This window comes from Luteimonas sp. FCS-9, assembly GCF_001014645.1.
Taxonomy (GTDB): domain Bacteria; phylum Pseudomonadota; class Gammaproteobacteria; order Xanthomonadales; family Xanthomonadaceae; genus Luteimonas.
In genome coordinates this window covers 1-55,344 of record NZ_LASZ01000003.1, presented here as the reverse complement: position 1 = coordinate 55,344, position 55,344 = coordinate 1, and the positions used below count along the sequence as shown (strand labels likewise).

54 protein-coding genes and 2 pseudogenes are annotated in these 55,344 nt (G+C 69.0%); 25 read left to right on the top strand and 31 right to left on the bottom strand.

The features are described from left to right. The first annotated feature begins 138 nt into the window (after nt 1-138). The 3 genes from WQ56_RS03550 (at nt 139) to WQ56_RS03545 (ending at nt 2,489) form a co-directional block, all read left to right on the top strand. On the top strand, nt 139-1,296 hold the full coding sequence (locus WQ56_RS03550; protein WP_082132168.1) for a P1 family peptidase: 1,158 nt from the start codon (nt 139-141) through the stop codon (nt 1,294-1,296). A 582-nt stretch (nt 1,297-1,878) separates the two neighbouring features. Then, on the top strand, nt 1,879-2,022 hold the full coding sequence (locus tag WQ56_RS19000; protein WP_197076424.1) for a hypothetical protein: 144 nt from the start codon (nt 1,879-1,881) through the stop codon (nt 2,020-2,022). Next, complete coding sequence (locus tag WQ56_RS03545) at nt 2,019-2,489, top strand: YaiI/YqxD family protein (protein ID WP_047135715.1); 471 nt, start codon at nt 2,019-2,021, stop codon at nt 2,487-2,489. The genes WQ56_RS19000 and WQ56_RS03545 overlap by 4 nt, the downstream gene beginning before the upstream one ends. Nucleotides 2,490-2,540: 51 nt before the next feature. Here WQ56_RS03545 and WQ56_RS03540 read toward each other — a convergent pair whose 3' ends face one another. Next, nucleotides 2,541-3,416: an aldo/keto reductase family oxidoreductase gene (locus WQ56_RS03540; protein ID WP_047135714.1), complete on the bottom strand. Its 876-nt coding sequence runs from the start codon at nt 3,414-3,416 to the stop codon at nt 2,541-2,543. Between the two features lie 40 nt (nt 3,417-3,456). Next, entirely contained in the window at nt 3,457-3,867 is a 411-nt protein-coding gene (locus WQ56_RS03535) for a hemerythrin domain-containing protein (protein WP_047135713.1), read from the bottom strand. A gap of 97 nt (nt 3,868-3,964) precedes the next feature. Between WQ56_RS03535 and WQ56_RS03530 the strand changes: the two genes are divergently transcribed. Continuing rightward, on the top strand, nt 3,965-4,522 hold the full coding sequence (locus WQ56_RS03530) for a DUF488 domain-containing protein (protein WP_047135712.1): 558 nt from the start codon (nt 3,965-3,967) through the stop codon (nt 4,520-4,522). A gap of 268 nt (nt 4,523-4,790) precedes the next feature. Here WQ56_RS03530 and WQ56_RS17585 read toward each other — a convergent pair whose 3' ends face one another. Both WQ56_RS17585 and WQ56_RS03520 read right to left on the bottom strand, forming a co-directional pair. After that, nucleotides 4,791-5,483, bottom strand: a complete 693-nt coding sequence (locus tag WQ56_RS17585) for a DUF4142 domain-containing protein (RefSeq protein WP_052772811.1) — start codon at nt 5,481-5,483, stop codon at nt 4,791-4,793. Nucleotides 5,484-5,630: 147 nt separating this feature from the next. Further along, nucleotides 5,631-6,536 (bottom strand): SDR family oxidoreductase, encoded by a 906-nt coding sequence (locus WQ56_RS03520; protein ID WP_047135711.1) that lies wholly within the window; start codon nt 6,534-6,536, stop codon nt 5,631-5,633. Nucleotides 6,537-6,739: 203 nt separating this feature from the next. On the opposite strand from WQ56_RS03520, the gene WQ56_RS03515 reads away from it, so the two are divergent. Next, nucleotides 6,740-7,483, top strand: a complete 744-nt coding sequence (locus WQ56_RS03515) for an AraC family transcriptional regulator (protein WP_047135710.1) — start codon at nt 6,740-6,742, stop codon at nt 7,481-7,483. A gap of 84 nt (nt 7,484-7,567) precedes the next feature. Continuing rightward, a complete protein-coding gene (locus WQ56_RS03510) occupies nt 7,568-8,530 on the top strand; it encodes a DMT family transporter (RefSeq protein ID WP_197076423.1) in 963 nt (320 codons plus the stop codon). A gap of 22 nt (nt 8,531-8,552) precedes the next feature. On the opposite strand, the gene WQ56_RS03505 is transcribed toward WQ56_RS03510, so the two are convergent. The 3 genes from WQ56_RS03505 to WQ56_RS03495 are packed head-to-tail and all read right to left on the bottom strand — an operon-like array spanning nt 8,553 to nt 11,216. Beyond that, nucleotides 8,553-9,722, bottom strand: coding sequence for a zinc-dependent alcohol dehydrogenase (locus WQ56_RS03505; protein ID WP_047135708.1), 1,170 nt, complete (start codon nt 9,720-9,722; stop codon nt 8,553-8,555). A 9-nt stretch (nt 9,723-9,731) separates the two neighbouring features. After that, on the bottom strand, nt 9,732-10,247 hold the full coding sequence (locus WQ56_RS03500; RefSeq protein ID WP_047135707.1) for a hypothetical protein: 516 nt from the start codon (nt 10,245-10,247) through the stop codon (nt 9,732-9,734). Nucleotides 10,248-10,304: 57 nt separating this feature from the next. Further along, on the bottom strand, nt 10,305-11,216 hold the full coding sequence (locus WQ56_RS03495) for a manganese catalase family protein (RefSeq protein ID WP_047135706.1): 912 nt from the start codon (nt 11,214-11,216) through the stop codon (nt 10,305-10,307). Between WQ56_RS03495 and WQ56_RS03490 the strand changes: the two genes are divergently transcribed. Continuing rightward, complete coding sequence (locus WQ56_RS03490) at nt 11,209-12,348, top strand: MBL fold metallo-hydrolase (RefSeq protein ID WP_231583341.1); 1,140 nt, start codon at nt 11,209-11,211, stop codon at nt 12,346-12,348. The two genes, WQ56_RS03495 and WQ56_RS03490, sit on opposite strands and share 8 nt — an antisense overlap. Nucleotides 12,349-12,376: 28 nt before the next feature. On the opposite strand, the gene WQ56_RS03485 is transcribed toward WQ56_RS03490, so the two are convergent. Further along, the gene (locus tag WQ56_RS03485) at nt 12,377-13,654 is read right to left on the bottom strand and encodes an acyltransferase family protein (protein ID WP_047135704.1); all 1,278 of its coding nucleotides are present in this window, start codon (nt 13,652-13,654) and stop codon (nt 12,377-12,379) included. Between the two features lie 155 nt (nt 13,655-13,809). Between WQ56_RS03485 and WQ56_RS03480 the strand changes: the two genes are divergently transcribed. After that, nucleotides 13,810-14,637 carry a plasmid replication/partition related protein gene (locus WQ56_RS03480; protein ID WP_047135703.1) on the top strand — a complete coding sequence of 276 codons (828 nt, stop codon included), beginning with the start codon at nt 13,810-13,812 and terminating at the stop codon, nt 14,635-14,637. An 18-nt stretch (nt 14,638-14,655) separates the two neighbouring features. Here the strand turns inward: WQ56_RS03480 and WQ56_RS03475 are convergent, their stop codons facing one another. The 5 genes from WQ56_RS03475 to WQ56_RS03455 are packed head-to-tail and all read right to left on the bottom strand — an operon-like array spanning nt 14,656 to nt 21,069. Then, nucleotides 14,656-15,621: a BadF/BadG/BcrA/BcrD ATPase family protein gene (locus WQ56_RS03475; protein ID WP_047135702.1), complete on the bottom strand. Its 966-nt coding sequence runs from the start codon at nt 15,619-15,621 to the stop codon at nt 14,656-14,658. Further along, nucleotides 15,618-16,790 carry an SIS domain-containing protein gene (locus WQ56_RS03470; protein ID WP_047135701.1) on the bottom strand — a complete coding sequence of 391 codons (1,173 nt, stop codon included), beginning with the start codon at nt 16,788-16,790 and terminating at the stop codon, nt 15,618-15,620. The genes WQ56_RS03475 and WQ56_RS03470 overlap by 4 nt, the downstream gene beginning before the upstream one ends. Then, nucleotides 16,762-18,051 (bottom strand): D-tagatose-bisphosphate aldolase, class II, non-catalytic subunit, encoded by a 1,290-nt coding sequence (locus tag WQ56_RS03465; RefSeq protein WP_047135700.1) that lies wholly within the window; start codon nt 18,049-18,051, stop codon nt 16,762-16,764. Before WQ56_RS03465 ends, WQ56_RS03470 begins: the two co-directional genes overlap by 29 nt. 13 nt (nt 18,052-18,064) lie before the next feature. Continuing rightward, nucleotides 18,065-18,982: a DMT family transporter gene (locus tag WQ56_RS03460; RefSeq protein ID WP_047135699.1), complete on the bottom strand. Its 918-nt coding sequence runs from the start codon at nt 18,980-18,982 to the stop codon at nt 18,065-18,067. Next, entirely contained in the window at nt 18,979-21,069 is a 2,091-nt protein-coding gene (locus WQ56_RS03455; RefSeq protein ID WP_047135698.1) for a glycoside hydrolase family 36 protein, read from the bottom strand. Before WQ56_RS03455 ends, WQ56_RS03460 begins: the two co-directional genes overlap by 4 nt. Before the next feature lie 119 nt (nt 21,070-21,188). On the opposite strand from WQ56_RS03455, the gene WQ56_RS03450 reads away from it, so the two are divergent. Then, nucleotides 21,189-22,289 carry an amidohydrolase family protein gene (locus WQ56_RS03450; RefSeq protein WP_197076422.1) on the top strand — a complete coding sequence of 367 codons (1,101 nt, stop codon included), beginning with the start codon at nt 21,189-21,191 and terminating at the stop codon, nt 22,287-22,289. Between the two features lie 12 nt (nt 22,290-22,301). Here the strand turns inward: WQ56_RS03450 and agaR are convergent, their stop codons facing one another. Continuing rightward, the gene (gene agaR, locus WQ56_RS03445) at nt 22,302-23,081 is read right to left on the bottom strand and encodes a transcriptional repressor AgaR (RefSeq protein WP_047135696.1); all 780 of its coding nucleotides are present in this window, start codon (nt 23,079-23,081) and stop codon (nt 22,302-22,304) included. Between the two features lie 139 nt (nt 23,082-23,220). Here agaR and WQ56_RS03440 point away from each other — a divergent pair, with 139 nt between their 5' ends. Next, nucleotides 23,221-26,043, top strand: a complete 2,823-nt coding sequence (locus tag WQ56_RS03440) for a TonB-dependent receptor (RefSeq protein WP_231583340.1) — start codon at nt 23,221-23,223, stop codon at nt 26,041-26,043. Between the two features lie 54 nt (nt 26,044-26,097). Here WQ56_RS03440 and WQ56_RS03435 read toward each other — a convergent pair whose 3' ends face one another. After that, on the bottom strand, nt 26,098-27,141 hold the full coding sequence (locus WQ56_RS03435; RefSeq protein ID WP_047135695.1) for an LD-carboxypeptidase: 1,044 nt from the start codon (nt 27,139-27,141) through the stop codon (nt 26,098-26,100). Between the two features lie 71 nt (nt 27,142-27,212). Further along, on the bottom strand, nt 27,213-29,390 hold the full coding sequence (locus WQ56_RS03430) for an EAL domain-containing protein (protein WP_047135694.1): 2,178 nt from the start codon (nt 29,388-29,390) through the stop codon (nt 27,213-27,215). Between the two features lie 281 nt (nt 29,391-29,671). On the opposite strand from WQ56_RS03430, the gene WQ56_RS03425 reads away from it, so the two are divergent. Continuing rightward, nucleotides 29,672-30,463, top strand: coding sequence for a DNA-formamidopyrimidine glycosylase family protein (locus WQ56_RS03425; protein WP_047135693.1), 792 nt, complete (start codon nt 29,672-29,674; stop codon nt 30,461-30,463). Between the two features lie 122 nt (nt 30,464-30,585). On the opposite strand, the gene WQ56_RS03420 is transcribed toward WQ56_RS03425, so the two are convergent. Further along, nucleotides 30,586-30,861: a hypothetical protein gene (locus WQ56_RS03420; RefSeq protein ID WP_156170298.1), complete on the bottom strand. Its 276-nt coding sequence runs from the start codon at nt 30,859-30,861 to the stop codon at nt 30,586-30,588. 584 nt (nt 30,862-31,445) lie between these two features. On the opposite strand from WQ56_RS03420, the gene WQ56_RS03415 reads away from it, so the two are divergent. The 6 genes from WQ56_RS03415 to WQ56_RS03390 all read left to right on the top strand — a co-directional run bounded on the left by WQ56_RS03415 (nt 31,446) and on the right by WQ56_RS03390 (nt 37,142). Beyond that, nucleotides 31,446-32,627 carry a S1 family peptidase gene (locus WQ56_RS03415; protein WP_047135691.1) on the top strand — a complete coding sequence of 394 codons (1,182 nt, stop codon included), beginning with the start codon at nt 31,446-31,448 and terminating at the stop codon, nt 32,625-32,627. A 272-nt stretch (nt 32,628-32,899) separates the two neighbouring features. Beyond that, nucleotides 32,900-33,196 (top strand): hypothetical protein, encoded by a 297-nt coding sequence (locus WQ56_RS03410; protein ID WP_047135892.1) that lies wholly within the window; start codon nt 32,900-32,902, stop codon nt 33,194-33,196. A 109-nt stretch (nt 33,197-33,305) separates the two neighbouring features. After that, nucleotides 33,306-34,286: a 23S rRNA (adenine(1618)-N(6))-methyltransferase RlmF gene (gene rlmF, locus WQ56_RS03405; protein ID WP_047135690.1), complete on the top strand. Its 981-nt coding sequence runs from the start codon at nt 33,306-33,308 to the stop codon at nt 34,284-34,286. Between the two features lie 68 nt (nt 34,287-34,354). Further along, a complete protein-coding gene (locus WQ56_RS03400; RefSeq protein WP_047135689.1) occupies nt 34,355-35,515 on the top strand; it encodes an SPFH domain-containing protein in 1,161 nt (386 codons plus the stop codon). 17 nt (nt 35,516-35,532) lie between these two features. Beyond that, nucleotides 35,533-36,849: a membrane protein gene (locus tag WQ56_RS03395; protein ID WP_047135688.1), complete on the top strand. Its 1,317-nt coding sequence runs from the start codon at nt 35,533-35,535 to the stop codon at nt 36,847-36,849. Next, nucleotides 36,846-37,142: a hypothetical protein gene (locus tag WQ56_RS03390; RefSeq protein ID WP_047135687.1), complete on the top strand. Its 297-nt coding sequence runs from the start codon at nt 36,846-36,848 to the stop codon at nt 37,140-37,142. Before WQ56_RS03395 ends, WQ56_RS03390 begins: the two co-directional genes overlap by 4 nt. Nucleotides 37,143-37,158: 16 nt before the next feature. Here the strand turns inward: WQ56_RS03390 and WQ56_RS03385 are convergent, their stop codons facing one another. The 9 genes from WQ56_RS03385 to WQ56_RS03350 form a co-directional block, all read right to left on the bottom strand. Further along, a complete protein-coding gene (locus WQ56_RS03385) occupies nt 37,159-38,076 on the bottom strand; it encodes a hypothetical protein (RefSeq protein WP_156170294.1) in 918 nt (305 codons plus the stop codon). A gap of 199 nt (nt 38,077-38,275) precedes the next feature. Then, nucleotides 38,276-38,971, bottom strand: a complete 696-nt coding sequence (locus tag WQ56_RS03380; RefSeq protein ID WP_047135686.1) for a hypothetical protein — start codon at nt 38,969-38,971, stop codon at nt 38,276-38,278. Nucleotides 38,972-39,173: 202 nt separating this feature from the next. Further along, the gene (locus WQ56_RS17580; RefSeq protein WP_052772808.1) at nt 39,174-39,953 is read right to left on the bottom strand and encodes an SHOCT domain-containing protein; all 780 of its coding nucleotides are present in this window, start codon (nt 39,951-39,953) and stop codon (nt 39,174-39,176) included. A gap of 83 nt (nt 39,954-40,036) precedes the next feature. Next, on the bottom strand, nt 40,037-40,942 hold the full coding sequence (locus WQ56_RS17575) for a restriction endonuclease (protein WP_052772807.1): 906 nt from the start codon (nt 40,940-40,942) through the stop codon (nt 40,037-40,039). A 63-nt stretch (nt 40,943-41,005) separates the two neighbouring features. Further along, the gene (locus tag WQ56_RS03365) at nt 41,006-41,656 is read right to left on the bottom strand and encodes a hypothetical protein (RefSeq protein ID WP_231583339.1); all 651 of its coding nucleotides are present in this window, start codon (nt 41,654-41,656) and stop codon (nt 41,006-41,008) included. A 294-nt stretch (nt 41,657-41,950) separates the two neighbouring features. After that, nucleotides 41,951-42,502 (bottom strand): hypothetical protein, encoded by a 552-nt coding sequence (locus WQ56_RS18475; RefSeq protein ID WP_156170292.1) that lies wholly within the window; start codon nt 42,500-42,502, stop codon nt 41,951-41,953. 88 nt (nt 42,503-42,590) lie between these two features. Next, complete coding sequence (locus tag WQ56_RS03360) at nt 42,591-42,773, bottom strand: hypothetical protein (RefSeq protein WP_047135684.1); 183 nt, start codon at nt 42,771-42,773, stop codon at nt 42,591-42,593. Nucleotide 42,774: 1 nt separating this feature from the next. Beyond that, on the bottom strand, nt 42,775-43,278 hold the full coding sequence (locus WQ56_RS03355) for a DUF6036 family nucleotidyltransferase (protein WP_047135683.1): 504 nt from the start codon (nt 43,276-43,278) through the stop codon (nt 42,775-42,777). Between the two features lie 229 nt (nt 43,279-43,507). After that, complete coding sequence (locus WQ56_RS03350; protein WP_047135682.1) at nt 43,508-43,948, bottom strand: DNA methylase; 441 nt, start codon at nt 43,946-43,948, stop codon at nt 43,508-43,510. A gap of 132 nt (nt 43,949-44,080) precedes the next feature. Here WQ56_RS03350 and WQ56_RS03345 point away from each other — a divergent pair, with 132 nt between their 5' ends. Next, the gene (locus WQ56_RS03345) at nt 44,081-44,530 is read left to right on the top strand and encodes an FKBP-type peptidyl-prolyl cis-trans isomerase (RefSeq protein ID WP_047135888.1); all 450 of its coding nucleotides are present in this window, start codon (nt 44,081-44,083) and stop codon (nt 44,528-44,530) included. A gap of 84 nt (nt 44,531-44,614) precedes the next feature. On the opposite strand, the gene WQ56_RS03340 is transcribed toward WQ56_RS03345, so the two are convergent. The 3 genes from WQ56_RS03340 to WQ56_RS03330 all read right to left on the bottom strand — a co-directional run bounded on the left by WQ56_RS03340 (nt 44,615) and on the right by WQ56_RS03330 (nt 46,096). Beyond that, nucleotides 44,615-44,986 (bottom strand): YajD family HNH nuclease, encoded by a 372-nt coding sequence (locus tag WQ56_RS03340; protein WP_047135681.1) that lies wholly within the window; start codon nt 44,984-44,986, stop codon nt 44,615-44,617. Between the two features lie 61 nt (nt 44,987-45,047). Further along, a complete protein-coding gene (locus WQ56_RS03335) occupies nt 45,048-45,665 on the bottom strand; it encodes a L,D-transpeptidase (RefSeq protein ID WP_047135680.1) in 618 nt (205 codons plus the stop codon). Between the two features lie 161 nt (nt 45,666-45,826). Further along, nucleotides 45,827-46,096: a membrane protein gene (locus WQ56_RS03330; protein ID WP_047135679.1), complete on the bottom strand. Its 270-nt coding sequence runs from the start codon at nt 46,094-46,096 to the stop codon at nt 45,827-45,829. Between the two features lie 774 nt (nt 46,097-46,870). On the opposite strand from WQ56_RS03330, the gene WQ56_RS03325 reads away from it, so the two are divergent. The 4 genes and pseudogenes from WQ56_RS03325 to WQ56_RS17920 form a co-directional block, all read left to right on the top strand. Further along, entirely contained in the window at nt 46,871-47,359 is a 489-nt protein-coding gene (locus tag WQ56_RS03325) for a hypothetical protein (RefSeq protein WP_047135678.1), read from the top strand. 72 nt (nt 47,360-47,431) lie between these two features. Next, nucleotides 47,432-48,940, top strand: a complete 1,509-nt coding sequence (locus WQ56_RS03320; protein ID WP_156170290.1) for a hypothetical protein — start codon at nt 47,432-47,434, stop codon at nt 48,938-48,940. 28 nt (nt 48,941-48,968) lie between these two features. Continuing rightward, entirely contained in the window at nt 48,969-50,651 is a 1,683-nt protein-coding gene (locus tag WQ56_RS03315; protein WP_047135676.1) for a GH25 family lysozyme, read from the top strand. A gap of 432 nt (nt 50,652-51,083) precedes the next feature. After that, nucleotides 51,084-51,314, top strand: a pseudogene (locus WQ56_RS17920) (transposase); the annotation flags it as partial. Nucleotides 51,315-51,855: 541 nt separating this feature from the next. Here the strand turns inward: WQ56_RS17920 and WQ56_RS19220 are convergent. After that, nucleotides 51,856-52,005: pseudogene (locus WQ56_RS19220) on the bottom strand (IS3 family transposase); the annotation flags it as partial. 380 nt (nt 52,006-52,385) lie between these two features. Next, on the bottom strand, nt 52,386-53,045 hold the full coding sequence (locus WQ56_RS17570; RefSeq protein WP_156170288.1) for a hypothetical protein: 660 nt from the start codon (nt 53,043-53,045) through the stop codon (nt 52,386-52,388). A 677-nt stretch (nt 53,046-53,722) separates the two neighbouring features. On the opposite strand from WQ56_RS17570, the gene WQ56_RS18470 reads away from it, so the two are divergent. The 3 genes from WQ56_RS18470 to WQ56_RS19215 form a co-directional block, all read left to right on the top strand. Further along, entirely contained in the window at nt 53,723-54,385 is a 663-nt protein-coding gene (locus WQ56_RS18470) for a HEPN domain-containing protein (protein WP_156170286.1), read from the top strand. Between the two features lie 227 nt (nt 54,386-54,612). After that, nucleotides 54,613-55,083 (top strand): hypothetical protein, encoded by a 471-nt coding sequence (locus WQ56_RS18465; protein ID WP_156170284.1) that lies wholly within the window; start codon nt 54,613-54,615, stop codon nt 55,081-55,083. Between the two features lie 56 nt (nt 55,084-55,139). After that, nucleotides 55,140-55,344 (top strand): hypothetical protein (locus WQ56_RS19215; protein WP_231583338.1); only part of this gene is annotated, 205 nt, incomplete at its 3' end.

Genomic DNA, 55,344 nt, shown 5'->3' with positions numbered 1-55,344 from the left:
GCGGTGGACAACGTGGGGTGGAATCCATCCTAGGCAGGCCCTGCGGGGGCATCATCGGGGTAAACCCCCAAACGCCGCCGCCCGCCGTGCCGCGATAATCCGCCCGTCCCCGCTACCCGCCGGCCCGCGCCGATCCCGATGAGACCGCCCCTGCTGCCCCTCGCCCTCGCCCTGCTCCTGTCCGCACCGGGCATGGCCGCGTCCGCCGCCGCGATGCCCGACGACGCCCGTCCGCGCGCCCGCGACGCCGGCATCGTCATCGGCCCGCTGCCCACCGGTGCGCGCAACGCGATCACCGACGTGCCGGGCGTGCGCGTCGGCCACACGACCGTGATCGAAGGCGATGCGGCGCGCACCGGCGTCACCGCGATCCTGCCGCACGCCGGCAACCCGTTCCGCGAGCGCGTGCCCGCGGCGATCGAGGTCGGCAACGGCTTCGGCAAGCTGGTCGGCGCCACCCAGGTCCGCGAGCTCGGCGAGCTGGAGACGCCGATCCTGCTGACCGGCACGCTAGGGGTCTGGCGCGCGGCCGACGCACTGGCCGAGTGGATGCTGCGCCAGCCCGGCATGGCCGATGTGCGCTCGCTCAATCCGGTGGTCGGCGAGACCAACGACGGCGTCCTCAACGACATCCGCGCCCGCCCGCTGCGACCCGAGCACGTGTTCGAGGCGCTGGCGCAGGCCGGCGACGAGGTCGCCGAGGGCACCGTCGGCGCCGGCACCGGCACGGTCGCGTTCGGCTGGAAGGGCGGGATCGGCACCAGTTCGCGCCGCCTGCCCGACGGCCACGTCGTCGGCGTGCTGGTGCAGAGCAACTACGGTGGGCGACTGACGATCGCCGGCGTGCCGATGGCCGGACGCCTGCCCGACCCGCGTGCGGTCGCGGCCCGCGCCGCCGCGCCCTCCGATACCGGCGACGGCAGCATCATGATCGTCGTCGCCACCGATGCGCCGCTGGACGCGCGCCAGCTCGGCCGCCTCGCGCGCCGCGCGCTGCTCGGGCTCGCGCGCACCGGCTCGGCGATGTCGCACGGCTCCGGCGACTACGTGATCGCGTTCTCCAACGCCCCCGCGCTGCGCCATGCGCCCGGCGCGGCGGCCGCCGCGTCGGTGTTGCCCGACGACGTCTTGACGCCGTACTTCGAGGCCGCCGCCGACGCGACCGAAGAGGCCATCCTCAACTCGCTGTTCCGCGCCACCGCGCTCGACGGCCACCGCGGCCACGTGCCCGCGCTGCCGCTGGCGCCCGTGCTCGACGCGCTGCGGCAGGCGGGCGCGCTGTCGGCGCCGCCCTGACTCGACCGGGGCGGAGCGCTTTTGTTGCGCGCATCGCGGCCGATCAACCGTGCCGGCTGCCTGACGCCCCCCGTAGGAGCGCGCTTGCGCGCGATGGGGCATTACCGGGAAAGCCAGTCGCACACGATGGCGAATCCCGCGAAAAGGCCATCGCGCGCAAGCGCGCTCCTACGGAACAGCGGAGCGTGATGCGCGGAAGGCCGGTTTTTGGTTCGTCGCCGAAGTCAGAGGGATTGTGCTTCTGCTCGCTCGATCGGGGGCCCCTCTTCGGAGCGCGCGTCGCGCCGGCCGGGGACTGCCCCCCGGCTCGGTCAGCCCGCTCCGCGAAGCGGAGCGGGCGCTCGCCCGAGTCAAGGCAGGGTGAGCATGGATGGCGTGCGCGGCCCTGCCGCGCATCCATGCGAACGCCACGCGTGCTTCGCGTGGCCGGACCGCGAAGCGGCGTTGACCGAGGGGAGAGCGGCTTCCGGCTGCCAGGCTGCTGCCCACCCGGAGTGGAACTCCCGTCGTCGCACTTGGGATTGGAGAGAACCGTTTCCCCTCGGGCGGTACACTGGGGCCTCGTCCAACCACGAAGGCCCCATGGCAAAGCCCAACTATTCGTTCGAAAAACGCCAGCGCGAACTCGCCAAGAAGAAGAAGAAAGACGAGAAGGACGCCAAGAAGCGCGCCGAGCGCGACGCCGCCCGTCCCGACACGCCGACGACACCCGACGCGGCCGAGTGAGCGCGCCGGGCCCGGCGCCTGCGCGGATCTGGGTCGACGCCGATGCGTGCCCCGGCCCGATCAAGGAGATCCTGTTCCGCGCCGCCGAGCGCGCGCGGGTGCCGGTCGTGCTGGTCGCCAACCAGTGGCTGCGCACACCGGCCTCGCCGCACGTGCGGGCGATCCAGGTCCAGGGTGGCCCGGACGCGGCCGACGACGCGATCGTCGCGCATGTCGCGGCCGGCGACTTGGTCGTGACCCAGGACATCCCGCTGGCCGCCCGCGTGCTCGAGCGCGGCGCGCAGGCGATCGACCCGCGCGGCCAGCCCTACTCGCCCGACAGCATCGCCGAGCGACTGTCGATCCGCGACTTCATGGACGACCTGCGCGGTGCCGGCGTGCAGACCGGCGGCCCGGCCGCCTTCCACGCACGCGACCGCCAGGCGTTCGCCGGGCAGCTCGACCGCTGGCTGGCCCGGCGGCGCTGAGCGACCCGCCCCGCGTTGCGGGCAGCGCCGGGCGCGCCCCGGCGCGTCGGGCTACGCCGCTCCGGCGGCGATGCCGTCCAGCGTCGCGACCGCATCGTCGGGCAGCACCAGGTCCGCGGCCGCCAGGTTCTCGCGCAGGTGCGCAACCGACGAGGTGCCGGGAATCAGCAGCAGATTCGGTGCGCGACGCAACAACCAGGCCAGCGCGACCTGCATCGGCGTCGCACCCAACGCGTCGGCGACCGCCGACAGCGCGGACGACTGCAGCGGCGTGAACCCGCCAAGCGGGAAGAACGGCACGTAGGCGATGCCGTCGGCGGCCAGCGCGTCGATCAGCGCATCGTCGTCGCGGTGCGCGATGTTGTACATGTTCTGCACGCACGCCACCTCGACCATGCCGCGCGCCTGCGCCACCTGCGTCGCGGTGACGTTGCTCAGGCCGATGTGCCGCACCAGCCCCTGCCGCTGCAGGTCGGCCAGCACCGTCAGCGGCGCCTCGATGGAGCCCTCCGCCGGGCCGTGCACCGACAGCATGATCCGCAGGTTGACCACGTCGAGCACGTCGAGGCCGAGGTTGCGCAGGTTGTCGTGGACCGCGTCGGTCAATGCCTGCGCCGAGAACGCGGGCAGCCACGACGCGTCGTGGCCGCGTCGCGCACCGATCTTGGTCACGATCGTCAGGTCGTCGGGATACGGGTGCAGCGCCTCGCGGATGAGCCGGTTGGTGACGTGAGGCCCGTAGAAGTCGCTGGTGTCGATGTGGTCGACGCCCGAGGCGACCGCCTCGCGCAGCACGGCCACCGCCGCGGCAGGGTCCTTGGGCGGCCCGAACACGCCGGGACCGGCGAGCTGCATCGCCCCGTAGCCCAGCCGCTTCACGGATCGATCGCCCAGGCGGAAGGTACCGGCAGTGTCGATGCGGATCATGCGGCGCTCCTCGGTGCGAAGGGAGCGCCAGTATGCGCCGCTAGACGCGCTCGGCGGCCGGGTAGAGCTCGCGGTTCTCGCGCTGCAGCCGTTCGAACAGCGCGCGCAGCACGGTGTTGGCGCCGGCGCGGAAGCCTTCCGGATCGGCCTTGACGCGCGACGGCACGCGCCAGCGGCCGACGAAGTCGGCGAACACCTCGGCGATGCCCTGCATCTCCTGCTGGTAGTGCGCGCCCATCGCCGCGACATCGGGATCGCCGGCGCGCGCGAGCGTGGGGTACAGCACCTGGTCCTCGGCCGCGAGATGGAACTTGACGCGGCTGGCGAAGGCGACGATGCGGCTGGAGATCTCCTCGGCGTTCTCGGCGACGCCGGCACGGCTGAGCGTGCGGAGCGCGTCGATCTGCGTGGCGATCTCGCCGTGGTCGTGGTGGTAGCGGCGGATGTCCATCCGGCTCTCCGGAAAGCGTGCGGGTTGCGCTCCGTTAGCGGCCGGCGGGACCGGGCCTTGAGCGCGGCCTGCACACCCGGCGCGCTAGCCTGCACGCATGCACACGCCCCACCTGTGGACGATCGGCCATTCGACGCGGCCGATCGAGGTCTTCGTCGACATGCTGCGCGCCGACGGCATCCGGACACTGGTCGACGTCCGCCGCCATCCGGGCTCGCGTCGCCATCCGCACTTCGCCGCGCAGTCGCTCGCGCACAGCCTGCCCGAGGCCGGCATCGCGTTCGTGCCGATGCCCGAGCTCGGCGGCCGGCGGTCCGCGCGCCGCGATTCGCCGCACACGGCCTGGCGCAACGCCAGCTTCCGCGGTTATGCCGACTACATGGACACGCCTGAGTACGCGCAGGCGCGCGAACGGCTGATGCGGCTCGCACGCGAGCAGCGCACCGCCTGCATGTGCGCCGAGGCGATGTGGTGGAGCTGCCACCGCAGCCTGATCTCCGATGACTTCAAGGCCCGCGGCTGGGAGGTCGTGCACCTGATGGCGCCGGGCAAGGCGCAGCCGCATCCGTGGACCGCGGCGGCGCGCATCGTCGATGGGCGGCTGGACTACGGCGCGCCCGAGGATGGCCAGGCTGATCTTTTCGGGGAAGGGTAAGGGGAAGGCCCGTGCCCCCACCCGGCGCGCGGGGCGCGCCGACCTCCCCCGCGTCGCGGGGGAGGTGAATCGTGGGGTCCTGCCTTTAGCTCCTTCCCCCGCATGGCGGGGGAAGGTTGGGATGGGGGCGCTTTCCGCACAAGGGCCCGTGCCCCCACCCGGCGCGCGGCGCGCGCCGGCCTCCCCCGCGTCGCGGGGGAGGTGTTGGCAGGGTTTGCGCTGAGACCTCGACGCAATGCGGGGAAGATGACAGCCCCGGCGTGCGGGCTCAGCCGCCCGCGGGCTTCTGCAGCGCCTGGGCCTGCTCGAGATGCCCGGCGATCGTCTCGCGCGTGCGCTCCAGGTGGCTACGCACCTCGCCGGCGCCGGCCTGCGGGATCAGCTCGCGATCGAGCTTGTCCAGCGCTGCCTGGTGACCCTTGACCATCGCGTCGATCCACGCGGCCTCGAACGCCTCGCCGTCGAGGCCTTCCAGGCGCTGGCGCTCGGTGTCGTGCTGGCGACGCTCGGCGACCAGCGCCGGATCGTCGGACGCGGCGTCCTGCGGCGGCGCGCCGGCGGTGCCGCGGTTGCCGTCGAGCAGCGCCTGCGTGGCCTTCATGCTGCGCTCGTGGTCGCTGCGGAGCATCTCTGCGTACGCGCGCGCGCGATCGCCGACCCCCTTCGACAGCGCGGCCTGCGCGGCCGCGATCTCGTGGCGATCGACCTCCAGCACCGAGAGCAACGCCTTGTGGTCGGCCGGTGCCTGCGCCGACGCGGCATTGGCCGGCGCATCCCCGTGAACCATCGTGTCGGCCGGGCCGGCGCCCATGCCGGTGCCGCCGGTGCCCTCGCCGGCCGGCGGCACGGCGGCCGGGGGCGTGTCGGGCGTGGCCGCAGTCTGGCGATCGTCGGCGCGCTCGCCGCATGCCGACAGCGCGAACGCAAGCGAGGCCACCAGCAGGGTCGGACGAAGGTTCATGGTCGCACTCCATATGAGGACAGGAAGCACGATGCTGGGCCGCCGGCGCGCGGCAGCCGGTGAAGCCGACTGCCCGCAGGCGGGCAGTTTCTTCGCACTTCCGCGTCCCTGCCCCGTTCATGTCGACGCGACGACCGACGCCGGGCCTCAGGTGGGATCGACGATCTCGCCGGAACCGTCGACGCCATGGATCCGGCCGCTCTCGCCGCCGACGAACAGCGTACCGCCCGGATCGCGCGGCGCCTCGTCGCGCTGCTGCCGCGAGGCCTGCATCGCGGCCATGCGATCGGCCAGCCGCGGCAGGAACTTGCTCATCGCGGTGTCCACGTGCGCCATCGCGCCGACCTTGGTCTCGCGCCCGCCCTTGTGCGCGGCGTCGAGGATCGCCTCGGCCACGCGGTGCGGATCGATCAGCGGGGACGGCAGCTTCGGCTCCCGGTCCATGTAGTTGCGCGCGTGCTGCGGATACGGCGTGTTCACCGCGGTCGGCTGGATCAGCACGATCGAGATCGGCTGGTCGTCGACGCGGGTCTGCTCCACGCGCAGCGCGTCGGTGAACCCTTTGACCGCGTGCTTGGACGCCGAGTACATGCCCTGCAACGGGATCACCGCGTCCGAGACCTCGCTGCCGACGTTCACCAGCACGCCGCCGCTGGCGCGCAGCGCGGGCAACGCGGCGAGCGAGCCGTGCACCACGCCCCAGAAGTTGATCTCGAACAGCTGCCGGTGGTCCTCGGGAGCGACCTCGTCCAGGCGGCCGAAGATCGCCACCCCGGCGTTGTTGACCCAGGTGTCGATGCGCCCATGCAGTGCGACGATCCGCTCGGCCGCGGCCTCGACCGCCGCGCGGTCGGACACGTCGACGCACATCGCGTGCGCGCTGCCGCCCTCGGCGGCGATCGTCGCGACGATCGCGTCGAGCGTGCGCTCGCTGCGGGCCAGCAGCACCACGCGCGCGCCACGCTCGGCGGCCAGTAGCGCCGTGCACAGCCCGATGCCGCTGGAGGCGCCGGTGATGACGATGACCTGCTGGTCGATGGGGGCGTGTCGCATCGCGGCGTCTCCGAGGTGGCTGGGAAGCCGGCACGCTAGGCAGTCGGCGATGCGCGGATCGTGAACGCAGCCCGCCGCGGTGGGCGCGTGTGCGCATCCCGCGCCGTCGCCGCCTCGCGCGCAGTGCGCCGAGCCGTGCGGCGGGACATCGAGTCGGCGGCGCCGCTGCGCTAGCATCGGCCGGCCCCGTCCCCCGCCCCGCCATGGCCCTCCCCGCCCCGACATCGCGAATCGCCATCCGTGCCTACGGCGCGGACAGCACCGTCGACCGCCACGACTTCGCGCAGGTCGTGCTGCCGCTGGCCGGCCGGCTGTGCATGGAGATCGCAGGCGCCGGCGCGCGGCTCGACCGCGGCGTCGGCGCCTTCGTCGAGGCCGGTGCCCGGCACGACCAGGTCAGCGACGCGGCCAACCGGTCGATCATCCTCGACCTGCACGCAGGCGACCTCGACCCGCGCACCGCCGAATGCCTCGCGCGCCGGCCCTACGTCGCGCTCGCGCCCGAGGCCCGCAGCCTCGTCGACTACATGGAGGCGCTGGCCGTGCGCGGCCGCGTGCCGCCGCACCGCCTGCGGCTATGGGTCCCGCTGCTGCTCGACGCCCTGCTCGGCGAGCCGCCGCAGCCGCGTGCCCGGCTCGCGCCGCTGCTGGCGACGGTCGAGGCGCAGCCGGCGCGCGGCTGGACCGCCGAAGCGATGGCTGCGCAGGTCGGCGTCAGCGCCAGCCGCCTGCACGCGCTGTTCCAGCAGGAGCTCGGCACCACGCCGCGCGCCTGGCTGTCGGCGCTGCGCCGCGAACGGGCCTGCGACCTGCTCGCGCGGACCGCGCTGCCGATCGCCGAGGTCGCCTACCGCTGCGGCTATGCCGACCAGAGCGCGCTGACCCGGGCACTGCGGCGCGCCACCGGCCATACGCCCGCGGCGATCCGCCGCCAGGCGCGCGGCTGACGGACGCGAGTCCGGGCCCAGGACCCGCGAGACCGGGTCAAGACGACGCCGCGCATCGCCCCTATCGTGCGCGGCATGGATGCGATGCGAACGACGCCCCACCGCAACACCGTCGCCGGCGTGGCCTGCGGCGTCGGCGCCGGCGCGCTGTGGGGCCTGGTGTTCCTGGCGCCCGCGCTGGTGCGCGACTTCCGCCCCCTGGACCTGACCATCGGCCGCTACCTGTTCTTCGGCCTGTTCTCGGCCCTGCTGGTCGCGCCGCACTGGCGCCGGCTGGTCGGCCTGCTCGGCCGGCGCGAATGGCGCGCGCTCGTGGGGCTGGCGCTGACCGGCAACGTCCTCTACTACCTGCTGCTGTCGAGCGCCGTGCAGTTGGGCGGCATCGCGATGACGTCGCTGGTCATCGGCTTCCTGCCGGTCGCGGTGACCGTGGCCGGCAGCCGTGACCACGGCGCGGTGCCGCTGCGCCGGCTCGCGCCCTCGCTGCTGCTGTGCGCCGCAGGCGCGCTGTGCATCGGCTGGCAGGCGCTGGCGACGCCGGCCACGGGCGACGTGGGGCGGCAGTGGCTGGGCCTGGCCTGCGGCGTGGGCGCGCTGGCGTCGTGGACGTGCTTTGCGGTAGGCAACGCGCGCTGGCTGGTGCGGCTGCAGCACGTCTCGGTACACGAGTGGAACCTGCTCACCGGCGTGGTCACGTGCGGGCTGACCGTACTGCTGGTACCGCTGGCCTGGGCCCTGCCCCGCACGCCGCAGCCGCCTGCGGCATGGGCGCTGCTGATCGGCGTCTCGGCCGGCGTGGCGCTGCTGGCGTCGATGGTCGGCAACGCGCTGTGGAACCGCATGAGCCGGCTGCTGCCGCTGACGCTGGTCGGCCAGATGATCCTGTTCGAGACGCTGTTCGCGCTGCTCTACGGCTTGGCCTGGGAACGCCGGCTGCCCACGCTGCTGGAGACCGTCGCGTTCGCGCTGGTGGTGTCGAGCGTGGTCACCTGCCTGACCGCGCACCGCGCGCCACCGGCAAGCCCCCCGGCGTCCGGCGCGGGCTGACAGAGGCGCCCACGTCGGTCCTTCAGGGAACGAACACCGCACGCACGCAGCCATCGTGCTTGTGCTTGAACAAGTCGTACCCGCGCGCGGCCTCCTCCAGCGGCATCCGATGCGTGGCCAGGAACCGCGAGTGAAAGCGGCCTTGCTGCGCCAGTTCGAGCAGCCGCGGCAGGTAATGCTGACCGTGCTGCTGCGCCGTACGCACCGTCAGCCCTTTGTTCATCATCACGCCGAGGGGGAATTTGTCCATGAGGCCGTACACCCCCAGCACCGACACGACGCCGCCCTTCCGGCAGGCCACGATGGCTTCGCGCAGCGCCTCTCCCCGGTCGGTATGCAGATGCAGCGCCTGTTTCGCCCGATCGTACGCGTACGCCATGCCGGTCCCGTGCGCCTCCATCCCGACCGCGTCGATGCAGGCGTCCGGTCCGCGGCCGCCGGTCGTCTCGCGCAGCGCATCGACCACGCTGTCCACGTCGGTGTAGTCGATCGTCTCCGCACCGACCACGTCCCGGGCCATCGCCAGGCGCTCCGGGATGCGGTCGATGCCGATCACGCGCTCGGCACCAAGCACACGCGCGCTCTGCAGCGCCATCAGCCCGACGCCGCCGCATCCCCACACCGCGACGATGTCGCCGGGCTGGATGTCGCAGAAATCCGCGCCCATGAACCCGGTGGGGCCGGCATCGGACAGGAACAGCGCGTCCTCGTCGGACACGCCATCGGGCACCGCGAAGCATCCGACATCCGCGTGCGGGACGCGGATGTACTGCGCATGCGATCCGGCATAGCCGCCGAAAGCGTGCGTGTAACCGTAAATGCCAGCGGTCGGATGGCCCAGCAAGGGCTCCTGGATCTCCCAATGGGGATTGGTGTTGTCGCACAGCGAGTACTCGTGCCGCCCGCAGTGCCAGCATTGGCCGCATGACACGAACGATGGCACCACGACCCGCTGCCCGACCTGTACGCTGCGGACCGCGGGCCCGACGGCCTCGACGGTGCCCATGAACTCGTGGCCGATGACGTCGCCCTCGCGCATCGAAGGGATGTAGCCGTCGATGAAATGCAGGTCCGAGCCGCAGGTCGTGCTCAGGCCGACGCGAAGCACGACGTCCCCGGGGTTGACCACGGCCGGATCGGGCACGGTCTCGACCCGCAGGTCGTTGACGCCGTTCCAGCACAATGCACGCATGGCCGCCTCCTAGTGCGTGGACGCGCGCGCAGAAGGATTGCGCGCCAGGGTGGGAATCTCGCCGGCCTCGACCCGGGCCCGCAGCCGACGCAGGGCCTGTCCGACCAGCAGCGCGGGCGCCGGATCGACCAGTCGGGCCAGCCATCCTGCCAGCAGACCGTCGACGCGATAGTCGACCGTCAGGGTCGCCTCGACGCCCGGCCGCGCACGTGCGGGCCGCACGCGCAACTCGCTGCGCATCCACAGCCCGACCTCGTCCTCGACGCGGTGCCGCACATATCCGGCGGTCTCGCCATCGGGCAGGAGGACGAACCGGGGGCGTCGACCCAGCGGCGCGTGGACCTCCCAGGTCGATCCGCCGCGAGCGTCGGGCCCGAGATACGTCGCCGCGCCTTCGAACAGCTGCGGCTGTATCTCGATATCTCCCCAGGCCGACAGGATCGCCGCGGGCTCGGCCTGGATGGTCAGCGTGCGCTCGATGCGCGTCGGCGCGCCGGATGCGGCCGCGCTGGCGTTCGAAGTCATGTCGTACCTCCCGTCTTGGCGCCGGGCAACGCACGTCGGCGCGTCGCCGGACGCCCGTCACGCACCAGGAACGTCCTCATCCCCCGCCCCGATCCTGCCGGCCCCGGGCCCGGCGCCGAGTTCGGCACCTGTGCGCGGATCGCTGGCGGGGTCGGACATCGTGCGCAGAGCGAGCGCCTCCAGGGCCGCCTGTTGCGGCGCTGTCAGCCCCACCGAAGCGGTGCCGTCGCCGCCGTCGACCGCGGCCTGCGCCTCGCGATCCTCGACGCGTTCCCATGCGTCGCCGCTGTTCCACGCCCCGGTCTGATCGCCGGGCCCCTGCGACATGTCGTAGTAGACATCGGAGAACGCCGGATGCCCGGGCAGCTTGCCCGGAGGAAAGTTCGGGCTGATCGCGTACAGCGCCTTCTCGAAACTCTTCTGATGAGCGACTTCGCGCGTCATCAGGAAGATCAGCGCATCCTTGATGCCCGGGTCGTCGGTCACGTTGATCAACCGCTCGTAGACGAGCTTGGCGCGCGATTCGGCGGCGATGTTCGAGCGCAGGTCCGCGGTCGGGTCACCAATGGTGTCGATGTAGGCCGCCGTCCACGGGACGCCGCTCGAATTGACCAGCGCCGGCCCGTTTCCGTACAGGATGGCCTCGGTCTGGCTGGTGCTGTTGCCGCTCAGGACCCGCATCTCGGCCATCTCGTCCATGCCTTCGGCCAACTCGCCTTTCGCGCCCTTGTTGAGCATGGCGATGATCGAACCGATGATTTCCAGATGACTGAGTTCTTCGGTCGCGATGTCGTAGAGCATGTCCTTGCGGCCTGGATCGTCCTCGGCCAGCGCCTGGGTGAAGTAGCGCATGGCGGCGGCGAGTTCGCCCTGCGGGCCCCCGAACTGCTCGAGCATGAGGGTGGCCAGAACGGGATCTCCCCGCTCCACACGAACCGTGTATTGCAGACGCTTGTTGTGCATGAACATCGGATTCTCCCGCGGCACTGCCGCCTCGACTAGGGGATGTCCACCCTGGGCCTGCGGCGATCACGGCACCGTAAGCGGCGCGGCGACCTGCAACGATCAGGCGCAACAACTGCACGATCGGGGACACGGCGGCAGCTACCTGCCGGAACGCGGTTTCGGCGGGTACGACGGTCCTGCACGCGTCGTGCAAAGGTGGCCGGTGCGGCTCACATGCCGGCCACCCGGACACGACGAGAGTCGGGCCCTCGCCGCAGCGGGACGCGCCATGCGGGTCCACCATCTCAACTGCATCTCTACCTGCCCCCTGGGCGGCCGACTGATGGACGGACGGTCGAAGGAGATTCTCGGGCGTGGCCATCTGAGTTGCCATTGCCTGCTGGTGGAGACGCCGCGGTGCCTGGTCCTGGTCGACACGGGACTGGGGTTGCGCGATGTCGCGCATCCGCACGCGCGCCTGAGCCGGTTCTTCCTGGCGCTGCTGCGCCCGGAATTCCGCGAACAGATGACCGCGGTGCGGCAGATCCAGCGGCTCGGCTTCCAGCCGGCCGACGTCAGGCACATCCTGCTGTCCCACCTCGATTTCGACCATGCCGGCGGTCTCGACGACTTCCCGCATGCGACCGTCCATCTGCTCGCCCGCGAGCGTGCGCATGCTGCGCGCCAGCGCACGTGGCTCGATCGCCAGCGCTTCCGTCCGCAACAATGGTCCACCCGTGCGCGCTGGCGGACGTATCCGGGGGCGCAGGGCGAGCCCTGGATGGGGTTCGACTGCGTCCGCGGGCTCGATGGGCTCCCGCCCGAGCTGCTCCTCGTACCGCTGCCGGGTCATACCCACGGGCACACCGGCATCGCCGTCGACACCGGGGCGGGTTGGAAGCTGCTGGCGGCGGACGCGTACTTCCACGCGGGAGAACTGGACGCATCGCCGCACTGCCCGCCCGGACTGCGCGCCTACCAATGGATGATGGAGCTCGATCGCGACGCGCGACTGCGCAACCAGCAGCGGTTGCGCGACCTCGCCCGCACCGCACAGGGCATCGACATCTTCTGCTCGCACGACGTCGCGGAATTCGAACGCCTCAGCGGGCGCTCGGCGCGTGTGCCCGCTGCGGGCTTCGCGATGCCCGACTAGCCACCGGCGCGATTGCCTGTGCGCCCTCCTACCGCGGCGATGTCCGCAGGCGCCAGGACGCCACCGCGACCGCGACCAGCCCGATCGCCGCGCCCGGCCATGCCCCCAGCGCCAGCGCCGCCGCCAGGCCGACGTAGAGCGCCAGGCCGCCAACCGCGACGTCGGCCAGGCGACCGGAGCCCGGCACGTCGCGATCGCGCCGCAGTTCGAACCGCACGACCAGCGCGATCACCGGCGCGACCATCGCCAGGCACAGCGCGATCCAGCCCGCACGGCCGAGCCAGAAGCCTGGCTCGCCCGGCAGGCCGGCGTCGATCGGCAGCCCCAGCCGTTCGCCCAGCCACGCCGCCGGCAGCTCGGCGAGCTTGTGCCACAGGTACAGCGGCATGCCGAGCGCGCCAAGCACCGCGATCGCCCGCGCCGGGGCGCGGCCGGCGAGCACGCGCCGTGCCAGCGGCTCGCACAGCAGCACCAGTCCCACCTGCAGCCACATCACGCCGATCAGCGCCAGCGTCGGCGGCAGCATGTTGTTGCCGGCCAGCGTCACGCCGACCATCGCGACCGGGTAGCCGGCGGCGATCGCCAGCGCCAGCCAGGCCGCACCGAGCAGCAGCAGGCCGGCACCGGCCGCCGGGCCGCGGAAGCGCCCGTGCTTCCACGCGATGCCCAGCTGCTGCGGGATCAGCCAGACCACCAGCATGTTGAGCCAGGCGATCCCCGCCGGCCGCTCGGTGACCAGTTGCCCGAGCGTGCGCAGCGCGCCCGGCGACGTCGCCCCGGCGCGGAGCAGATCCAGCACGCCGGCAACGACGACCAGGACGGCGACCGCGCCCAAGCGCAAGCGCGCGTCCAGCCGCAGGCACCACGACAGCAGCGCCTGCACCGTGAGCAGCATCAGCAGGAACCACAGGTGGATCGTCAGCGACCGGTCGAACACCGCCAGCAGGTGGCCGCCCGACAGCCACGACAGCGCGGCGAGGGCGGCGAGGACCGCCAGGTAGGTCACCGTCGGCCGCGCCAGTCCCAGCGCCCGCCCGGCCCACCACTGCGCCCGCGCGCCCTGCCCGACCCGTCGCGCCACCCCGTCGGCGCTGACCGCCGCCGAGACGAACACGAACAGCGGCACCACCTGCACGACCCACGTCAGCCAGCCGGCCGCGTCCCAGGCCGCGAGCAGGTGATCGGTGTCGACCAGCACGCCGTCGGCCATCCGCGGCAGCGTCGCGATCCAGTGGCCGAGCACGACCAGCAACAGGGCGCCCGCGCGCAGCGCGTCGGGATACGGATCGCGGGAGGACGGCGTCATCGGCGGCGGGAGTCCTGGGTCGGGAAGCCGACGAGCATACGGGCGGCCGCCCCCGCGCGGCGTCGGCAGGCGCCGCGCACCGCCGCCGGGCGTGGCCGGTGCCCATGCCGGGCGCGCCGCCTACAATGCGCGCCCCCCGTCGCCCCCGGAGCCGCATGAACATCGTCGTCGTCGACGCCCTCAAGGCCTACATCGATCCGCTCACGCCCGACGAGCACGAGGCGCTGGAGCGCAGCCTGCTGGCCGAGGGCTGCCGCGACGCGCTGGTGCTCTGGGGCAACGTGCTCGTCGACGGCCACAACCGCTACGGCATCTGCCAGAAGCACGGCATTCCGTTCGAGACCGTGCAGAACACCCGCTTCAAGTCGATGGACGACGTCCACCTGTGGATGATCGAGCAGCACCTAGGCCGGCGCAGCGTCTCGGACTACCAGCGTGGCGTGCTCGCGCTGCGCAAGCGCAACATCCTGGAGGCGCGCCAGCAGGCCCGGCTCGAATCGCCGCCGCCTCCGGCCGACGGCGACGACGCGCCCGCCGAGGCCGACGCCGACGACCGCCCACCGTGGGACGACGCGCCGGTGCCCGCCAGCCGCGCGGATCTCGCGCGCGAGGCCCGGCTCAGCGCCAACCAGGTCATGATGATCGAGCGCATCCACGCCCAGGCCACGCCCGAGGTCGTCGAGGCGCTGAAGGCTGGCGAGATCTCGATCAGCGCCGCGGCCGCGGTCGCCAGCCTGCCCGAGGACGAGCAGCGCAGCGCCGCCCAGGCCGGCAAGGCCGAGCTCAAGCAGGCCGCCAAGCGTGCCCGCGACGCGAAGAAGCGCCCGCGCCCGCCGCGCGAGGGCCAGGACGGCGACGACGCCGAGGCCGCGCCCGACGCGCGCGCACTGCAGCGGCGCGTGGACGCGCTCGAACGCGAGAACGCGCAGCTGCGCGCCCAGGTCGAGGCGTTGCAGGCCCAATTGGTGCGCCTGCGCGGCTGACCGCGCCCGGCCGACGGCTCAGGCCGTGGCCGGCGCCTGTGGCAGCGCGCGCCCGGCCAGCCGCATCGCGTACAGCGCCGCGCCGTGATGCGGCGCGTACCGCGGCGCGCGCAACTCGAACCGCGCGCCCGTGGCCTGCAGCGCGGCCTCGAACGGCGCGTGCAGCAACGCGCCCGCCGCGAACGCCCCGCCCGAGCAGGCCAGCGGCACCGGCGCCGCGTCGTCGTCGAAGCCGAGCGCGCGGCGCACCGCCTCGACGATCCCGGCCAGCTCCCGGCCGGCGCGCGCGAAGATCGCCGCGGCCACCGGGTCGCCCGCCGAGGCCGCCTGCGCGACCTGCAGCGAGAGCTGGGCGATCCGGTCGCGGGTCAGCGCGTTCGGACCGTACACCTGCGCGCACAGTTCCAGGTCGGCCGCGAGCCCGAAGTGCGCATTGAGCGCGGCGTGCAGCGGGCCGCGCGGCAGCCGGCCGTCGCTCATCCGCGCGTACGCGTTGAGCCCCTGCACCGCGATCCAGTACGCCGAGCCCTCGTCGGAGAACACCTCGCCCCAGCCGCCGGCGCGCGCTTCGCGCCCCCGGCGCTGGCCATAGCCGATCGAGCCGGTGCCGGCAACGATGTTGATGCCGTCCGCGCAGGCCAGCGAGCCGGCCCAGCCGCAGACCATGTCGTTGCCGCAGCGGTAGCGCCGGTGCCCGAGGATCGCCTCGGGAATCGCGTCGAGCCGCGGGGTCGCCACGCCGTCCTCGCCGTGCGCGGGCAGCCCGAGGAAGGCGTACGCGATCGCGTCGGGGCCGATGCCGGCGGCGCGCACGACCTCGCCGATGCCGTCGGCGAGGATCGCCGCGACGCCGTCCAGCCCGACCTGCGGGTGGTAGGTCGTGCCCCGGCACGCTTCGGCGACGATGCGCCCGCCGGCGTCGACGAGCACGAAGCGGGTCTTCGTGCCGCCGCCGTCGACGCCGAGGAACCGGTCGCCGCTCATGGCACGCGCGGGTGCAGGCGCACGCCCTGGACCACGCGGTTCACGGTGCCCTGGCGGTTTGGCGTGTCGGGACTGAAGCCCATCGCGCGCGAGGCGTGGAACGCGTAGAGCTGCGCGACCGCGACGAACGGCCACAGCAGGTCGACGTCCTCGGCCTGCGCCAGGCCCGGGATGCGGATCGCATCGGCTGCCGACAACGGCGCCTGCGCGGTGACCTCGATCACGCGCGCAGCGCACCGGTCGTTGCGCAGCTCCTCGATCAGGTCGCGATCGTAGCGCGCGGTCAGCGGGTCGTTGGAGACGAACACGCAGACCAGCGTACGCCCGTCGACGAACGTCTTGGGCCCGTGGCGGAAGCCCATCGGCGACTCGAAGCAGGTCGCCACGCCGCCGTTGGTCAGCTCGCCGAGCTTGAGCGCCGCCTCGCGCGCCAGGCCCTTGAACAGGCCGCTGCCCAGGTAGGCGACCCGCGTCAGGCCCTGCCCCGCCAGCGCGCGCATCGGCTCGCCGGCGATCCCGATCGCCTCGGCGGTCGCGCGCGCGATGCCCGCGATGCGCGGCGCCAGCACCGCCGGCCCGCACAGCGCGGCCAGCGTGGCGTACATCATGCAGCTGAAGCTGGAGGTCATCGCGAAGCTGACGTCGTGGGTCTCCTCGGGCAACAGCAGCGTCATGGCCTGCCGCACTGCCACCCGGCCGAGCGCGCCGTCGGCGTTGCAGGTCACGACCAGGTGGCGCACGTCGCCGACCAGCGCCTCGGCCAGCTCGACCGCGGCCACGCTCTCGGGACTGTTGCCCGAGCGGCCGAACGAGACCAGCAGCAGCGGTCGGTCCGGGTCGAGGTACAGGTGCGGGGCGCTGACGATGTCGGTGGTCGGCACCGTCTCCACGCGCGCGGCGAGCCGCCGGTCGAGCAGCGGTGCCAGGCACTCGCCGATGTAGGCCGAGGTGCCCGCGCCGGTCAGGACCACGCGCGCCGCCCGGTCGCCGGTCACCGGGCCGACGAACGCGGCGATCGCCCCGGCCAGTTCGGCGACCAGCGCGTGGGTGCGCTCGAGCATGCGCGGCTGCTGCGCGATCTCGCGCGCGGTCCACAGCGCGCCGCCGGCCTCGAGCTCGGACTCGGGGATGCCCAGGAACTCAGCGGCGGTCGTCGGAATGGCATGCATGGCGGTAGTCGTCGAGGGTGGTGGCGATGTGGGCCATCGCGAGGGCGGCGGGATCGAACGCGGCGCGGTCGGCGCGCAGCGCACGCAGCGCCTGCGGCAGGTACTGGGCGACGAGCGGCATCGGCGGCGGCGACGCGCGCAGGTTGGCGAACAGCCGCTCGCAGGCGGCCTCGATGGCCGGGTCGGGCCAGTAGTAGCGGATGCGGTCGCTGAGGCTGTACTGCAGGTCGAGCGCCAGCGCCTCGCCCTCACCCGGGTAGTAGCGGCGCCAGTGCTCGGGCCGTTCGCGCATGCGCGCCAGCGCGGTCTCGCGCACGCCGGCGCGCGCCTCGGGCGCGATCCACTCGCGCTCGATCGCATCGAGCGCCCACAGCGCCTCGCGCAGCGCGAACGTCAGCCCGGGGCCGACCTTGAGGATCGCGAAGTGGTCGCGCACCAGCGCGGCCAGCGCCTCTCGGGTCTGGTAGTCGGTCGAGTGCGCCTCGTACACCAGTCCCGGCACCGCGGCGACCGCGTCGCTGAGCGCGCGCGCGGCGTCGGGCGCGTAGTCGATCACCCGGTGATGGTCGAACTCCACGCCCGGCTGCACGACCGACGCGATCACCCGCGTCCAGGCGTCCTGCAGGCCCGCCGCAGCGAATGCCGTGCGGTGCGCATCGATCGTGGCCAGCGCATCGGCGGGCGTCGTCGTCGCCAGGCCCTCGATCGCCTCGGTCGCGCCGCCGGGCACCGGCACCTCGGTGCCGATCACGTAGACCGGCGGCTCGCCGCCGGCCTGCGCATGCGCGGCCTCGGCCGCGCGGCACAGCCGCACCGCGCGCGCGACGATCGTCGGCTCGGGCAACGGTACCGGATCCCCGGCGCAGGCCATCGAGCAGTCCAGGTGGATCTTGCGGAACCCCGCGGCCACGTAGGCGGCCACCATCGTCTCGGCCTTGGCCATCGCCGCGTCGGCCTCGAGCGCGGTCCACGGATTCGGGCCCAGGTGGTCGCCGCCGAGGGCGATGCGCGCCGGATCGACGCCGACCCGCTGCGCGATGCCGGCGACGAAGGCGACGAAATCGGCCGGCGTCATGCCGGTGTAGCCGCCATCCTGGTTGACCTGGTTGCAGGTCGCCTCGAACAGCACCAGCGGCAGGTCGTGGCGCTGCGCATGGCGCAACGCGGCCTCCAGCACCAGCGGGTGCGCCGAACAGATGGAGGTCAGGCCACAGGCATCGCCACGCTCGTGGCGCGCGATCAGATCCAGCAGGGCATGCATTGCGTCTCTCGTGTCAGGGGGAGTGCGCCGGAACGTCGCGCTCCGGCTCCAGTGCCAGCAGGACCGAGGCCACCAGGGCCAGGACCAGGCCGAGCAACTTCAGCGGGCCGGGGACGACCCCGGCGAGCGCCAGCGCCAGCGCCGCGGTGATCAGCGGGCCGCCGGCGTTGGTCAGCGGCGCGACGACGATCGCCTTGCCGTAGCGGAACGCGTAGACCAGGCACAGCGCGCCGATCGCGTTGAGCACCTGGATCCCGGCGACCAGGCCGACCCCGGACGGGCCGGTCTCGATCGGCCCGGTCCAGTCGGTCATCCGCCAGGCGACCGGCAGCAACAGCAGCGCGCCGACCGCCATGTAGAAGAAGATGCTCTCGGCGCGCACCACCGCGTTCGCGCGCTTCATGAAGTACGCCTGCACGCCCCACGCGGCCATGATCAGCAGCGACAGCACGAACCAGCCCAGGCCTTCGTCGCCACCGCCGCCCCACGACAGGTCCAGCAGCGGCAGCGCCACCAGCGCCAGTGCCACGCCGACCGCGCCGATGCGCGTGGTGCGCTCGCGCAGCAGCGTGAACGACAGCGCGATCGTGATCACCGGCGACAGCGAGATGATCGGGAAGATGAAGTACGCAGGCCCGCTCGCGAGCGCCTTGAACAGCAGCATCTGCCCGCCGGCGCCGAGCAGCCCGATCGCCAGGCCATAGGCGATCGCGCGCGGGCTGCGGTCGATCGACCAGCCGTTGCGCCACAGCACGAACAGCGCCGGCGGCACCATCGTCGCCGCCCACACGCAGTAGACCAGCGTCTCGGGGAACGCGGGGTTCGCGGTCAGGCCCGACAGCGCGCCCCACACGCCCCACAGCGCCACCGTCGCCAGCGCGAAGCCCAGCCAGGCGCGGCCGGCGGCCGGCGCGCGCGCGACCGCGCTCATGCGTCGCGGCCCTCGGGCACGGCCTGCAGCAGCAGGAACGTCTCGAACGCGGCGGCGACCGTGGCCTGGCGCCCGTCGACGATACCCAGGTCGGCGCCACCGAACAGGTCGCGCACGCGCCAGCGGCCCCGCCCCAGGCCGCGCAGCTGCAGCGGCCCGTCCCAGCGGTCGGCGTAGAACGCGTAGTACAGCGCGCCGTCCTTGCCGATCACGTGCGTTTCCGGCTTGTCGAAGCCGATGTCGTACAGCGTGCCCAGATAATCGCCCTTGGGCAGCATGTGCTCCCGGTAGAGGTCGATCCACTTGCGCCACAGCGCTTCCTTCTCCGGGCCCAGCACCAGGCCGCCCGGCGGCATGTCCAGCTTCGGCTCGGGGATGTCCGCCGGCCACGTGAACTTGGTCGAGATCACCGCGCCGATGCCGACGCTGGACGCGAAGTCCGCGCCGCCGTCGGCCAGTTCCACGTGGTCGCCGGCGTAGCTGCCGCGCCTGCCGATCAACGCCTTGATCGTCTTGCCCTTGTGGCGCACCTGCCACGACGACAGCGGGTCCGACGAGGGGTACTGGTCGGTCGCGGGGAGGTTGTGGAACGCGAACGCGGTGCCGCAGGGGCACAGCTCGACGATCGCGTCGGGGTTGGCCGCGTGCGCGGCGTCGTAGATCGCCTGCCAGAACGTGGCGACCGCCTCGCACGATTCCATCGGGTCGGCGTGGTTGTGCGTCGGGTTGTAGCAGGGCGCGACGGCGTTGAGGTGCTGGCCGTCGAGCTTGAGCCCCTCGAAGCCCCAGTCGCCGATGATCTTCGTGACCAGCGCGACGTAGAAATCGACCGTCGGCTGGTAACCCGGACACTGCGTGAAGGCGTTCCACCAGGTCACGTTCTGGCTCGCGCCGTCCTCGTCGAGCAGCAGCATGTCGGTGTGCCGGTAGAGCACCTCGCTGCCCGGGTCGGCCGCCAGCGGCGCCAGCCACAGCCGCGGGCGCAGGCCCTGCGCGCGGATCGCCTGCACGAAGGCGCGCATGTCGTCCTCGCCGCGCGGGAACTTGCGCGTGTCGATCTGCCAGTCGCCCTCGTTGGTCTGCCAGCCGTCGTCGAGCACCACCCACTCGAAGCCCAGCTCCTTGACCTTCGGCAGCGTGCCCAGCACCTGCTCGGTGGTGAAGTCGCGCTCGTAGCCCCAGGCGCACCAGATCGGCGCGAACGCCGACGCGGGCACCTCGGGCGCGGCGATGCCGGCATCGGCCATCCAGCGCGCGTAGTGCAGCAGCGCGGCGTAGTAGTCGCCCGTGTGCACGCACACGAACGTGCGGTCGCTGCGCAGCGTGGCACCGGGCGCCAGCGTCGTCGCGCGCCGGCTCTCGACCGCGATCGCCGCGCCGCCTGGTGTGCGCGCCACCGGCAGGTCGAGCAGCCGCGGCCTGGTCTCCAGGTGCCCCACCGCCAGGCCGACGTCGCGGCGCCAGACGTCGGCGACCGGGGTGCCGCCGCCGTAGTCCGACGAGTCCATCGCCAGCGTGTTGCGCTGCGCGAAATCCGCGCCCATCGGCTGCACCCAATCGCGCCGGTCGGTGTGGGTGGCGCCCGAGAAGCTCCAGAACCCGTCGCCGCGCTCGGCCAGCACATGCGCGGCGTTGCGCCAGCCGGCGACCTCGAGCGGTGCGTCACCGTCGTTGCGGTACTGCACGGCCAGCACCGCCATGCCGGGATGGCGTTCGTGGAACGTCAGTTCGACGGTTTTCTCGATGCCGCCGGGCGAGCGGCCACGCAGCGTGTGGCGGCGCCCCGGCCCGTGGCGCGGGTCGGCGACACGCGCGATGCGCGCGTCCTCGAACGCGAAATCGTCGACGACGCCGCCGTCGGCGAGCAGCAAGGCCTCGCTGGCGTCGAATCCGGTGATCGCCTCGCCCCGGCTCGAGAGCCGGGTCCGCAGCGCGGCGTCGAACTCGATCGACAGCAGGCTGTCGTCGGCGACGGCACGCACGGCGCCCTTGGTGGCGGGGCCGGCGGCATGCGCCAGCGGCAGCGCGGCGTACATCGCGCTGCCGGAAACGAGCTTGAGAACGGTGCGACGTCGGACGGGCAGCATGTGCCGGGCTCTCCCCTTTCGTTCGGTTCCGCCGAGTCTGCGTCAATGCGAGCGATGTCGCAACAATTTCGTTTCGTTATGTGCTAAAAAAGTTTCGCTACCGAAACGGAATGACCCGCATGTCCAGATTCCAGTGGTGCGCGATCGCCCTCGCCGCCTGCCTGCCCGCGTCCTGTGCCACCGCACCGCAGGACGCCGGCCCATCGGCCGGCTACGCGATGGCGGACTTCGCCTCGGTGCGCAAGTTCGACGCGCACGTGCACGCCAACGCCGATTCGCCGGCGTTTCTCGACCAGGCGCGCGCGGACGGCTTCGAGCTGCTGTCGATCAACGTCGACTACCCGGCCTTCCCGCCGGTGGAGACCCAGCACGCGATCGCGCTGGCGCAGGCAGCCGCCGATCCGGCGCGCTTCCACTGGGCTGCGACGTTCCGCATGACCGGCTTCGGCGCACCCGGATGGTCGCAGGCCACCGGCGACGCGCTCGCCGCCGACGTCGCGCGCGGCGCGCGCGCGGTCAAGATCTGGAAGAACGTGGGCATGGTCGAAAAGGACGCACAGGGCCGCCCGATCATGCTCGACCACCCTGGACTGGCGCCGGTCGCCGCGCGCATCCAGGCGCTCGGCGTGCCGCTGATCGGCCACCAGGGCGAGCCGCACAACTGCTGGCTGCCGCTGGAGCGGATGACCACTGACAACGACCGCGAATACTTCGGCAACCATCCCGAGTACCATATGTACCTGCATCCGGAGGAACCCGGCTACGAGACGCACATGGCGGTGCGCGACCGGTTCCTGGATGCGCATCCGCAGCTGCCGTTCGTCGGCGCACACATGGCCAGCCTGGAATGGGACGTCGATCGCCTGGCCGCGTTCCTCGACCGCTATCCGCAGGCGACCGTCGACCTCGCTGCGCGCATGGCCCAGGTCCAGCACCAGGCGGTGCGCGACCACGCCAAGGTGCGCGCGTTCTTCGTCGCCTACCAGGACCGCCTGCTCTACGGCACCGACCTCACCCAGGATCCGGACACCGATCCGGCGGCGTTCCGCCGCAGCGCGCACGCGACCTGGCGCTCGGACTGGATGTTCCTGGCCACCGGCGAGACCCAGCGCATCGACACGATCCGCGCCGACGTGCGCGGGCTCGCGCTGCCGCGCGAGGTGATCGACAAGGTCTACTACGCCAACGCGGTGCGCGTGTTCGCGCCGCGGCGACGCTGAGCCGTGGCGCGGTCAGGCCAGCAGCAGGTCGAAGCCCAGTTGCCGGCTCGCCTCGCGCACCTCGTCGGGCGCGTCCTCGTCGGTGATCAGCGCATCGAGGCCGGAGACGGGAATGATGCGGTGCAGGCAGATGCGTCCGAACTTCGAGCTGTCTGTGATCGCCACCACCTTGCGCGCGGCCTCGATCATCTTGCGGTTGAGCATCGCCTCGGGCTCGTAGTGGGTCGTGATGCCGCGCTCCAGGTCGAATCCGTCGACGCCCAGGAACACCACGTCCACGTGCAGCGCGTCGAGCGCATCGACGGTCAGCCCGCCGTAGAAGGCCATGTTCTTGCGGCGCAGCTCGCCGCCGAGCATGACGATGTCGACGTTGTTCTTCGGGGTCAGCGCGGTCAGCACGCCGAAGTCGTTGGTGACCACCGTCGCCTCGATGTTGGGCATCGCCTCGGCGAGCTGGATGGCGGTGGTACCCGAGTCGATCGCGATCGTGTCGCCGGCCTTGACCAGCGTCGCCGCCAGCCGGCCGATGCGGCGCTTCGCCTCCAGGCGTTCGGTGCGCTTGACCTCGTACGCCGGCTCGGCGACCGGGCCGCCGACCGCGTTGCTGTCGATCGCGCCGCCGTAGGCGCGCGCCATCACCCCGCGCTCGGCGAGATAGCGCAGGTCCTTGCGCACGGTCTGCACGCTCACGCCGAACAGCTCGGCCAGCGCGGTCACCTGCACGCTGCCGTGCTGGCGCACGAGTTCGCTGATCCGCAGTCGTCGCTGACTGGTGTCCCGGCTTCCGGTCATGGCCCTTCTCACAATGCGGCGGAGTATGCCCCTTTTCGTTAAATTTCGCTATTGATAACAAAACGAAACATAAGATAGTCTCGTTTTCGTTTGTTGCGCCCGCATGACTGCCCGACACCGCCTTCGAGGGAGAGACGAAGTGACGACCCACCTGCACCGCGACACGCTGTTTCGCTGTATCTCGCTGGCCCTGTTCGCCACCGCGGCGCCTGGGCTCGCCCAGGCCCAGTCCACCCCGCCCGCGCCGCCCGGCGACGGCCCGTTCGCGGTCGAGACGCTGGATGCGGTGGTCGTGACCGGCGTGCGCGGCAGCGTCGCGCGCGCGGTCGAGCTCAAGCGCGATGCGGCGACCGTCCAGGACTCGATCAGCGCGCTGGAGCTGGGCAAGTTTCCCGACGACAACGTCGCCGACTCGCTGAGCCACATCACCGGCGTGGCGATCAGCCGAACCGCCGGCGGCGAGGGCCAGAAGGTCAGCGTCCGCGGGCTCGGCCCGGAGTACACCCTGACGACCTTCAACGGCCGCATCCTGGCGACCGACGGCGCCGGCCGCGACTTCGCGTTCGACGTGCTGCCCGCCGACGTGATCAGCGGCGCGGACGTCGTCAAGGGCGCGCAGGCCGCGCTGACGGAAGGCGCGATCGGCGGCCTGGTCAACCTGCGCTCGGCCAGCGCCTTCGACCAGCGCGGCCAGCACGGCGTGGTGCGGATCGAGGGCGATCGCAACCGGATGTCCGAGGAGGACGGCCACAAGCTCTCGGCGGTCTACAGCAACACCTTCGCCGACGACACCTTCGGCCTGGTGCTGGGCGTGGTGCGCGGCGACCGCCGCGACCGGACCGACATCGCCGGCAACGACGGCGGCTGGACCCGCAATCCCGATCCGCGCGACGAGAACTGGTCGGGCAACGCCTGGGGCGGCAACATCGACCCCAACGGCAACGGCGAACTCGATCCCGACGAGTACGGCCTGATCGCGCCGGGGCAGTTCCGGGTCGGCTCGATCCTGGAGGACAAGAAGCGCACCGCGTACTCGGCCAAGTTCGAGTGGCGTCCCAGCGACCGCGTGCGCGTCGTCGTCGACGGGCTCAAGACCCGGCTCGACTCCCCGCAGGTCTCCTACCAGCAGTCGTACTACCCGCTGTTCGCGCCCGGGCGCTGGTCGGACATCGTCGTGCAGGACGGCATCGTCACCGGCTTCACGATGGACAACCCCGACCCGGAGCTGCGGCTCAACCCCGAGCTGCTCAACCAGACCGAGCACCGCGTCGTCGACACCGATCTGTACGGCGTCAACGCGCATTGGGAGGCGACCGACGCGCTGACGCTGACCGCCGACGGCTACCGGTCGACGTCCAAGCGCTATTCCGGCGGCCAGGACACCTACGTGGTGCTGCGCATGAACCAGCCCAACGTCGCGCGGATCGAGCTCGGCCCCGACGCGGTGCCCAACGTCTCGGCCGCCTTCCCGGACGGCCGCGACCTGCGCCAGGGCCTGGCTGACGGGCAGTTCGGCGCATCGGACTTCGACACGCACTACATGGAGCTGCGCGGCGACGACATCCGCGACGAGATCACCGGCGGCACGCTCGGCGGCGACCTGCACGTGGGTCGCGGTGCGCTCGACACGCTGCGCTTCGGCATCTCGCTCACCGACCGCAGCAAGTCGCGCGACTTGGTCAACAACACCCTCAACGGCGCCGCCGACTACTACGCGTCCGACAATGCCATCAACGTCGGCGACCTCGGCGGCGACGTGCTGTCCGACCCGCTCGCGCTGCCGAACTTCATGAGCGGCGTCGGCAGCGATTTTCCGCGCAGCTTCCTCGCCTTCGACGTGCCCGGCTACCTGGCCCGGCTGCGCGCCTACGACGGCAACCTGCGCCCCGACGGCACCGCCTACGACTTCTCGATGGCCGCGCCGCGCTGGAACCCGCTCGAGAGCTACCGCGTGAGCGAGAAGACGCGCGCGGTGTACCTCCAGGCCGACCTGTCGGGCGAGCGCTGGAGCGGCGATGTCGGCGTGCGCGTGGTCAAGACCCGGACCCAGGCCGAGGCCTGGGACGCGAAGATCGTCTCGATTACCGAGTACGGCCCGTTCAACTACACCGCCCAGTACGCCGAGCCCACCCCGATCCGCGCCGATGCCGAATACACGTTCGTGCTGCCGTCGGCGAACTTCATCTGGCGCTTCGACGACGATCTGCAACTGCGCCTGGGCGCGGCGAAGACGATGGCCCGCCCGCCGGTCAACCAGCTCGCGCCCACCAACACCACCGCCAGCGTCTCGTGGGGCGACTTCACCCAGGTCTACGGCGGCAACGTCGACCTGGAGCCCTACAGCGCGCGGCAGGCCGACGCCTCGCTGGAGTGGTACTTCACCGAGAGCTCGATCGCGAACCTGGCGGTGTTCTACAAGCGCATCGAGAACCAGATCACCACGAGCTGGGAACCGGGCCAGGACATCGGCGTGCCGGGCTACCTGTTCAACGTGATGCGGCCGATCAACGGCGACTACGCCAAGGTCCGCGGCCTGGAGGCCGGCCTGCAGCACTTCTGGCAGAACGGCTTCGGCGTACGCGCGCAATACACCCGCAACTGGTCGCGCAGCTGGGTCGGCGACGAGGAGCGCCCGCTGGAGGGCATCGCGCCGGCGACCTACTCGCTCGCGCTGATGTACGAGAAGGGGCCGTGGTCGCTGGGCGCGACCGCCGACCACACCGACGGCTTCGTCAGCGCGATCAACGTGATCGGCACCGGCTACAACGAGCAGGCCGATTCGCTGACCTGGCTCACCGCGCACGCGTCCTACAAGGTCAACGACCTGCTGACCGTCAGCCTGGAGGGCCGCAACCTGCTCGACGAGGCGCAGACCTACAGCATCAACGGCCACCCGCTGCTCACCCAGGGCTACTACCGCTACGGCCGCTCGATCAACCTCGGGCTGAGCCTGCACTTCTGAGCGCACGCCGGACCATCGCCCGCGCGGCGGCGGTCCGGCACCGCGTCCCGCCGGCTACGCCAGCACCGGTGCCAGCAGCCGGAACTGGCCGGCATCGGCATCGAGTTCGACCCGGCCGCCGACCGGCACGATGAACTGCTCGCGCACGTGGCCGATCATCGCGCCCCGATAGGCCGGAATGCCCAGCGGTTTGATGTGGTCGTCGAGGATCTGCGCCAGCGTCAGCGAGCCGAAGCCCGCGCCCGGATCGCAGTCGGTGCACTGGCCGAAGACCAGCCCGGCGATCCGGTCCAGCGCGCCCATCAGCTTGAGCGTGCTCAGCATCCGGTCGATCCGGTACGGCGCCTCGTCGACGTCCTCCAGGAACAGGATCTTGCCGCTGAAATCGGGTAGGTACGGCGAACCGGCGAGTGCGCTGAGCACGGTCAGGTTGCCGCCGACCAGCTCGCCCTGCGCCTTGCCGCCGGTGATGGCGACGGTGCGGTTGCGGCGCGGCACCAGTTCGTCGGCGTCGTCGACCGCGTTGCGGTAGACCATCGCCTCGCGCGCGAAGAACAGCCGCCGGAACTGGTCGGCGTTGAAGCGGTTCCAGCTGCCCGTACCGTTGGGTCCGTGGAAGGTGACCAGCCCGGTGCGCGCGTGGATCGCGCTGTGCAGCGCGGTGATGTCCGAGTAGCCGAGCAGCACCTTGGGATTGCGCGCGATCGTGTCGTAGTCGAGCAGCGGCAGCAGCCGCGCCGCGCCCGAGCCGCCGCGCACGCAGATCACCGCGCGCACCTGCGGATCGGCGAACATCGCGTTGAGGTCCCCTGCCCGCTCCGCATCGGTGCCGGCCAGGTGCCCCCGCCGCCCGCCGAAGTGCGCGCCGGTCCTGACCTCGAAGCCCAGCGCACGCATCACCTCCTGCGCCAGTTCGAGGTCGAACGGCTCGTCGACCGGCGACGACGGACTGACCAGTCCGACGGTGTCGCCGGGGCGCAGCGCCGGCGCCAGGCGCCGCCCGGGCGCCGCGGCGCGCGCGTCCGCGATCGCACCCAGCGGCATCGAGGCCGCCAGCGCGGACAGTGCCGCGGTGGAGAGGAAATGTCGCCGGTCCATGGGGTACCTGCCGATCGGGTGATCCGGCAGCCTAGCAACCGCCCGCGCCCGGCACCACGCCCGGCGGGCGGTCAGGGCAGCACGGCCGCGCGGCCCAGTTCGGAGGTGAGCGCCTGCGCCGACATCGGCCGGCCGAACAGGTAGCCCTGCGCATGCGAGCAGTGGTTGGCGACCAGGAAATCGAGCTGCGCCTTGGTCTCCACGCCCTCGGCGATCACCTCGAGCCCGAAGCTGCGGCCCAGGTAGATCACCGCGCGCACGATCGCCGCGTCCTCCGGATCGCTGATGACATCGCGGATGAACGACCGGTCGATCTTCAGCCGGCTGACCGGGAAACGCTTGAGCAGGCTCAGCGACGCGAAGCCCGTGCCGTAGTCGTCGAACGCCAGGCCCACGCCCATCGTGCGCAGCGCCTGCAGCAGCTTCAGCGTCGCACCGTCGTTGCGCATCATGATGTTCTCGAGCAGCTCCAGCTCCAACGCCTCCGGCGGCAGCCCGGTGTCGTGCAGCACGCGCTCGACGACGTTGCGCAGCTGGCCCGAGCGCAGCTGCGCCTCGAACAGGTTCACGCCGATCCGGAAGCCCGGCACGCGCTCACGCCAGGCCCGCGCCTGGCCGCAGGCGGTACGCAGGATCCATTCGCCGACCGCCGGCGCGATCGGCTTCTGCGCCAGCACGTCGATGAACGAGACCGGCGACAGCATCCCGCGCGTGGGATGCTGCCAGCGCAGCAGCGCCTCCGCGCCGCGGATCCGGCCATCGCGCGTGTCGACCTGCGGCTGATAGAGCAGCACGAACTGGTCCTGCTCGAAGGCCCGTCGCAGCTCGCGCTCGAACTCCCGGCGCGCGACGGCGACCTCGCGGAACGCCGGCTCGAACAGCACGTAGCGGCCCTTGCCCGCCGCCTTGGCGCGGTACAGCGCCAGATCCGCGGCCCCGAGCAGGTCCTCGGCGCGCGCACCGTGCGCCGGGTACAGCGCGATCCCGACGCTGGCGCCGATCTCGAACGCGTGCCCGGGCAACGCGTAGGGCCGCGACAGCGCACGCACCACACCGCCGGCGACGGCGCTGGCCGCGCGGCGGTCGTCGCCGGCCAGCAGCAGCACGAACTCGTCGCCGCCCAGCCGCGCGACCATCAGCGCGTCGGGGCATTCGGCCTTCAGGCGCGCGGCGACCGTCTTGAGCACCTGGTCGCCGGCCGAGTGGCCCAACGTGTCGTTGACGTCCTTGAAGCCGTCCAGGTCCAGCAGCAGCACCGACACGGGCGTGCCCTGCGCGAGCGCGTCGTGGATGCACGCACGCCACGCGGCGCGGTTGGGCAGCTCGGTCAGCGCATCGAGCGAGGCCAGCCGGTAGAGCCGGTCCTCGTTGCGCCGGCGCTCGGTGATGTCGCGCACGATCGCGCCGACGCTCCGCGCCCGGCCCTCCTGCCACGACGACAGCGAGATCTCGGCCGGGAACTCGCTGCCGTCGCGGCGCAGGCCCGAGCGCACGATCGTGCGGCCGACGGCCTCCATGGTGCCGCTGTCGCGCAGGCGCGCCAGGTCCTCGAAGTACGCCTCGCGCCAGCTGTCGGGCACGATCAGGCTGCTGCAACGCCCGGTGGCCTCCTCGGCCGCGTAGCCGAACAGCCGCTCGGCGGCGTGGTTCCAGAACGTGACCTGGCCGGTGTCGGTGGTGCAGATGATCGCGTCGGGCGAGGTCGCGGCGATGTTCTCGAACCGCGCCTGGCCGATCGCCCGCATGTACTCCAGCCGCGTCAGCTCCATGCGGTCCATGACCAGCTCGGCGATATCCGACAGGTTGTCGCGCTCGGACTGGCTGAATTCCTGGCGCGGCTGGGTGTCGATCAGGCACACCGTGCCCAGGCGCTGCCCGCCCGGCGTTACCAGCGGCTTGCCGGCGTAGAAGCGGATGAACGGCGGACCGAGGACCAGGGGATTGGCCGCGAAGCGCGGATCCTCCAGTGCATCGGGCACCACCATGACGTCGTCCTGCAGGATCGCGTGCGCGCAGAACGACACGTCCCGCTCGGTCTCGCACACCTCCAGGCCCACGCGGGCCTTGAAGACCTGCCGGTCGCGCGTCACCAGCGAGATCAGCACGATCGGCACCGAGAACAGCCGCGACGCCAGCTGCACCAGCCGGTCGAACTCCGGTTCGGCCGGCGCGTCGAGCACGTGGTAGTCCGCCAGCGTGCTGGCCCGCAGCGCTTCGTCGGGCGGAATCGGGAACGGGACGGGGCCCATCGGCATGCACCTTGGCGATCGGCCGCCAGATTAGCCTGTTCGCGCGGGGAAGGCTTTTGGCCCCTTCCCCCGCCAAGCGGGGGGAAGGTTGGGATGGGGGCGTTTTCTCGCGCCAAGCCCGTGCCCCCACCCGGCGCGCGGGCGCGCCGACCTCCCCCGCAGGCGGGGGAGGTGCGCGGCCGGCGGGCCAACGGACCCGGCGCAGAGACGCCGGCCAACCCCGCCGGCCCGGACCGTACCGCTGACCCGGCACTCACGCACCGCGGCGCGATACTCCCCGCATGCCCGAGGGTCCGTCGATCGTCATCCTGCGCGAGGCCGCCGCGGAGTTCGCCGGCCGCAAGGTGCTGCGCGTGACGGGTAACAGCACGCAGGACATCCAGCGGCTGCGCAACCGCACGCTGGTCGCCGTGCGCAGCTGGGGCAAGCACCTGCTGCTGCAGTTCGCCGGCTTCAGCGTGCGCATCCACTTCCTGCTGTTCGGCAGCTATCGCATCGACGACACCAAGGACGCGCCGGTCCGGCTCGGCCTGGGCTTCAGCAAGGGTCGGTGCCTGAACTTCTACGCCTGCTCGGTGCGCTTCATCGAAGGCGACCTCGACGCCGTCTACGACTGGCGCACCGACGTCATGAGCGACATCTGGGACCCCGCCGCGGCCCGGCGCAAGCTGCGCGCGCGCCCGCAGGCGCTGGCCGCCGACGTGCTGCTCGACCAGGACGTCTTCGCCGGCGTCGGCAACATCATCAAGAACGAAGTCCTGCACCGCATCCGCGTGCATCCCGAAAGCCGCATCGGCGCCCTGCCGCCGCGCAAGCTCGCCGAACTGGTGACGCAGGCGCGGACGTACAGCTTCGACTTCTACCGCTGGAAGCTCGCCTTCGAGCTGCGCAAGCACTACCAGGTGCACACCAAGCGCACCTGCCCGCGCGACGGCACGCCGCTGCACTACCGCAAGCGGCTCGGCGCGGCGCAGCGGCGCGCCTTCTGGTGCGACACCTGCCAGCGGCTGTACGGCGATCCGCCTGACACGCCCGACGATCCTCCCGAGCCACCCAGGCGACGTACGCGCTGACTCAGGCGGCAGCGATCCAGCCGCGGGACGCGTCTGCGGCGTCAGAGTGATCGCGCTGCGGCTTCTTCGCCGCGACGACCGGAGGAACGTCCCTCCGGTCGAGTATCAAGACTGCGTGCGGCTCAGTCGTCGACAGTGCAGCCCAGCGACACCCGGATATGAAAGTAGCCGGTGGCCGGATCGACCCATTCGGCCAGCACCGTGGTCTGCTGGTCGGACTGGCCCCAACCGCGGTAGCACTGGTCGTACGCCGAGCGCTCCGCGTACTCGAGCGCTTCCTGCGCGGACCGCCCGGCGCCCTCGCCGATGACCTCGTAGTGATGGCGCGCAGCGAAGGCCGTCGTGCTGGACACGGCGGCAGCCAGCAGCACGCCCGCGGTCAAATGCCATTTCTTCATCATGATCTCCATTCGCGTCGGGGGAGCCCGCATCTTGCACGCGCTGCAAGTCCCCGAGGTTGAATGCGGGTGTCGATTCGATGACAGACGAACGAACCGGGGGACACCAAGCACGCGAAGGCAAGCGCGCGTGGCGCATCCCCGACCTTCACGACGCAGCGCACAGTTTCGCGCGGCGACACGCGCCCGATACCGGCGGATGTCGGAAAAGGAGCGCTGGTTGGCATTCATCCAGCGCCCGCGCGCTTGACCGTGCCGCGACGCCCGGCCTACTTTCGAGACGCGCTGCGGATCCAACGCACGAATGCCTACGCGACTGCAGCGCGTCGTCTCCAGCAAGGCCGTACCGGTCGTTGGATACCGGGCGGCAGCCGCAGTGCTCGACGCTCCGTCACGCAGTCCGCAATGCGTCTTCGGCCGCCGGCCGTGGCGCCGATTCCGTCCGGATCGGGCCGCCATGGCGCAAGGGACCGTCACCGCCGCGGGAATCGGATCGGCCGCGCATTGCCCGCTGCTCCCGGCACCACCGCCCGGCACACGCCCCTGGCACGGCCCATCCCGAACGCTACAAGGAGGAAGCACCCATGCACACCCTGCACGCAGCGGTCCGCCGCACCCTCGCCCTCGCCCTGCTCTCGGCCGCCGCCGCAGGCGGCAGCGCGCTCGCCGCCCAGCCCGGGCTGCCGAGCCTGGATCCGGGCATGGTGGCCGCGCTGGAACGCGACCTGGGCATGACGCAGGACCAGTACCGCGTCACCGTGGACGCCGAGCGCCGGGTGCCGACCGTGGAAACGGCGGCCCGGCAGCTGTACGGCGACAGCTACGCCGGCACCTGGATCGAGCACGACGCCGACGGCCAGCCGCGCCTGGTCGTCGCCACTGCGGCCCGGGACAAGCGCCTGCCCGCGGTGGACGGCGCCGACGTGCGCCAGGTGCGCTACAGCCTGTACGAACTCGACCAGGCCGTGCACGCGCTCGACCAGTCGGCGACCTCGCGCATCATGCGCCGGCTCGACGGCGTGCAGTCGTGGGGCGTCGACCTGCCCAACAACCGCGTCGTGGTCACGCTCTCGCCCGGCGCCGGGCGCGCCGAGGCGGTGCTGGACTTCCTGGCCCGCAGCGACGTCGACACCGGTGCGCTGCACTTCGAGGTGTCCGAGCAGGTCCCGTCCACGCTGATCAACATCTACGGCGGCATCCAGTACAACACCTGCTCGATCGGCTTCCCGGTGACCCGCGGCAGCACGAAGGGCTTCGTGACCGCGGGCCACTGCGGCAGCGCCGGCACCGCGGTGCGGATCGGCGGCACCACGGTCGGTTCGTTCCAGGCCAGCAACTTCCCCGGTTCCGACGCCGCCTGGGCCACCGTGCGCCAGCAGGACACCCTGTTCGGCCGCGTGTGGCAGTACAGCGGCAGCACGACCACGCCGGTGGTCGGCAGCGCCGAGGCCGCCGTCGGCGCGGCGATCTGCCGGTCCGGCTACCGCACCGGCTGGCGCTGCGGCACGATCACGCGCACCAACGTCAGCGTGACCTACGCCCAGGGCACGGTGAACGGCCTGCGCGAATCGAACGCCTGCGCCGGCCAGGGCGATTCGGGCGGCTCGTGGATCTCCTCGGCCGGTCACGCCCAGGGCGTCACCTCCGGCGGCGCGCTCGGCACCGATGGCACCAACTGCGGGATCGCGCAGAGCCAGCGCCGCAGCTGGTACCAGCGCCTGACCCCGATGCTCAGCTCCTACGGCGTCACCCTGGTCACGAACTGACCGTCACGCCCGTTCGGCGTGACGCGACACCCCGGTCCGCCGGGGTGTCGTGTTTCAGGGAGACGCCGCGTGCGCGGCGGGAACCTACCGGGTCTCGTTCGCGCGCTCGAAGGTGATCCAGTCCGCGAACCCGGCCTCGTCGGCGGAACCCGCCCTGCCCGGCGGCTGTGCGTTCCCACGGAACCTTAACCTCGCTTCCCTACCCTGACGCCCGTCCCGCGACGCCGGGCCGGCGCGGCCGCAACCCGCAACGGCGCCCCGCGTCGCCCACCCTGCAAGGAGATTTCCATGAGGAACGTGCCCGCATCCTGTTCGCCGGCTGCCTGCTGGCGCTGAGCCCCCAGGCCTTCGCCGAGGTCGTCAACCTGACCAACAGTGCCGACGGCGCCAACCGCGACGCCGGCATCGCCGCCGTCAAGGAGAAGCTGCAGGCCGCCTGCACCGACCGCAAGGGCACGCCGGACGCCGATTCGTTCGAGGTGGTGTTCGAACGCACCAGCGAGAATCCCGACGTGCCGAAGCCCTACTCCGTCGACGCCAAGATGCAGTGCGACCTGCCGCAGGGCTGATCCCCGCCCGCGACCGACCGCGAAAACCCCGCTCCGGCGGGGTTTTTCTTTGGCGACGCCCGCGGCCCGCCATACTGGCGCCCTGCCGTCCGTCCCACCGAGTGTCCGCATGCCCGTTCCTCCCGGCCCCACCCGCGCCGCCCCCCTGCACCCGCGCAACCGCCATCAGGGCCGCTATGATTTTCCCCGCCTGCTCGCCGCCAGTCCCGACCTGGGCGCCCACCTGCTGACGACCCCGCGCGGCGACACCAGCATCGCGTTCGACGACCCCGCCGCGGTACGTGCGCTCAACCGCGCGATCCTGCGCAGCGACTACGGCATCGCGCATTGGGACCTGCCCGACGGCGCGCTGTGCCCGCCGATCCCCGGCCGCGCCGACTACCTGCACGGCCTGGCCGACCTGCTGGCCGCGTCCGGCGACGGCACGATCCCGCGCGGCGCGGCGGTGCGCGTGCTCGACGTCGGCGTCGGCGCCAGCTGCATCTATCCGCTGCTCGGCCACGCCGAGTACGGCTGGCGCTTCGTCGGCAGCGACATCGACGCCACCTCGCTGCAGGTCGCCACCGCGATCGTCCAGGCCAACCGTCTCGACAAGGCGATCGCCCTGCGCCTCCAGCCCGCCCGCAACCGCATCTTCGAGAGCGTCGTGCGCGAGGACGACCGCTTCGACCTCACGTTGTGCAACCCGCCGTTCCACGCCTCGGCCGCCGACGCCGCCGGCGCCCACCAGCGCAAGCGGCGCCAGCTCGGCAAGGCGCCTCCTGCCGGACGCGCGACGCCCCCGGCCCCGAACTTCGGCGGCCACGCCCACGAACTGTGGTGCCCCGGCGGCGAAGCCGAGTTCCTGCGCAGGATGGTCCGCGAGAGCGCCGGCATCGGCGACCGGGTGCTGTGGTTCACCAGCCTCGTCGCCCGCGCCGAACACCTGTCCGGCCTGCGTCGGCAACTGCGCCAGGCCGACGCGGCCGACGTGCGCGAGGTCGCCATGGCGCAGGGCAGCAAGCAGAGCCGCTTCGTCGCCTGGACCTTCCACGACGCCCCCGCGCGCGCCGGCTGGCACGCCGGCCGAGGCGCCGCGCCCGCGTCTTGACCTGCGCGCAGGTATAGTCCGGCGACACGGCGGGCGCGGTGCCCGGCGACCAATCGCAGGGAGTTCCCATGGGTCTTGTGCAAGCGGTGAAGGGGGCGGTCGGCGGCGTGCTCGCCGACCAGTGGAAGGACTTCTTCACGGTGCCGGCCGGCCTGCCGCCGACCGCCGCCCTGTTCGCCGCCGTGCCGCAGGGCACCAATGCCGGGCGCGGGTCCAACACGCGCGGCTCGACCAACATCATCACCAACGGTTCGAAGATCGTCGTGCCCGAGGGCTACGGCCTGCTGCTGTTCCAGGACGGCGCGATCACCGGCTTCGTCGCCGAGCCCGGCGGCTACGAATGGCGTTCGGACGACGTCAACTCGCAGTCGATCTTCGCCGGCGACGGCATCGTCAGCCCGCTGATCCGCCAGAGCTGGGAACGCTTCAAGTTCGGCGGCCAGCCCGGCGCCCAGCAGGCCGCGTTCTTCGTCTCGCTCAAGGAACTGCCCGACAACCGCTTCGGCACCCAGTCGGAGATCTACTGGGACGACGGCTTCCTCGGCACCCAGGTCGGCGCGCTCACGCGCGGTTCCTACACGCTCAAGATCGTCGACCCGATCCTGTTCGTGAAGAATTTCGTGCCTGCCAGCTACCTGCAGCCCGGCCAGGTGTTCGACTTCACCGACATCGACAACGCCGCCGCCAGCCAGCTGTTCAACGAAGTCGTCGGCTCGCTCGCGCCGGCCTTCAGCCTGTACACGAACGATCCGGCCAAGGGCAACCGCATCACCAAGATCCAGCAGGATTCGCTGGGCTTCGCCCAGAGCCTGTCGGAGGCCGTCGAACAGGGCTACCAGTGGAAGTCCGACCGGGGCCTTGCGATCGTCAAGACCGCCATCGTCTCCATCGAGTACGACGCCAACACCCGCGAACTGCTCAAGACCGTGCAGCGCGCGGATGCGCTGGCCGGATCGCGCGGCAATTCCAACCTGCAGGCCAGCGTCGCCCAGGGCATGCAGTCGGCCGGCGAGCACGGCGGCGCGGCGGGCCTGGTCGGCCTGGGCATGGCCTCGGGGATGGCCGGTGGCCTGGGCAGCCTGCAGCAGCCGGCGACCCCGGCCGCACCGGCGGCCCCCGCCGCCGACGACCCGGTCGCCAAGCTCAAGAAGGCCAAGGAGATGCTCGACCTCGGCCTGATCACGCAGGACGACTACGACGCGCTCAAGGCCAAGGCGCTGGGCCTGTAGTCGCCGGCGCCGCGCCCATGTCCGACTCCAAGCTGCCCCCGCCGTTGCCGGCCCGGCCGGCCGACGGCCCGGGCTCGCCGCGCGACGTCCCGCCCCTGCCGGGGACGCACCCGATCGACCCGGCCACGTTGCCGGGTGCGATCCGCGACGAGCTCGAGGCCCCCGACCCGCTCGCCATCGACACCGCGTCCGCCGAACTGCGCGACGGCCTCAACCGCTGCCCCAAGTGCGGCTCGACCGACATCCGCCAGCGCCCCGGCACCGACGTGCTCGTCTGCCTGTACTGCCGCAACGAATGGCACGGCGAACGCGTCGAGGAGGCCTTCGGTTTCGGTGAGGGCATCGACGGGCTCACCGGCACCGTGCTCGCCTCCGGCGCTCGCGACATCGAGGCCGACGCCGCCGCGCTGATGACCTTCAAGTGCAGCGGCTGCGGCGCCGAGGTCACCGTCAACACCGAGAATGCGATGACCGCCCGGTGCCACTGGTGCCGTCACGTCTTCGGCATCAACGAGCAGGTGCCCAACGGCGCCGTGCCCGACGCGGTGCTGCCGTTCCACATCAAGAAGGACGACGCCGTCGCGTGCATCCGCCAGTTCGTCGACAAGCGCCGGCTGTTCGCGCTCAAGGCGTTCAAGGACGAGTTCACGCCCGACAACGTCGTCGGCGTCTATCTGCCCTACATGGTCGTCGACGGCCGCGCGAGCGCCGCCATCGCCGGCAAGGGCGAGATCGAGACGCGTCGCTACACGCGCGGCACCGACAACAACAAGAAGACCTACTACGACGCCGACGTCTACCGCGTGGAACGGCAGGTGGACTTCACCGTCGACGACCTGCCGCTCGAATCCTCGGCCGAGCGCGGCAACCTGGACATCCAGGCCAACACCAACAACATCATCAACACGATCCTGCCGTTCGACACCAAGAACGCCGTCAGGTGGAACGCCTCGTACCTGGCCGGCTTCACCTCCGAGAAGCGCAACCGCAACGTCGAGCACCTGCGTCCGCGGCTGGAAGACCAGTTGCTGTCGATCGCCCGCGCCCAGGTCGAGGGCTCGGTGCGTCGCTACGACCGCGGCGTGCGCTGGGAACACGAGCGCCTCGACGTCCACGGCACGCGCTGGGTCTCGATGTACCTGCCGGTCTGGCTGTACTCCTACCACCAGCCCGGCAGGAACGGCGGCCTGCTGCACTACATCGCCGTCAACGGCCGTACCGGCGAGACCATGGGCAGCGTGCCCGTGCAGCAGTGGAAACTGCTGCTGGCCGCGCTCACCGTCGGCACGATCCTCGAAGGCCTCGCCATCGCAGCCCTGGTGACCATGGCATGAGCGACGAAAACGGACTCTGGTTATTGCTCGCCGGCCCTGCCGGCGCCACCGCCCTGTACTGGGCGCTGTACCGCTACTACCGCAACACCGACAAGTCGCACGCCTTCGAGCGCGAGACCACGGTCGACGCCACCCCCGTCACCGGCACCGACAACAAGGTCGGCACCGTCAAGGGCACCCAGGCCACCCGCATCCAGGGCGACAACGTGCACGACTACCGGGCGCGGGTGCGGCGGGTGGCGAGTGCGGTGGGCGAGGCCGAGGGACCGAACGGGGACAACGCGCCGCCGTAGGCGGCGCACAGGTAGCTCAAGCCGGTTCGGTGACCGGCCATGTCTCCGGACGCGGTGCCCAGTCGCCGTCGCCCAGCACGGCCTGGACCAGATGTTCGAGCGGATAACCGAGCGCATTGTCCGCGGCAGCAGCTCCCGCATCGTCGTCCGTCGCCGTCGCGGCGAACGCGCGGAACGCGACCTCGTCTTCGCGCGCGGCCAGCCCGGTGATGATGCGCGCCAGGTCGTAGGCCATGTCCAGCCCGCCGTTCGCGGTATGGAAGGCCTCGCCCGACCAGAATGTCTGGATCGTCGTCGCGTTCCACCACGCAGCGTGGCGCGCGGCCATCTCGTCCGGCCGGTACAGCGCCAGACGCGGATCGGCGAGCCGCGGCAACAGCGTCTGCTCCACATTCACCGCGAACCCCTCGTGCAGCCAGTGCGGCATGGGGAGGTGCGCCAGCAGCGCATGCGTGAGCTCGTGGACGACGACCGCCTCCAGCTCGTCCAGGCCGTCATGCCAGCTCGCGAAGTGTCCGTAGCCGGCATCGATGAAGACGCCGCTGGACATCGGCGCCTCGTCGTCCTCGTTCCGGTACTGCGACACGTACGCGTCGTAATCGTCCAGACTGGCGAACACCAGCACGACGTAGCGGCCATAGCCGACATCGCTGGCAAGCGACCCGAGTCGCTCATGGATCGCCCGCAATGCCTGTTCGCAGGTGCGCAGCACCAGCGCCGCTTCGCGCGGCGGCTGCGCCGACAACAACAGGAAATCATCGGCCCCGTACTGTCGATAGGCCGACGGCAGCGCATCGGCCAGCGCGTCGAGCCAGTCCATGGCGGCGGCGTCGTAGTAGTCGTGCAGAAACCTGTCGTCTGGGTCTGTCGGCAAACCGGCACCCACAACGTGCCAATCTGGCACCGGAAGCGCCATGTCGTCGCGCCAGACCATGTGAACCGGCAACCGCGCTCTCGCTTCGCGTGCCTCCGACGCGACGGGCGCACGCGCCGTTCTCCTGCCGAACAACCACCCGAGCATTGTGTCTCCGTCGAATCCGTCATGGTGCTGCGCCCGTTACACGACCTGCCGCATATCCCGGCAGGTCGCAACGCGTCCGGCTCTTCACCCAGGCTTGTGCGATCGCGAGGTGCTACTCGCCTTTCAACGGCGCGATCCGCCCGTCCGCGATCCGCCACGCTCCGTTCTCCACGCCAACGAAGAACGGCTTGCCTTCCCAAAGGCTCCAGAACACGTGCACGTCCGTCGGGACAGGATCGAGCAGATGGGTGATCATCATCCCCACCGAATTCGGACTTGGCGCGAGCGCGATGCAGCTCCGCGTGTAGGGGCGGCTTGCGACGACGCCCTCGCCCTCGATTTCCAGCCGATACGAGCCACCGATGGGCACCGATCCGCGCGCCGGACGAGGCAGCAGGTACGCCATCCACCCGTCGGACGCACTCGATGGAAACGCGATCGCGTCGTAGTCCTTGCCGCACCGCGGCGCATCGAACGCCATCGCCATCGATCTTGCGCGCACCGCAGCCGATTCGTAGGCCGAGAGTTCGCCGGGCGCCGCCACGGCCTCCACCGGCGCCTGCAAGGTGCCGTCAGGCGACACGACCGCACGGTAGATCGCCGATGGCGTCCGATCTACGACCGTCACGGCGATACCGCCGTCGCGCGCTTCCGTAATCTCGCCCGCGACCCGGCGATCCCGGCGCATTGCCCGGTCCCTCTGCATTTCGGCTTTGACCGACGCGATTGCCCGGGCATGGAGATAGAGCGTCCGACCGTTCTCCTCCGCCGCGACGAGCGCACTCTCCTGAGGGCCCCGATCAGCCATGACGGGCGAGACGCAGAGCAATCCTGCCAGCCATGCCGACCTTGACGAGCATCGCCGCCCGAATGTCTGCAGACGCCGATGTAGACGAGTCGGTTACGTTTAGACCAAACATTTTCGAAATCCTGTCGATGGAACAATCGATCACTGCGCCGGCGGCCTCATGTTGCGTCCGCACAGCGCACCCTGCCGCGGTCCTCGGCGTTCAAAGCTCGAGGAGAATCCGCGCCTGCTGGGCCTTGAACGTCTCCTCGTCGATGAGCCCTTGCGCATGGACGCTGCCCAGAGTCTCGAGACGCGACTCGATCGACGGACCCTTGGGCATGTCCGGCGCCGGAATCGTCGACCGGCCGGCAAGACCTGCGACGAGATTCTGCGAGGCGAACATGCGGTCGAAGACGTCCTGATACAGCTCCGCGTACCGGCGCTTGTAGTGCTTCCATCCTCCCGTCGGCATCGGGTCGACGCCGTTGAAGGCCTCGCTGCTCAACAGGTGCCCGGCCCCGGTGTAGACGTCGATGACGACGTCGTGGGTGAATTCAGGGTTCGCAAATCCCTGGTCGTAGGACCACTCCTTCAGCGTGACCAGAAAGATCAGATCCACGCCGTCGGCCGTGAGCGACCGGGCCCGGACATCCGACGCGGTGCCCTTGACGCTGGGCTCGTACGTGGCGGCATAACCGGCCTGTTCGAACCCGAGACGCAAGCGCTCCCCCAGATAGCTGGCCATCGGGGAGTTGTCCGCGGTATTGCGGCTGATCGGAATCCCGTACAGCTCCCGGGTCATGCCCTCGTACGATTCCTTGCTGTCGCCGTCGAGCACGTACGGCCGGCTGTCGATCACGGTGAGCGTGACCACCTGCCCATCGCCTGCCGCGGCGGGCACGCGCATCGGGTAATCCTCATGGGCGATCCTCACCGCGATCGCCGAGGTCGGCAATGCACAGACGAGCACGATCAGACCAGCAGCAACAGACTTCAACATTCGTTCGGGTTCCTGGTTGGATTCAACGTACATCGACCGACGAGCACGCACCGGTGCCCGCAGTCGATACGGAAAAGAAGCGACTACATCTCCGGCGTGGAGTGCCGCAGTACCTCCATGGCCGCGTCCGCCTTGCGTTGCGACTCGCGGACGTCGGCAAGCGATGGCTTGGGGCGTGCCGCGTGCTCGATGCAACGATCGACCGTCGAGCCGGTGCGCGGATCGCGCTCGATACAGAAATCGTGGGCTGCAGGCATCGGCGCGGCGAACGCGCGGGGCGAAGCAAACTGCGAGACCGACGCCGGAGGCGGCGCCGCGACGGCGACGGGCTTGCCGACACCTTCCAGGCGTTCGCCCAGGTTGCGGAAATTGGCCTGGATGACCAGATACCCAGCGAGCGCCAACACCGCGATGGCCGCGATCTTCAGCAACATCGTCGCGGCGGTGACCTTGGCCCAGGACAGGGCGGCCTCGCGGCCGGCAGGCAGGGCCTGGCGCATCGCAGTCCGTACCAGCCGCTCGCCGATCTGCACGGCGAGCGCGTCCGCGCCTTGCATCGCAGCGATCGGCACCTGCGGCAGCGGTCCGAGCATCGCACGGAGTTCGTCGCCATCGATCAGCTGGATCCGGTCGTTGCGCGCCGCGGCCTCGATGGCCGCCCTGGTGAACTCGCCGCTCGTCACGACGATGGCGCCATCGGCCCTGGCATTGACCATCACGCCGATCAACTGATGCACATCGTTGTGCGGCACCTTGTACGCGTTCCAATGCTTGACCTGCACGAGGAGCAGCCGACCATCGCGCCGCAACTCGAGGTCGACGCCGCCGTCGAAGCGATCGGCTGTCGCACCTGTCCCGACATGTTCGACGTGGTAACCCGCCTCCCGGTAGTACGCGGCGAGCAGATGTTCCAGCCGGTCCCACCGCACGCCGACTAGCGCATCCTCGCGACGCCGCGCCACACGCTTCAATCCCTGCCGCATCTTCATCCCCTGACTGCTCCACATCGCCGCATCCCGCAACATCGTCCCGGACTAGCGCACCCGGTTCCGCTATCGGGCCACCACGGACAGCAATATCTCGCTGCCGATGTCGAGCGTGTACTCGAAGTTCTGGTGCATTCCCCCGTAGCCGGTGTCGCCGGGCGCGTAGTTGGCGCCGATGCTGAGCGTGTGCCGGCCGCGCGGCAGCGGCGCGATCATCAGCCAGTAGCCGTCGGACGCCGACAACACGGACGGGTCCTCGGGATCGAACCGGAAGCAACCGTCGCTGCGCACGCGCATCGCCCGTACGTCGCCAAGCGGCCGGCCATCGAGCATCGCCACCGCGCTGAGCAACTGGTCGTTGTTGACCGCCACCCAGCCCTGCGCAGCCGCACAGACCTCGGCCTCCGCGTCACCGCTGTCCTGGAAGTAGGTGTTGATGACCGGGACCAGCAGATACTTGCCTTCAGGCACCACGCAACGGCGCTTCGGCGAGAAAGTGCCATCGGTACCGGCAAGGAACCAGACCGGACTGTCGGGATCCTGTCCGACCGCACACCAGCGCCCGTCCGGATCGAGATACGGCGCAATCCATTGCCCGATCGCCCACCGCCACCAGCGTGCGGTCCACTCGCCCTGGCTGATCCCCGCGACGGCGCCTTCCGCCAGCCGCGCGTCCCGCAGCGGCGGCGACGCGCTGGCAGCGTCCTCGGCCGGCATCGCTGCAGCCACGCCCAGGCCGACGACCGACGCACACAGCGCCGACCACAGCATTCCCAGAATCCGCATTCCCTTGCCCCCGCCGGCCCCCTACCGGAAGGCGATAGTCTAGCGCCGCCGAGGCAGCAGCGGCAGTACCCTCAGGGCAATCGGGCACGATTGTCAGCGCGACGAGCATGGGCTGATGGTCTCGTCTCCGCCGCCCCCCCCTCGGCCGGCGATTGCCTCTGTTATCGAGGTCGCACGCTCGACCAACGCGTCGCCTCTTGCGATGAAATGGGGAGCCATTTCTGATCACAAAAGCTCAGCAGGCCGCGGTAGCACCAAGAAGAACGGCCCTTTGCAGTCACGCCGATCCTCGGCAGGCACCACTCTCTCTACCGCTTCATCTCCGGGCAGCGTTGAACCGCCGATCTGCACGCGACGACCTACTGGCAGGACCAGAGATCCCTTCGCGTCCAGAACGCCCAACGTTCCATCAAGGCGCGCCATTTGATAGTCGTGCGGATAGACGAGGGTGACGTCGCCAACTTCAGAATTACTGAAGCTCAAACATCCACCCACCACCTTAGCCGTTCCCTGCAAGGGGGCCAGCGCGTAAACGATGGGCTCTTGCGAAACATGCGTACGGACGAGTCGAACATCAGTGGGGCTGATCGCGGGTTCAACAGTGCACCCAGCACTACTGGCGAACAGCGCTAGCGCGATCGCCCGAACAAACCATTCACAGGAGTTGCGTTTCGTTGCGCGCCTGGTAGCTGCGCCCTTCGGATCGCGCTCACCTGGAAAATCCATGATGTGATCCGGATCGATCAAGCGCTGCTGGTGGTCGAGGCTCACGATCACCTGTTGGGTCCAGTCGTGGGCAAGCCATCATGACGCCAGGTGACAACAACAGTGGCTGCAGCCGACACTGACCATCTTGTAGCGAATCTCAATCGCGAAGCGCGAGGCGCTCAGGCGATAGCGCGCCACTCCGATAAGCGAGCAGGACCATCTCCTCAAAGAAATCGATCTTCGCGGCGGTGCTGAGCCCCATCCAATCCCGCAACTGGGCTCGCTCGGCGTCTTCGAACGTAAAACCGGCTGGAGCGGTGTCGCGTTCGTTCTTGTGCATATCACTCATCCGACCCAGCCTCAAAGATCTGCTGAAGTTTGTCGATGTCCTCAATGTCACGTGCTCGGCCGGCGCGTCGCTTCATTTCGATGAGGTGCGGAATAGAGGCGACCCGTACAGGCACGCCATCCACTTCCTTGGTCACAGCGTTCTGAAACAACTGCTCGAAGGCAATAGGCTCATCTATGAACACATCAATCGAGCGCAGAGGATTGCTGGGATCCCAAAGCGGAAAGACCAGCATGTTGCGGTTATCCCTCCACTCCGCGCGCTTGGCCGGATCGGCGAAGTCTTCGAGTGTCACCGGTAGCCGCGGCCGCAGGCCAATGGCAGCCAGCGATGCCATGCCCCGACGCGCATTGTCGGGTGACAGGCCGATGGCCAAGTCGAGATCGGCGGTGGCCCGCAGATAGCCGTGAAGAATCACGGCCAGTCCACCTACCACAACGTAATCGACCTTGGCATCGGCCAGCGTTCTGAAGATCTCGCGGAGGTTGAAGGCCATCTTGTGGATCAGCAGGCAGCAGGTGGTGGCGGTGTCTGGCCCATCATAAGGACAAACGGCACCACATTCGCGGTTCCCTCTTGGCCCGGGCAGGTTTGGCCCGACATCAGCCGTGCCCTGCGGGTGGTCGAAGGTGCGACGCTTCGCTGTCGGCAACTGTGTAGCTTCCGCCGACGGTTACGATAGCAGCCGGCGACCGCTCATCATCCAACCTGGCGTGCACGGTGCGTTATCCATCCACAAACACCGCCGCTCCTGCCTCCCGCATGAAAATCCCCAACGTCACCGGCCCCACACCCTTGAACGCGAGCAGGCGGCCCTCGAAATCCTCGCGGCTCTCGGCTGCCTCGGCAATGCCCAGGATGCGGCCGTCGTAGTCGTCGATGAGCGTCCGGCACAGCAGCGAGAGACGGGTCGCGGTGGATTCGTCGTAGCGTCGGTAACCGCCCTCCCCCAGCATGCGCACGAGTTGGACATGCGTGCAGGCGCCGAGCTTGCGGGGCGTGTCGCGGCCGTGCACCTCCACGATCACTCGCCAGGTCTCGGCTGCGATGGTCTGCGAGATGCGGTTGCCGAACAGGAAGCTGGCCAGGAACCACTTGAACAGGGCGGACTCGTCGTGTGGCTTGATCTCGAACCCAAGATCGCGTGGCAGCAACTGGCGACGCATGCGTGCTCTTCTCCGGATGCGCACTGGACAGGCCCAGTGGCTTGGTCACAGTTCGCCATGGCCGCTGTGAACCCGGCGCGGTGAGCAGCGCTTGGCGCTATGCTGCCCGGACTCTTCGTCGTGCTTCTGCCCATGTCCTATCGACCGCATCGCCATGCCGCCCTGCTGTCCGTCCTGCTGCTCGCCGCCTGCGGCGGCCCGGCGCCCTACACTGGCGGCGACGTGTCCGAACTGCAGCGCATCGACATGACCGCGGGGAACGGCGCGCCGGCGGCAGCCGGCGACGAGGTGGCCGTGCACTACACCGGCTGGCTCTACGACGAGCACGCGCCCGACAAGCGCGGGGCCAAGTTCGACAGTTCGCGCGACCGCGGCCAGCCCTTCGTGTTCGAGCTGGGCGCCGGCCGCGTCATCCGGGGCTGGGACGAGGGCGTCGTCGGGATGCGACCCGGCGGCACGCGGGAGTTGCACATCCCCGCCTGGCTCGGCTACGGCGACAACGGCGCCGGCAAGGTGATCCCGCCGGGCGCATCGCTGGTGTTCGAGGTGGAGTTGCTGGAGATCCGGACGCACGGGAAGTAGAGGAAAGCTTATAGAGCTGACAGCGCTTTATAAGATTCTCAATTCACCCAGTCACAGGCGCCCCTCGGTCCCGCGCGATCTTGGTCAGGAACGGGCCTTTTGGAGCCGCGCCTTCAGATCCGCAAACGGGTTGGAGGTCGCCGCAGCGGGCACGTCCTCTGCGCTGCGCGCGCTCACGCCGGTGTGGTCGAGTTGGCGGGCATGCTCGTTGTCGTGGCAATACACGCACAGCAACTCCCAGTTGCTGCCATCGGGCGGGTTGTCGTCGTGGTTGTGGTTGCGGTGGTGCACCGTCAGTTCGCGCAGGTTGGCGCGGGTGAACTCGCGCGCGCAGCGGCCGCAGATCCACGGGTACAGCTTCAACGCGCGTTCGCGATAGCCGTTGTTGCGCTGCTCGGCACTGCGGCGGGCCTCGGCGACGATGCGGTCGAGCCTGGTCTGGTCGGGTGTCGGCATGGGCGGAGTCTACCGCCCCGCGACAGTGCCAGGTTCACATCCCTGGACACCGCGATTTGCGTCAATCGTCGCCCTTCGCCGCGCGGCTGTCCGCGAACTCCGGAAAGGTCTCCGCGATCGAATCCTTGTCCGGCAGGATGTAGAACACGCCGCCCTTCTCGAACGTCGAGCGGACGACCTGCTCGTAGAAGTCCGATGCGACGTTGATGCAGCCGTGGGTGACGCGGTTGTCGTCCGGCGTGGGCGATGCCAGGCGCTCCTCGCGGCGCTCGGCCGGCGTACCGCTTGCGGTCGGATGCAGCGAGACCGCCGAATCATAGTCCACCCAGAGCACACGACCGGCGTCGATCGATGGACCATAGCCGCCCACGAAGCGACCGGCCGGCGTCGTGCGATCCCGCCCCGGAATCTCGCGAAGCGCAAGACCGGCGATGCCGGGCGCCGCATGGTCGCCGATCGCCGAACCGAACAGCCCGGGGGCTGCGCCACGCAGCTTGCCGTCGCCGCCGAACACCAGGATTTGCGCGGCGGCCTTGTCGATCACCGCGAACGGATAGCCATGGTTGTCTTTGGCAGCGATGACCCAGCCCGCGAGCTCGATGACCGTGTCGGACACCTCCAGACCAGGCGGAAGCTGGTCGACCGAGGCGACCGGTGGCGTCACGGCGTCTTCGGCCATGGCCACGCCCACGCTCGCGGATGCCAACGCAAGCAGCAGCGCACCGTGGAAGACCCGCCTCGCAGCGTGTGTGGACTTGGCGATGGGACAACTCCTCGAAAAAACGGGTGAACCACCGGGACCCGTGGCCGGCAGGGCCAGCGGGTCCCGGTCCGGTCAGATCAACCGCGCGGCGTGCGGCGCGGCGCCGTTTCAAGCTGCTGGACGCGACGTTCCATCTGATCCAAGCGCTGGTTGGCCTGCGTCGCGGACTGGTTGGCGGATTCCGCGCTCTGGGCCGCACCCTGCACCCGCGAGTCGAGGGAATCCAGGCGCGAGTCGATACGTGCGAAGTCTTCCTTGTAGGTGGCGCAGCCACCAAGGCCCACGGCGGCGACGAGCGCCACGCCGATCATTTGTGCCGTCTTGCGATGCTGTTGGATGAGCGTCATTCGGGGGGTCTCCTGCTTCGGGGGAGTCCGGAATATAGCGGCGTTCTTGCGGCCCTATTTCATGCGCCTTCAGGCGAGATTGGACTACGTCGAAGTCCTGTGAAATGCGTCTATGTACTCACCTGGGGCGTCCACCATATGGCAGAAGATGTCCAATTGTGCTGCCCCTTTCAAAGGGGAATCCTGTGATGCTCCCCACACTGCCGCATGCAGCGCACGTTGTGCTGATCCACGTCAATGCTCGTGCGACTCCTAGATAGATAATTTGGCGGTGTCGGCGGACAGGGTCCACTAATGCGTGCGACTCCAAACATCTCATCCCCAAGCCCTGCCGTAGGGTCGAACGGTCGCCGCCGTATCGACAACGTGCGGTATGTCCACGAGTACCGGGCCAGGCCGCACACGATCTCCGCCAGGTTCAACGCGGCCTAGGGGCAGCGATCGCCATACAGGGCCAGACGACAGGTGACTACGTTGCGTGTGCAGCACTGACGCGATCCCGTCTGCGAACGGAGGGCATATTTTCGTACCCATTTTTCTTGCCTGCTCGACGGAGCTTCCAACTTTCACGAAACTCAGTGACAGAATCGCGCTGCCCTCGCTGAACAATTCTCGCACGCACTTGATTCTCCCAACGAAACTCGCGACGCCATCACAGAATCCTTCAGCCGACGAAAATTTCTTGCCACTAGGGAAGACCGATCCCCTACACCCGCATTGGAAGCCTTCATAGCGTAAGGCACCACCAATTGCCAAAGTTGCACAGGGGGATTCATGGAGGACATAGGGACGCCACAGTGGCTCTTGCCGGGCTCACAGCCGGGTGAATGTTTCATCGGCCTTATCGGCGGCGCGTCCATTTTCATGGGTGAATCGCGGCACATGTGCGTGTGCTTTTGCGAACAAAACAAGACGTTCGTGGTAGAGGCCTTGCCCGCATCGTTGGCCGAGATCGGCGCAATCGGGGGCTTCGACCTCGTCATCGATCTCGTCAATGCCTATGGCGGCAAGCGCATCTACCTACCGACACGCGCCACCCGATTCTTCGACATGACCGGTCTGGACGTCCCACCGACGGTCTACGAACACTGGCGTGACATCGCCGACGTTAACGGCCAATTGGATATCCCCAGTTCCTGGGGCCTGTTTCTCTCGCTTCGTCGTGCGGCCATTCGGGTCGCTATCGCCAGGAAATGGCCCCCCGAGCTGCTCCAGGCCACCTTCGGCGTATCCAGGCGCCAACTCAAGGCCTACCAGAACTAAATGCCGCCACACATCGATGTGGCAGCACGCCACTCGACCCCAGCCACTACGCCACCTCACTGGAGATGCATCATGCCTTCCGCCATTCCGTACGATCCCGCACTCGCACTCGGCAACCTAGTCAGCCGAGAACGCCTCGATGTGCTTGAACAGATCGCTGCTGCGCAAGCGCCAGCCGATGCCGCCGAAGACTCGCTCAATTCGCTGATTTCCACCAAACAATCGCTGGACATGACATCCCAGGAATTGGCGGGCATGGGCATCGACACCACCGAACTGGACGCCGAGCGGGCCGAGTTCGGCAAATCGGTGTCGGCGGCCGCAGAGGCCTACGCGAAGGCCAAGGTGCAGGCAATCAAGGAATCCCAGCCTCTGCGCGCCAAGATGTCAGGCCTCAGTGATTCGATCGAATCCCCCATCGACTACAACCGCAGCCAGATCAAGCAGATGCCGTTGTCCGCCGACGGCCTGCGGATGAACGTCCAGTACTTCAGCAAGGACTCCAACAGCCAGGATTCCGGCACGCACGCCTCCAATGTCGCCAAGTTCATCAGCGGACAGATCGGGCATCTGGGTAGTTCGTTCTCCGCGGAGGCCTCACGTTCCTCGGCGAGCCAGGTGCACAGCCAGACCCAGAACCACAGCATTACCGGAACGCTAGTGATCGCGATCACCTGCACGCACAAGGATGCGGTGCTGCTCGCCCCGCTGATCCTCGATGTGGACAAGGGCATCCGCGCGTTCAATGCCTATTTTCCGGACGACATGATCAAGACCGATTCGCCGGCCAACATCCAGGAAATTGCCACCCGGGCCGAGACCAAGGACGAGAAGGCACTAACGATTCTTTCGGGCGCCACCATGGGTTCGTGCTTCATCGGAATGGTGCACATCCTCAACGCCACCGATACGCGCAGCAGCGAAGCCATGGAAAGCGTGGCGTCCTCGCTTCAAACCCAAATGAAGGTCGGCAGCTGGTTCAAGAGCGCCTCGGGCGGTTTCGGCGTTAGCAAGTCCTTCAGCGATGACGCGAAGTCCCTGCTGTCCTCACAGAACATCACCTCGCACTGCACGCTGACCACCATCGGATCCATCCCGTCGATCAAGTCCAACCAGGTCAAGATGGGCGTGCGCGAATTCTCCGATTCGGACGGCTCAGCATCGATGACCGCGTTGCTCAAGCTGCAGGGCGTGACCCAGAGCGACCAGCAGTCCGTCGCTTCGTCCGCCAGTGCGGCGCGCACGGGCCAGAACCTGGTCGCCCTGAAATCCGGGCAGATGGAGAGCGCGCTCTCGGCCCTCAAGGACATCGATGATGGCGCCAACAAGATCATCGACATCAATTCGATGATGGATGCGCTCGACGACTATGTGCAGAAGTGCCTGGACGGCAAGCTCGGAGCGCCGATCACCTACTACCTCAAGCGGATTACCGCCTCGCAGCTGGCGCAGGGCTGGATAGCCAAGTACTACCCGGGCAAGTACCTCAGCGTCTCGATCGACGACGCTGGTCCCGCCACGCCGCCCGCGGTCAGCCCGCCCGACAGCGGAAGTGCTGCGCCTGCCGAAGGCGGCAGCTGATCCGCGCACCGGATAGGAGGACATCGCCATGGACGCTGCGATCCGATTCGTCCGCGCATTGGACAACCTGACCCGCACCGAGCGGGACTGGCTGCGAGCCCTGCTGGACATGTGCACGGACGGCCCCGCCGCGCTGGGTGATCTGTGGCAACGCGCCTGGTTCGAAGCGCGTCCAGGGGCTGCGCTGATTCTGCAGCCTGAATCCGGTGCGGCCTATCTGTACGCAGACGTTTCGCAAGACAATCAATCCGACCACGCGCGCGCGGACACTCTTTCAGCCGCGCTTCTGCTAGCGGATCTGGTTCGATGCGGATTCGCCAGTGCACACCACACCAGCCATACCACGGCAGGGGCCTTCCGTTGCCTGGGACGCCGCTTCCACACACCGCAGATCGCACTGGAACATGGCACGCCCCGAATCGTGCTCAACGAGGCGGGTGACTACAGCGAGGTCCCGTCCGAAATCCGCAGCAGCCGAGGCGAGATTCTGTTCACGGGCCACCGCCTCGATGCAGAAAGTGCCGGCCTCCTGCTTCAGTACACCAGTGGCGTACTGGCGATCCGGCCGGCTGTCCAGGTCGCCTGGCTGCGGGAGGCGCTGGATGCCGGGCATCCGGCGCCCGCTTCGTTCGATGTAGACGAGATCGCCGTATCGCCTGCGATCGCTTCCGCCCTTCCTGCGTCAGCGCTCGACCCTCACCTGGACGCACCCGCGCCGCAGGCCGAGGCACCGCGCGACTCACGTCCCGCGTTCAAGGACACCAGGCGCCCAAGGCGGCGGCGCGGCCCGCGTTGGATCGCTGTGCTGGTCGCGTGCAAGCTGTCTGTGATGTTCGGCGTGGCCATCGGAGTCTATGTCGACGACGCCTCCGAATTCCTGGACCTGTCCAGGCAAGCCAGGGCAGACACACTGCGTCGGAGCACGCAGCCAATGCCGCCTCAGCCCGATACCGCCATCCGCAGTGCACCCGCGGAGGTGATCACGGCGCCGGAGGCCTGGCCCAAGCCCGTGTATGAGGACGAGACGCACGCGCGCGATACGGCGCAGGTTACCGAAGCGCCGCACACGTCAGACGGCACTACACTTTTGGGTACCGACATTTCCCAGTGGTCAGGCAACGGCACGCGCGGCGCCAGGGCAGTGTTTGAGGCCGTGCCCGATCTGCACTTCGCCTTCGCTCGCGTCGCGTACGGCAGACGGCTGGACCACGAGTTCCACACCAACTGGCAGCTGATGGGGGAGCGCAACCTTTATCGAGGCGCCTACGTATTTCTGAGGCTCGACGAGGATCCGATCGCACAGGTCGACAATGCGGTCGAAGCACTAGGCCCCGCCTCGCCCCGGGATCTGTGCCTTACCATCGATTTCGAGGAACTAAGCTTCAACCCTCATCATCCTGCGCACAGCAAGCCAGATGTCAGACGTATCGTGCTGGCCGCGCTCGAGCATGCGCGGGACAGGCTTGGTTGCATGCCGCTGCTCTACACCAACTGGAGCATGGGCAGCACCTACCTCGACGATCCGCAGTTCGCGCAATACCCGCTCTGGATTGCCGATTGGACCGACGCGCCCGCGCCACGGCTGCCGCCCCCATGGAAAACCTTCGCGTTCTGGCAGCGCTCGGATCGCCTGCCCGCGAGCCCTAGCCCGGCGGATCTGGATCTCTTTCCAGGCACGCACGCGGACTTGGTACGACTGGTCCGGCGCTGACCTGAGCCAAACCTTGGACCGCGGCGTCCGCGCCTCGAACCGCCAATATGCTTTCGCGAGTCCTTGCGTCACATTCGGCGGGCACGCAGCGCATCACGCAAGCGAACGCGAGTATCCAAGAGTCCGAGCACATGTTGCGCTCTAGTAGCGTCAGCGTACCAGCAAGGCCCCGCGAACGCGCCAGTGAATGGCCAACAAAGGTTCTTCGCAGATTAGCGGGAAGCCGTTGACGACCACCACCACCCTACGCCTGATTTACAGGCGCAAGGGTGAGGAATGCTAGACTGGAAGACGATCGAGAAGCTAGGGGGCTGGGAGCGACGGTCGGACCATCACGATCTACCTCAGGCCATCAGCACGCACGATGTACGGCAAGCACTGCGGCAGCCGGCGCCCGCAGGGACATGAGACGACCGTGCGCCGGGCATGGGACGGGCCTGGGAGCACTGGCTGGACCAGGCCCAAGCCAGTCGGATTGCCGCGCTGGCTCATTTCGCGGCCAAGCTCAAAGCCTACTTGCATGGCATCGTGTCTCGCTGCCGGCATCGGCTCAACACCAGCATCGTTGAAGGAATCAACGACCCTATCAACGTCATCAAGCGTCGGGCCTACGGGTACCGCGATCAGGGGTACTTCTTCCTGGAGATTCGCGCAACCTTCCCGCTATTTAGCGAAGAACCAAAAAATGCCCTCTCACCTCTGAGAGGGCATCCATGCAGCGAAGATCACCTGGCTTCAGCTGATGACGGAACTCACCTGAATGGTCTCGTGCGGATTACCCGCCACGTTGGCCGAGTACGTGATGTCGACGCTCTCGGCGCCCTGGATCGCGGCCTGCGCATTGGTGCACCGGAACTGCACCGGGCCGCCCGCCAGACCTTGCAGTTGCACATTCATGGGATTCGCCGTCATCGCGACGATATCGGCAGCGCCTCCGCGCGCATTTTGGATCAGCGTAATCGTTGTCATTGGACACTCCGTAGCGAATGGTTCGTTGAGCACGGCGCCAGTCTCGACATCCGACATGGTCGCGGTGGCAGCCGATCAGCTGCAGGACCAACTTAGAATTGTTGTGAACGATGCAATAGAGGACCGGCCCTCCCTATCGAGTGTAGTGCCGGCTGGCGAACACCAGACCATTGTCCGAGCGCAAAAGGAACGGTTTTGGCTCGCGCCCGAGCATGCCGCAGCGCCTAATCAAAGCCTACTCGAGGGCTGCCGCCGCGGTGGTCGCCTGACCGCTGCGCGAGAGTTGCCAGCCCAGCAACCGCCGGGTATGGCAGTCGATCATCAGCGCCAACGTTAGCCAGCCATCGCGGCTCGCCCAGATCCGGCACAGATCGGTGGCCCAGCGCCGGTCCGGTGCGAGAGGTCTGCGCCGATATCAGCGTCGCCAAAGTGCGGACGCATGGAGTGAAGCAGTTCCGGTTGTAGATGCGTCAGCGCTGCATCGAAGGCAGCACGGTGGCCGCCACCGCAGAAGCACAACTTCCCTGGTGTTCGTCATGTAGACGCTCCAGTGCGGTTTCGCCCTTCACCGCCTGGCAACCGCGATGCGCACGGCAAAGCCTCCCGCTAGAGGAAAATACGGTCGGCATTGTGTGTGCGCGACGGCGCAAGGTCCCTTGCCGTGGATCATGCGGCGGGACAGCAAGCGATCACGCCAAACTGGTGCGAGTGAGCCCAGACACCGATGCGACCCGCAGCACGCAAGCGACTGCGGGTCGCGTTCGCTCAATGCAGATCGCTGCCCTGCCGCTTGGCGGCCCCACCCGCATGCACGTTGTACAGCGCCGGCACCTCCCGGACCCGAAGTCCTGGCGCCGGCACCTCGTCGAGGGGTTGCGAGCCCACCTGCCGCATGATCGTGTGCGCGGCGTCGGCGTCATTGAAGATGGTGGTGCCGGTCACAATCAGCGTGCCCTGCGCGAGCTCCCCGCCTTCGCTGGCCATCAAGAGGTCGCCTTGCGCCGTCAGCTGATCGAGCAGCCGGTTCATTTCGTCGAGCTGATCGAGCGTCACGCCGAATGCGTAGTCGTCGGCGACTGACGCGCCCGGTTCGTCCGGGACGAGAGGCATCGCCGCATCCGAACTGCCGGCGTTATCGCCGTCCTCGGTTTCCTCCGTCGCAGCCGCCGTCACGCCTTGCCTGTGCAGGGAACCAGGCTCGGATACCTCGTTCATCACCAACTGCACCTGCTCGGCCAGCATCTCGAAGTAACTCGACAGCGCCGGGGTGTCGATCGGGGGCCCGTTTTCCTGCTCGCCCATACGTGGCTCCGACAGACGCGCCAGCAATTCAACGTGCTGGTACAGCTTGCGCAGCCGGAGCTCGCCGTCCTCGGACAGCAGATAGGCAAACGACCCCTGATCTTCCGTCTCGAACTTCGCCATCATCGTCTCCTCATTCCATGAAGTGCCCGTCCGCCAGACGGAGGACGGGAAGTCGGGAGGTTCGAAACCGCACAGAGCCGGCGGGCGTATTTCCCCGAAGGGTGTTGTATTAGCCGCCCTCCCGACGCAGGCATCGCGTCGGTCCATGCCCGCAAGCGCACGGGCACAAAAAACCCACCGGTTTGACGGAGGTGGGGACCGCTCTGTGAGGAGTTTCGACGCTCCTTGCGTATGAGTCTGCGACGGGCAAACCGAGGTGTCAAGGGCGTTGTCAGCGGCGTGCGTCCAGAATCTGCACGTACTGCCAGAGGTGTCAGGAAGGCCTCTATCGATGTGCTTCTTGTCCGCCAGCAAGGGCTTGCCGTCCGCCAGGAAGAAGTGGATCAATCCTCCGACAGAGGCCTTTTCCGCCCGTAGCGCCGAACCCACGGTCACAATCGCAAACTTGCTACAGCAATATGGGCGGTCGCCTCCTTGTTATGCCACCCCGTTCACGGGTGTAACGCATATGCCCGTTCAACCGTCGATAACACAACGGCACCGTACGTATGCGGGACCGGTCGCCGCCCGGCAACCTACTGATGGATGGTAGGTTTTTGCCCTGTTTCCAGCGCCCCCAACCTGAGCCATACTGCGTGCAACGCCGCGCTTAGGCGGTCCAATAGGCATTAGATGCCATGACAATTTACGGCGACTTCCAGAACAGCATAGCCGCGGCAGACAAGCTGCTTGCTATGTACGTAGAGCTGAGGAGATTGCGTGGCCTTGGGCAGCGCGGCGCTTTAAGCGCCGCGAACAATGACCTGCTTTGGCTTCCGCGCTCCGCTGTTGTCGCATCGCTCTCAGCGCTAGACGCTTATGTTCATTCCGTCGTCTATGACAGGCTTCCGCATGCGCTTCGTCAATCTCCAATTCCGCAGTCGCTGTGCGACGCTATGTCCTCAATCCTCCCCATCAAGAGTGCGGAGGGCTTCCGTAACGCAGCACCAATCATTGCTAGCGCAGACTCCCTCGCGGAATTATCAAGGCTTCTCAAGGAAAAGACGCTGGTGTTTGTCTCTTACCAAGCGCCTGAAAAAATCATTGCTGCGTACGATCTGATTGGCCGGAACAACATCTTTGATCTTGTTTCGGCTATGTGGCCAGGGCCGGCAACATCCGCAGACGACATCAAGAGATACCTCGCAAACTATGTCAAACGCCGGAACCAGATCGCCCATGAGGGCGATCTCGAACATGGCGGCAATGAACGGCCAATGCAGCCAAACTACGCCCGGGACTGCAAGGAATTCGTAGTCAACCTTACCTCCAGGCTCAATCGCGTCGTATATGGCATCTAACAATTCATTCAAGCCGATGCCGCTTCGCGGCACGGCTTAATTCAAGCGTTAGGCGCCAATTAAGAGAGCACAGGGGAAGTATCATGTCATTTCTAGCTCAGATCATCGCTTATGTAGTCAGTCCGCTCGCGACACTTCTCGCAGTCTGGGTAGCCTATCTTGCCGTCCTCAGGGGCTCCCAACCTCAACTCCTGGTCTACTACCAACCCAATCCAGATGTTCCTTCCTTGATCGATCTCGTTATTGAAAACATTGGCGGTGGTAGTGCAATCGGCGTGGCATTCTCCGAGCCACTTCCTATTGACTGCTTCGGCATTGGGAAGTCCGATGGGAGCGGCTCTTTCGTCTCAAAAGATGGCTTTCCTTCATTGTCGGCCGGACAACGTTATACTTTTAATGGAGGCCAGTATTCCGGCCTTGAGGGCAAAATGGAAAATGGACTCAGAGTCCAAGCCTCATATAAGTACCGAAACCCTCTTGGCTTCCTTCGGAAGGCCACTGATGAGTTCACGCTAGGCATCACTCATCTAGGGCGCATGCCCACCAAGACCAGCGCGAATCAAGCAATAGTCGATGCTCTGAAAGGGCCTAATAAGACAACAATGCAAGAAATCCGAGATGAACTCCGCTCAATCAATAAACATCTTAAGCTGCTGACCAAGCGGCGCGAGCGGCAAGATGGCGACATTGGCGCCTAACAATTCATTCAAGCCGAACTCGCTTCGCGGGCCGGCTTAATTCAGGCGTATGCCCCATGTACAGATCCGCGGTTCCTGATGTCGGTTTGATGTACATCGAGTCATATGAGGACCCATCGTTCGCCAATTTCGGGCGGGAGTTGGCTGCGGATGGCCTTGATGTTCGCGTCGAGTCCAGACCAGATCCTGGCCCGTACGCAGGAGTTGAATGGTTACTTCCGACGGCAGTTGTCGTGTTCTTAGGCCGATCTTATTTTGACG

What these genes read in the sequence shown, in the direction of transcription:
- WQ56_RS03480 (WP_047135703.1), top strand. Translation starts at nt 13,810, where the DNA reads ATGAACATCGTCGTCGTCGACGCCCTCAAGGCCTACATCGATCCGCTC.
- WQ56_RS03500 (WP_047135707.1), bottom strand. Translation starts at nt 10,247, where the DNA reads ATGACTTCGAACGCCAGCGCGGCCGCATCCGGCGCGCCGACGCGCATC.
- WQ56_RS03470 (WP_047135701.1), bottom strand. Translation starts at nt 16,790, where the DNA reads ATGCATGCCATTCCGACGACCGCCGCTGAGTTCCTGGGCATCCCCGAG.
- WQ56_RS03365 (WP_231583339.1), bottom strand. Translation starts at nt 41,656, where the DNA reads ATGCCGGCCGAGGACGCTGCCAGCGCGTCGCCGCCGCTGCGGGACGCG.
- WQ56_RS03460 (WP_047135699.1), bottom strand. Translation starts at nt 18,982, where the DNA reads ATGAGCGCGGTCGCGCGCGCGCCGGCCGCCGGCCGCGCCTGGCTGGGC.
- WQ56_RS03415 (WP_047135691.1), top strand. Translation starts at nt 31,446, where the DNA reads ATGCACACCCTGCACGCAGCGGTCCGCCGCACCCTCGCCCTCGCCCTG.
- WQ56_RS03530 (WP_047135712.1), top strand. Translation starts at nt 3,965, where the DNA reads ATGCACACGCCCCACCTGTGGACGATCGGCCATTCGACGCGGCCGATC.
- WQ56_RS03400 (WP_047135689.1), top strand. Translation starts at nt 34,355, where the DNA reads ATGGGTCTTGTGCAAGCGGTGAAGGGGGCGGTCGGCGGCGTGCTCGCC.
- WQ56_RS18470 (WP_156170286.1), top strand. Translation starts at nt 53,723, where the DNA reads ATGACAATTTACGGCGACTTCCAGAACAGCATAGCCGCGGCAGACAAG.
- WQ56_RS03340 (WP_047135681.1), bottom strand. Translation starts at nt 44,986, where the DNA reads ATGCCGACACCCGACCAGACCAGGCTCGACCGCATCGTCGCCGAGGCC.
- WQ56_RS03345 (WP_047135888.1), top strand. Translation starts at nt 44,081, where the DNA reads ATGTCCTATCGACCGCATCGCCATGCCGCCCTGCTGTCCGTCCTGCTG.
- WQ56_RS03540 (WP_047135714.1), bottom strand. Translation starts at nt 3,416, where the DNA reads ATGATCCGCATCGACACTGCCGGTACCTTCCGCCTGGGCGATCGATCC.
- WQ56_RS17575 (WP_052772807.1), bottom strand. Translation starts at nt 40,942, where the DNA reads ATGAAGATGCGGCAGGGATTGAAGCGTGTGGCGCGGCGTCGCGAGGAT.
- WQ56_RS19000 (WP_197076424.1), top strand. Translation starts at nt 1,879, where the DNA reads ATGGCAAAGCCCAACTATTCGTTCGAAAAACGCCAGCGCGAACTCGCC.
- WQ56_RS03325 (WP_047135678.1), top strand. Translation starts at nt 46,871, where the DNA reads ATGGAGGACATAGGGACGCCACAGTGGCTCTTGCCGGGCTCACAGCCG.
- WQ56_RS03515 (WP_047135710.1), top strand. Translation starts at nt 6,740, where the DNA reads ATGGCCCTCCCCGCCCCGACATCGCGAATCGCCATCCGTGCCTACGGC.
- WQ56_RS03335 (WP_047135680.1), bottom strand. Translation starts at nt 45,665, where the DNA reads ATGGCCGAAGACGCCGTGACGCCACCGGTCGCCTCGGTCGACCAGCTT.
- WQ56_RS03485 (WP_047135704.1), bottom strand. Translation starts at nt 13,654, where the DNA reads ATGACGCCGTCCTCCCGCGATCCGTATCCCGACGCGCTGCGCGCGGGC.
- WQ56_RS03495 (WP_047135706.1), bottom strand. Translation starts at nt 11,216, where the DNA reads ATGTTCATGCACAACAAGCGTCTGCAATACACGGTTCGTGTGGAGCGG.
- WQ56_RS03360 (WP_047135684.1), bottom strand. Translation starts at nt 42,773, where the DNA reads ATGCACAAGAACGAACGCGACACCGCTCCAGCCGGTTTTACGTTCGAA.
- WQ56_RS03350 (WP_047135682.1), bottom strand. Translation starts at nt 43,948, where the DNA reads ATGCGTCGCCAGTTGCTGCCACGCGATCTTGGGTTCGAGATCAAGCCA.
- WQ56_RS03430 (WP_047135694.1), bottom strand. Translation starts at nt 29,390, where the DNA reads ATGGGCCCCGTCCCGTTCCCGATTCCGCCCGACGAAGCGCTGCGGGCC.
- WQ56_RS03510 (WP_197076423.1), top strand. Translation starts at nt 7,568, where the DNA reads ATGCGAACGACGCCCCACCGCAACACCGTCGCCGGCGTGGCCTGCGGC.
- WQ56_RS03550 (WP_082132168.1), top strand. Translation starts at nt 139, where the DNA reads ATGAGACCGCCCCTGCTGCCCCTCGCCCTCGCCCTGCTCCTGTCCGCA.
- WQ56_RS03395 (WP_047135688.1), top strand. Translation starts at nt 35,533, where the DNA reads ATGTCCGACTCCAAGCTGCCCCCGCCGTTGCCGGCCCGGCCGGCCGAC.
- WQ56_RS03535 (WP_047135713.1), bottom strand. Translation starts at nt 3,867, where the DNA reads ATGGACATCCGCCGCTACCACCACGACCACGGCGAGATCGCCACGCAG.
- WQ56_RS03520 (WP_047135711.1), bottom strand. Translation starts at nt 6,536, where the DNA reads ATGCGACACGCCCCCATCGACCAGCAGGTCATCGTCATCACCGGCGCC.
- WQ56_RS03465 (WP_047135700.1), bottom strand. Translation starts at nt 18,051, where the DNA reads ATGCATGCCCTGCTGGATCTGATCGCGCGCCACGAGCGTGGCGATGCC.
- WQ56_RS17585 (WP_052772811.1), bottom strand. Translation starts at nt 5,483, where the DNA reads ATGAACCTTCGTCCGACCCTGCTGGTGGCCTCGCTTGCGTTCGCGCTG.
- WQ56_RS03385 (WP_156170294.1), bottom strand. Translation starts at nt 38,076, where the DNA reads ATGGTCTGGCGCGACGACATGGCGCTTCCGGTGCCAGATTGGCACGTT.
- WQ56_RS03425 (WP_047135693.1), top strand. Translation starts at nt 29,672, where the DNA reads ATGCCCGAGGGTCCGTCGATCGTCATCCTGCGCGAGGCCGCCGCGGAG.
- WQ56_RS17570 (WP_156170288.1), bottom strand. Translation starts at nt 53,045, where the DNA reads ATGGCGAAGTTCGAGACGGAAGATCAGGGGTCGTTTGCCTATCTGCTG.
- WQ56_RS03435 (WP_047135695.1), bottom strand. Translation starts at nt 27,141, where the DNA reads ATGGACCGGCGACATTTCCTCTCCACCGCGGCACTGTCCGCGCTGGCG.
- WQ56_RS03315 (WP_047135676.1), top strand. Translation starts at nt 48,969, where the DNA reads ATGGACGCTGCGATCCGATTCGTCCGCGCATTGGACAACCTGACCCGC.
- WQ56_RS03475 (WP_047135702.1), bottom strand. Translation starts at nt 15,621, where the DNA reads ATGAGCGGCGACCGGTTCCTCGGCGTCGACGGCGGCGGCACGAAGACC.
- WQ56_RS03505 (WP_047135708.1), bottom strand. Translation starts at nt 9,722, where the DNA reads ATGCGTGCATTGTGCTGGAACGGCGTCAACGACCTGCGGGTCGAGACC.
- WQ56_RS03390 (WP_047135687.1), top strand. Translation starts at nt 36,846, where the DNA reads ATGAGCGACGAAAACGGACTCTGGTTATTGCTCGCCGGCCCTGCCGGC.
- WQ56_RS17580 (WP_052772808.1), bottom strand. Translation starts at nt 39,953, where the DNA reads ATGTTGAAGTCTGTTGCTGCTGGTCTGATCGTGCTCGTCTGTGCATTG.
- WQ56_RS03420 (WP_156170298.1), bottom strand. Translation starts at nt 30,861, where the DNA reads ATGAAGAAATGGCATTTGACCGCGGGCGTGCTGCTGGCTGCCGCCGTG.
- agaR (WP_047135696.1), bottom strand. Translation starts at nt 23,081, where the DNA reads ATGACCGGAAGCCGGGACACCAGTCAGCGACGACTGCGGATCAGCGAA.
- WQ56_RS03490 (WP_231583341.1), top strand. Translation starts at nt 11,209, where the DNA reads ATGAACATCGGATTCTCCCGCGGCACTGCCGCCTCGACTAGGGGATGT.
- WQ56_RS03330 (WP_047135679.1), bottom strand. Translation starts at nt 46,096, where the DNA reads ATGACGCTCATCCAACAGCATCGCAAGACGGCACAAATGATCGGCGTG.
- rlmF (WP_047135690.1), top strand. Translation starts at nt 33,306, where the DNA reads ATGCCCGTTCCTCCCGGCCCCACCCGCGCCGCCCCCCTGCACCCGCGC.
- WQ56_RS03450 (WP_197076422.1), top strand. Translation starts at nt 21,189, where the DNA reads ATGTCCAGATTCCAGTGGTGCGCGATCGCCCTCGCCGCCTGCCTGCCC.
- WQ56_RS03320 (WP_156170290.1), top strand. Translation starts at nt 47,432, where the DNA reads ATGCCTTCCGCCATTCCGTACGATCCCGCACTCGCACTCGGCAACCTA.
- WQ56_RS03455 (WP_047135698.1), bottom strand. Translation starts at nt 21,069, where the DNA reads ATGCTGCCCGTCCGACGTCGCACCGTTCTCAAGCTCGTTTCCGGCAGC.
- WQ56_RS03355 (WP_047135683.1), bottom strand. Translation starts at nt 43,278, where the DNA reads ATGGCCTTCAACCTCCGCGAGATCTTCAGAACGCTGGCCGATGCCAAG.
- WQ56_RS03380 (WP_047135686.1), bottom strand. Translation starts at nt 38,971, where the DNA reads ATGGCTGATCGGGGCCCTCAGGAGAGTGCGCTCGTCGCGGCGGAGGAG.